The sequence below is a fragment of the Stenotrophomonas sp. PS02289 genome (assembly GCF_029960115.1).
Lineage (GTDB): Bacteria > Pseudomonadota > Gammaproteobacteria > Xanthomonadales > Xanthomonadaceae > Stenotrophomonas.
In genome coordinates, this window is sequence record NZ_JASCOZ010000008.1 from 1 (window position 1) to 56,663 (window position 56,663).

At 62.6% G+C, this 56,663-nt stretch carries 54 protein-coding genes and 1 tRNA gene; 44 read left to right on the top strand and 11 right to left on the bottom strand.

All coding sequences use genetic code 11. The annotated features are described in order from the left end of the window. Positions 1 to 105 precede the first annotated feature (105 nt). A complete protein-coding gene (locus QMX83_RS02125; RefSeq protein WP_282295012.1) occupies positions 106 to 885 on the bottom strand; it encodes an enoyl-CoA hydratase/isomerase family protein in 780 nt (259 codons plus the stop codon). A 34-nt stretch (positions 886 to 919) separates the two neighbouring features. Here QMX83_RS02125 and QMX83_RS02130 point away from each other — a divergent pair, with 34 nt between their 5' ends. After that, positions 920 to 1,345: a copper chaperone PCu(A)C gene (locus QMX83_RS02130; RefSeq protein ID WP_282295013.1), complete on the top strand. Its 426-nt coding sequence runs from the start codon at positions 920 to 922 to the stop codon at positions 1,343 to 1,345. 24 nt (positions 1,346 to 1,369) lie between these two features. Here QMX83_RS02130 and QMX83_RS02135 read toward each other — a convergent pair whose 3' ends face one another. Both QMX83_RS02135 and uvrA read right to left on the bottom strand, forming a co-directional pair. Continuing rightward, the gene (locus QMX83_RS02135) at positions 1,370 to 1,777 is read right to left on the bottom strand and encodes a thioesterase family protein (RefSeq protein WP_282295014.1); all 408 of its coding nucleotides are present in this window, start codon (positions 1,775 to 1,777) and stop codon (positions 1,370 to 1,372) included. After that, the gene (gene uvrA, locus QMX83_RS02140) at positions 1,777 to 4,773 is read right to left on the bottom strand and encodes an excinuclease ABC subunit UvrA (RefSeq protein WP_282295015.1); all 2,997 of its coding nucleotides are present in this window, start codon (positions 4,771 to 4,773) and stop codon (positions 1,777 to 1,779) included. The genes QMX83_RS02135 and uvrA overlap by 1 nt, the downstream gene beginning before the upstream one ends. 270 nt (positions 4,774 to 5,043) lie before the next feature. On the opposite strand from uvrA, the gene rplU reads away from it, so the two are divergent. The 3 genes from rplU (at position 5,044) to obgE (ending at position 6,848) form a co-directional block, all read left to right on the top strand. Continuing rightward, complete coding sequence (gene rplU / locus QMX83_RS02145) at positions 5,044 to 5,361, top strand: 50S ribosomal protein L21 (protein WP_282295016.1); 318 nt, start codon at positions 5,044 to 5,046, stop codon at positions 5,359 to 5,361. Positions 5,362 to 5,376: 15 nt separating this feature from the next. Beyond that, positions 5,377 to 5,637: a 50S ribosomal protein L27 gene (gene rpmA / locus QMX83_RS02150; RefSeq protein ID WP_125359195.1), complete on the top strand. Its 261-nt coding sequence runs from the start codon at positions 5,377 to 5,379 to the stop codon at positions 5,635 to 5,637. Positions 5,638 to 5,795: 158 nt separating this feature from the next. Next, the gene (gene obgE, locus QMX83_RS02155) at positions 5,796 to 6,848 is read left to right on the top strand and encodes a GTPase ObgE (protein ID WP_282295017.1); all 1,053 of its coding nucleotides are present in this window, start codon (positions 5,796 to 5,798) and stop codon (positions 6,846 to 6,848) included. Positions 6,849 to 7,047: 199 nt separating this feature from the next. On the opposite strand, the gene rpsT is transcribed toward obgE, so the two are convergent. Further along, positions 7,048 to 7,317: a 30S ribosomal protein S20 gene (gene rpsT, locus QMX83_RS02160; RefSeq protein ID WP_017354922.1), complete on the bottom strand. Its 270-nt coding sequence runs from the start codon at positions 7,315 to 7,317 to the stop codon at positions 7,048 to 7,050. A gap of 116 nt (positions 7,318 to 7,433) precedes the next feature. On the opposite strand from rpsT, the gene murJ reads away from it, so the two are divergent. The 7 genes from murJ (at position 7,434) to QMX83_RS02195 (ending at position 17,233) form a co-directional block, all read left to right on the top strand. After that, positions 7,434 to 9,038 (top strand): murein biosynthesis integral membrane protein MurJ, encoded by a 1,605-nt coding sequence (murJ, locus tag QMX83_RS02165; protein ID WP_282295018.1) that lies wholly within the window; start codon positions 7,434 to 7,436, stop codon positions 9,036 to 9,038. Between the two features lie 120 nt (positions 9,039 to 9,158). Further along, complete coding sequence (locus QMX83_RS02170) at positions 9,159 to 10,106, top strand: bifunctional riboflavin kinase/FAD synthetase (RefSeq protein WP_282295019.1); 948 nt, start codon at positions 9,159 to 9,161, stop codon at positions 10,104 to 10,106. Beyond that, positions 10,103 to 12,937, top strand: a complete 2,835-nt coding sequence (gene ileS, locus QMX83_RS02175) for an isoleucine--tRNA ligase (protein WP_282295020.1) — start codon at positions 10,103 to 10,105, stop codon at positions 12,935 to 12,937. Before QMX83_RS02170 ends, ileS begins: the two co-directional genes overlap by 4 nt. Continuing rightward, positions 12,937 to 13,455 carry a signal peptidase II gene (gene lspA, locus QMX83_RS02180; RefSeq protein ID WP_282295021.1) on the top strand — a complete coding sequence of 173 codons (519 nt, stop codon included), beginning with the start codon at positions 12,937 to 12,939 and terminating at the stop codon, positions 13,453 to 13,455. Before ileS ends, lspA begins: the two co-directional genes overlap by 1 nt. Before the next feature lie 33 nt (positions 13,456 to 13,488). Beyond that, positions 13,489 to 14,439, top strand: a complete 951-nt coding sequence (gene ispH / locus QMX83_RS02185) for a 4-hydroxy-3-methylbut-2-enyl diphosphate reductase (RefSeq protein ID WP_282295022.1) — start codon at positions 13,489 to 13,491, stop codon at positions 14,437 to 14,439. A 296-nt stretch (positions 14,440 to 14,735) separates the two neighbouring features. After that, positions 14,736 to 16,616 carry a peptidase M61 gene (locus QMX83_RS02190; RefSeq protein ID WP_282295023.1) on the top strand — a complete coding sequence of 627 codons (1,881 nt, stop codon included), beginning with the start codon at positions 14,736 to 14,738 and terminating at the stop codon, positions 16,614 to 16,616. After that, the gene (locus QMX83_RS02195) at positions 16,613 to 17,233 is read left to right on the top strand and encodes a lysoplasmalogenase (RefSeq protein WP_282295024.1); all 621 of its coding nucleotides are present in this window, start codon (positions 16,613 to 16,615) and stop codon (positions 17,231 to 17,233) included. The genes QMX83_RS02190 and QMX83_RS02195 overlap by 4 nt, the downstream gene beginning before the upstream one ends. An 89-nt stretch (positions 17,234 to 17,322) precedes the next feature. On the opposite strand, the gene treA is transcribed toward QMX83_RS02195, so the two are convergent. The 4 genes from treA to QMX83_RS02215 form a co-directional block, all read right to left on the bottom strand. Continuing rightward, positions 17,323 to 18,945: an alpha,alpha-trehalase TreA gene (treA, locus tag QMX83_RS02200; protein WP_282295025.1), complete on the bottom strand. Its 1,623-nt coding sequence runs from the start codon at positions 18,943 to 18,945 to the stop codon at positions 17,323 to 17,325. A gap of 73 nt (positions 18,946 to 19,018) precedes the next feature. After that, positions 19,019 to 19,477 (bottom strand): hypothetical protein, encoded by a 459-nt coding sequence (locus QMX83_RS02205; protein ID WP_282295026.1) that lies wholly within the window; start codon positions 19,475 to 19,477, stop codon positions 19,019 to 19,021. Further along, positions 19,471 to 19,785: a hypothetical protein gene (locus tag QMX83_RS02210; protein ID WP_282295027.1), complete on the bottom strand. Its 315-nt coding sequence runs from the start codon at positions 19,783 to 19,785 to the stop codon at positions 19,471 to 19,473. Before QMX83_RS02210 ends, QMX83_RS02205 begins: the two co-directional genes overlap by 7 nt. Then, positions 19,782 to 20,072: a hypothetical protein gene (locus tag QMX83_RS02215; RefSeq protein WP_282295028.1), complete on the bottom strand. Its 291-nt coding sequence runs from the start codon at positions 20,070 to 20,072 to the stop codon at positions 19,782 to 19,784. Before QMX83_RS02215 ends, QMX83_RS02210 begins: the two co-directional genes overlap by 4 nt. Before the next feature lie 157 nt (positions 20,073 to 20,229). Here QMX83_RS02215 and QMX83_RS02220 point away from each other — a divergent pair. Next, a tRNA-Thr gene (locus tag QMX83_RS02220) sits at positions 20,230 to 20,305 on the top strand. A gap of 110 nt (positions 20,306 to 20,415) precedes the next feature. Then, a complete protein-coding gene (locus tag QMX83_RS02225) occupies positions 20,416 to 21,687 on the top strand; it encodes a hypothetical protein (protein WP_282295029.1) in 1,272 nt (423 codons plus the stop codon). Between the two features lie 17 nt (positions 21,688 to 21,704). Here QMX83_RS02225 and QMX83_RS02230 read toward each other — a convergent pair whose 3' ends face one another. Beyond that, positions 21,705 to 22,022 carry a hypothetical protein gene (locus QMX83_RS02230; RefSeq protein ID WP_282295030.1) on the bottom strand — a complete coding sequence of 106 codons (318 nt, stop codon included), beginning with the start codon at positions 22,020 to 22,022 and terminating at the stop codon, positions 21,705 to 21,707. Then, positions 22,019 to 22,585, bottom strand: coding sequence for a hypothetical protein (locus QMX83_RS02235; RefSeq protein WP_282295031.1), 567 nt, complete (start codon positions 22,583 to 22,585; stop codon positions 22,019 to 22,021). The genes QMX83_RS02230 and QMX83_RS02235 overlap by 4 nt, the downstream gene beginning before the upstream one ends. Before the next feature lie 231 nt (positions 22,586 to 22,816). Between QMX83_RS02235 and QMX83_RS02240 the strand changes: the two genes are divergently transcribed. The 3 genes from QMX83_RS02240 to QMX83_RS02250 all read left to right on the top strand — a co-directional run bounded on the left by QMX83_RS02240 (position 22,817) and on the right by QMX83_RS02250 (position 25,029). Beyond that, the gene (locus tag QMX83_RS02240) at positions 22,817 to 23,161 is read left to right on the top strand and encodes an energy transducer TonB (protein WP_282295032.1); all 345 of its coding nucleotides are present in this window, start codon (positions 22,817 to 22,819) and stop codon (positions 23,159 to 23,161) included. An 84-nt stretch (positions 23,162 to 23,245) separates the two neighbouring features. Continuing rightward, entirely contained in the window at positions 23,246 to 24,508 is a 1,263-nt protein-coding gene (locus QMX83_RS02245; RefSeq protein WP_282295033.1) for a hypothetical protein, read from the top strand. Further along, positions 24,505 to 25,029 carry a hypothetical protein gene (locus QMX83_RS02250; protein WP_282295034.1) on the top strand — a complete coding sequence of 175 codons (525 nt, stop codon included), beginning with the start codon at positions 24,505 to 24,507 and terminating at the stop codon, positions 25,027 to 25,029. Before QMX83_RS02245 ends, QMX83_RS02250 begins: the two co-directional genes overlap by 4 nt. Here the strand turns inward: QMX83_RS02250 and QMX83_RS02255 are convergent. Further along, the gene (locus QMX83_RS02255) at positions 25,026 to 27,356 is read right to left on the bottom strand and encodes an arylsulfatase (protein ID WP_282295035.1); all 2,331 of its coding nucleotides are present in this window, start codon (positions 27,354 to 27,356) and stop codon (positions 25,026 to 25,028) included. The genes QMX83_RS02250 and QMX83_RS02255 overlap by 4 nt on opposite strands. Positions 27,357 to 27,745: 389 nt before the next feature. On the opposite strand from QMX83_RS02255, the gene QMX83_RS02260 reads away from it, so the two are divergent. The 28 genes from QMX83_RS02260 (at position 27,746) to QMX83_RS02395 (ending at position 56,338) form a co-directional block, all read left to right on the top strand. Then, on the top strand, positions 27,746 to 29,422 hold the full coding sequence (locus QMX83_RS02260; protein WP_282295036.1) for a ShlB/FhaC/HecB family hemolysin secretion/activation protein: 1,677 nt from the start codon (positions 27,746 to 27,748) through the stop codon (positions 29,420 to 29,422). Positions 29,423 to 29,443: 21 nt separating this feature from the next. Continuing rightward, positions 29,444 to 41,659 carry a hemagglutinin repeat-containing protein gene (locus QMX83_RS02265; RefSeq protein ID WP_282295037.1) on the top strand — a complete coding sequence of 4,072 codons (12,216 nt, stop codon included), beginning with the start codon at positions 29,444 to 29,446 and terminating at the stop codon, positions 41,657 to 41,659. Between the two features lie 197 nt (positions 41,660 to 41,856). Beyond that, positions 41,857 to 42,183, top strand: a complete 327-nt coding sequence (locus QMX83_RS02270; protein WP_282295038.1) for a hypothetical protein — start codon at positions 41,857 to 41,859, stop codon at positions 42,181 to 42,183. Between the two features lie 221 nt (positions 42,184 to 42,404). Further along, positions 42,405 to 42,770: a hypothetical protein gene (locus QMX83_RS02275; protein WP_282295039.1), complete on the top strand. Its 366-nt coding sequence runs from the start codon at positions 42,405 to 42,407 to the stop codon at positions 42,768 to 42,770. Between the two features lie 46 nt (positions 42,771 to 42,816). Further along, positions 42,817 to 43,164, top strand: coding sequence for a DUF596 domain-containing protein (locus QMX83_RS02280; protein ID WP_282295040.1), 348 nt, complete (start codon positions 42,817 to 42,819; stop codon positions 43,162 to 43,164). A 539-nt stretch (positions 43,165 to 43,703) separates the two neighbouring features. Further along, on the top strand, positions 43,704 to 43,979 hold the full coding sequence (locus QMX83_RS02285) for a colicin immunity domain-containing protein (protein WP_282295041.1): 276 nt from the start codon (positions 43,704 to 43,706) through the stop codon (positions 43,977 to 43,979). 225 nt (positions 43,980 to 44,204) lie between these two features. After that, the gene (locus QMX83_RS02290) at positions 44,205 to 44,795 is read left to right on the top strand and encodes a DUF1629 domain-containing protein (RefSeq protein WP_282295042.1); all 591 of its coding nucleotides are present in this window, start codon (positions 44,205 to 44,207) and stop codon (positions 44,793 to 44,795) included. A gap of 47 nt (positions 44,796 to 44,842) precedes the next feature. After that, on the top strand, positions 44,843 to 45,028 hold the full coding sequence (locus tag QMX83_RS02295) for a hypothetical protein (protein WP_282295043.1): 186 nt from the start codon (positions 44,843 to 44,845) through the stop codon (positions 45,026 to 45,028). 722 nt (positions 45,029 to 45,750) lie between these two features. Next, positions 45,751 to 46,326, top strand: a complete 576-nt coding sequence (locus QMX83_RS02300) for a hypothetical protein (protein WP_282295044.1) — start codon at positions 45,751 to 45,753, stop codon at positions 46,324 to 46,326. Positions 46,327 to 46,485: 159 nt separating this feature from the next. After that, complete coding sequence (locus QMX83_RS02305; RefSeq protein ID WP_282295045.1) at positions 46,486 to 46,833, top strand: immunity 8 family protein; 348 nt, start codon at positions 46,486 to 46,488, stop codon at positions 46,831 to 46,833. Between the two features lie 223 nt (positions 46,834 to 47,056). After that, positions 47,057 to 47,629 carry a hypothetical protein gene (locus QMX83_RS02310; protein ID WP_282295047.1) on the top strand — a complete coding sequence of 191 codons (573 nt, stop codon included), beginning with the start codon at positions 47,057 to 47,059 and terminating at the stop codon, positions 47,627 to 47,629. A 129-nt stretch (positions 47,630 to 47,758) separates the two neighbouring features. Beyond that, positions 47,759 to 48,262 (top strand): hypothetical protein, encoded by a 504-nt coding sequence (locus QMX83_RS02315; protein ID WP_282295048.1) that lies wholly within the window; start codon positions 47,759 to 47,761, stop codon positions 48,260 to 48,262. A gap of 2 nt (positions 48,263 to 48,264) precedes the next feature. After that, positions 48,265 to 48,696 carry a hypothetical protein gene (locus QMX83_RS02320; protein WP_282295049.1) on the top strand — a complete coding sequence of 144 codons (432 nt, stop codon included), beginning with the start codon at positions 48,265 to 48,267 and terminating at the stop codon, positions 48,694 to 48,696. Between the two features lie 59 nt (positions 48,697 to 48,755). Continuing rightward, the gene (locus tag QMX83_RS02325; RefSeq protein ID WP_282295050.1) at positions 48,756 to 49,166 is read left to right on the top strand and encodes a hypothetical protein; all 411 of its coding nucleotides are present in this window, start codon (positions 48,756 to 48,758) and stop codon (positions 49,164 to 49,166) included. Between the two features lie 632 nt (positions 49,167 to 49,798). Continuing rightward, positions 49,799 to 50,173 (top strand): ribonuclease toxin immunity protein CdiI, encoded by a 375-nt coding sequence (gene cdiI, locus QMX83_RS02330; RefSeq protein ID WP_282295051.1) that lies wholly within the window; start codon positions 49,799 to 49,801, stop codon positions 50,171 to 50,173. A 70-nt stretch (positions 50,174 to 50,243) separates the two neighbouring features. Further along, positions 50,244 to 50,423 carry a hypothetical protein gene (locus tag QMX83_RS02335; protein ID WP_282295052.1) on the top strand — a complete coding sequence of 60 codons (180 nt, stop codon included), beginning with the start codon at positions 50,244 to 50,246 and terminating at the stop codon, positions 50,421 to 50,423. A gap of 235 nt (positions 50,424 to 50,658) precedes the next feature. Then, positions 50,659 to 51,174, top strand: a complete 516-nt coding sequence (locus QMX83_RS02340; RefSeq protein ID WP_282295053.1) for a hypothetical protein — start codon at positions 50,659 to 50,661, stop codon at positions 51,172 to 51,174. Positions 51,175 to 51,239: 65 nt separating this feature from the next. Beyond that, complete coding sequence (locus QMX83_RS02345) at positions 51,240 to 51,536, top strand: DUF596 domain-containing protein (protein ID WP_282295054.1); 297 nt, start codon at positions 51,240 to 51,242, stop codon at positions 51,534 to 51,536. 336 nt (positions 51,537 to 51,872) lie between these two features. Further along, a complete protein-coding gene (locus QMX83_RS02350) occupies positions 51,873 to 52,037 on the top strand; it encodes a hypothetical protein (protein ID WP_282295055.1) in 165 nt (54 codons plus the stop codon). A gap of 145 nt (positions 52,038 to 52,182) precedes the next feature. Next, entirely contained in the window at positions 52,183 to 52,575 is a 393-nt protein-coding gene (locus QMX83_RS02355) for a hypothetical protein (RefSeq protein ID WP_282295056.1), read from the top strand. A gap of 27 nt (positions 52,576 to 52,602) precedes the next feature. Beyond that, positions 52,603 to 53,052, top strand: coding sequence for a hypothetical protein (locus tag QMX83_RS02360; RefSeq protein WP_282295057.1), 450 nt, complete (start codon positions 52,603 to 52,605; stop codon positions 53,050 to 53,052). A 151-nt stretch (positions 53,053 to 53,203) separates the two neighbouring features. Continuing rightward, positions 53,204 to 53,776: a colicin immunity domain-containing protein gene (locus QMX83_RS02365; RefSeq protein ID WP_282295058.1), complete on the top strand. Its 573-nt coding sequence runs from the start codon at positions 53,204 to 53,206 to the stop codon at positions 53,774 to 53,776. A 130-nt stretch (positions 53,777 to 53,906) separates the two neighbouring features. Next, positions 53,907 to 54,410 (top strand): hypothetical protein, encoded by a 504-nt coding sequence (locus QMX83_RS02370; protein WP_282295059.1) that lies wholly within the window; start codon positions 53,907 to 53,909, stop codon positions 54,408 to 54,410. Position 54,411: 1 nt separating this feature from the next. Further along, complete coding sequence (locus QMX83_RS02375; RefSeq protein ID WP_282295060.1) at positions 54,412 to 54,843, top strand: hypothetical protein; 432 nt, start codon at positions 54,412 to 54,414, stop codon at positions 54,841 to 54,843. 17 nt (positions 54,844 to 54,860) lie between these two features. Continuing rightward, positions 54,861 to 55,256, top strand: a complete 396-nt coding sequence (locus QMX83_RS02380) for a hypothetical protein (protein WP_282295061.1) — start codon at positions 54,861 to 54,863, stop codon at positions 55,254 to 55,256. A gap of 241 nt (positions 55,257 to 55,497) precedes the next feature. Then, positions 55,498 to 55,752: a MafI family immunity protein gene (locus QMX83_RS02385; protein ID WP_282295062.1), complete on the top strand. Its 255-nt coding sequence runs from the start codon at positions 55,498 to 55,500 to the stop codon at positions 55,750 to 55,752. Then, positions 55,749 to 55,889, top strand: a complete 141-nt coding sequence (locus QMX83_RS02390) for a hypothetical protein (protein ID WP_282295063.1) — start codon at positions 55,749 to 55,751, stop codon at positions 55,887 to 55,889. The genes QMX83_RS02385 and QMX83_RS02390 overlap by 4 nt, the downstream gene beginning before the upstream one ends. 35 nt (positions 55,890 to 55,924) lie before the next feature. Further along, positions 55,925 to 56,338, top strand: coding sequence for a hypothetical protein (locus tag QMX83_RS02395; RefSeq protein WP_282295064.1), 414 nt, complete (start codon positions 55,925 to 55,927; stop codon positions 56,336 to 56,338). The last annotated feature ends 325 nt before the right edge of the window (positions 56,339 to 56,663 follow it).

Below are 56,663 nucleotides of genomic sequence, written 5' to 3' on the forward strand. Positions count from 1 at the left end.
CGGCGCTACCGATGCGGACATGAACGCCTGGCGTGTCGGGAACGATTCAAACCAACGTTGAGCCGCCGGTAGCGCCGGCCGTTGGCCGGCCCAGGCGATGCGTCGTCACGCCTTCCCGATCCGTGCCACCAATGCCTGCAGGGCATTCTGCGCGTCCGGCGCGAACCAGGCCTCCACGAACCGGTCCAGCTGGATCAGCTCCGGGGCCAGTGCCTCGTGCAGGTCGGCGCGGGCAATGGCGCGGGTCAGCTGCATCGGCTGGCGCGGCAGCTTCAGCAGCTGCGCCAGCCAGGCCAGCGCACGGCCGACCACCTGGTCGCCGTCGGCCAGTTCATCCACCAGGCCGATCTGCAGCGCCTGTTCGGCCGGAACCAGTGCGCCGGTGGTCAGCAGCACGCTGGCCCGATGCGGACCCACCACCCGGCGCAGCAGGCGCTGGATGCCTTCGGGAGCCACCAGGCCCACCTGTACCTCGTTCAGGCCAATGCCGTACGGGCGCGCCGGATCGACGCTGCGCGCCATCACCCGGTAATCGCAGCACAGGGACAGCACGCAGCCGCCGGCCGGGGCGTGCCCGGTAATCGCCGCCACCACCGGAATGCGGCTTTCGGCAATCGTGCGCACCGCGCCGAAGAATGCATTCCAGCTGTCCAGCAGCTTGTGCTTGTCATCACCATGCGAGAGCAGGTGCGGCACATCCATGCCGCCGGTGAAGATGCGTTCGCTGCCGGACAGGATCACGCCATGCGCGTCCTCGGCCATGGCCAGCTCAACCGCGTGGATCAGCTGCCGGCAGAGTTCAGTGTCCAGCGCATTGACCGGCGGGCGCGCCAGGCGCAGCTCGCGGATGGGGCCATGGTTGATCACCTCGATAAGCGTCGTCATGCTGCGGTCTCGTTGCGGACGGGAAACTGAGGCGATGATAACCAAACCATTCGTTGGCGTATTGTTGGCGATGTGTGCAGGCGCAGCATCGGCGGCCGAACCGGCCTGTGTGGTGTTCGAGCAGGGTTGGGTGCGGCTGCCGCCGGCGCAGATGCCCATGGCCGCCGGTTACGGCGTGATCCACAACCGCTGCGCGCAGGCGGTCACCGTGGTGGCGGCCGGCAGCAAGGCGTTCGGCGAGGTGTCGCTGCACGAAACCACCGTGGTCAATGACGTCAGCCGCATGCGCGAAGTCGAGCGGCTGCCGGTGGCGGCGGGGGCACGGGTGGAACTCAAGCCCGGTGGGCTGCATCTGATGTTGATGCAGCCGGAAGTGACGCTGACCGAGGGCAGGGAGTTGCCGTTGCGGCTGAGCCTGGAGGACGGCCGCAAGGTGGATGGGGTATTGCAGGTCCGGTAGGCAACGACCGTTGGTCGTTGCGGATCAACCGCAGGCGCTGCGGATCGCCTCCGGCAACGGTGCGCTGCGCCCGGTCTGCGTATCCATCCACACCACCACCACATTGCCATCCGAATACAGCGTGGCCTCGTTCTTCTGATCAACGATGCGGTGGCCGATGGTCACGCTGCTGTTGCCCAGGCGCTCCACGAACAGCTCCACCACGATGTCGTTCGGCCACACGATCGGCGCGCGGTAATTGACATTGGTCGCCGCCACCACCGGTGCGATCCGATCGGTCATCGACACCCCTTCCACACCCAGCATCCAGCGCACGCGCGCCTCTTCCAGGTAGGAAATGTACTTGGCGTTGTTGACGTGGCCCATGCTGTCCATGTCACGCCAGCGCACGCTGATCGGAACGCGGGCGAGGATCTTGTGCTCGTTGCTCATCAGGCCTTCTTCTTCTTGGTTTTGTCGGCAGGGCTGCTCTTGCTGGCCTTGCCGGTGGTCTTGGCGGCGGCTGCCTTCTTGGCCGGCTTTTCCGGCTTCACCTTGCGCGGCGGGCGGGCGTCGGGCTTGTTGGCCACGGCCGCCGGCTGCTCGGGGCGCGCGGCAATGGAGGGCAGCATCTTGGCCAGGAACTGGCCGGTGTACGAATCCGGGTGAGCGGCCACGTCTTCCGGCGTGCCGGTGACCAGGATGGTGCCGCCACGATGGCCGCCTTCCGGCCCGAGGTCGACGATCCAGTCCGCGGTCTTGATCACGTCCAGGTTGTGCTCGATCACCACCACCGTGTTGCCTTCGTCGCGCAGCTTGTGCAGCACGCCGAGCAGCGCCTCGATGTCGTGGAAGTGCAGGCCGGTGGTCGGTTCGTCCAGGATGTACAGGGTGCGCCCGGTATCGCGGCGCGACAGTTCCTTGGACAGCTTCACGCGCTGCGCTTCACCGCCGGACAGCGTGGTCGCACTCTGGCCCAGCTTGATGTAGCTCAGACCCACGTCGACCAGCGTTTCCAGCTTGCGCGCGATGCTGGGCACCGGCTCGAAGAGCTTCAGCGCATCTTCGACGGTCATTTCCAGCACGTCGTTGATGTTGTAACCCTTGTACAGGATCTCCAGCGTTTCGCGGTTGTAGCGCTTGCCATGGCAGACGTCGCAAGGCACGTACACGTCCGGCAGGAAGTGCATCTCCACCTTGATCAGGCCATCGCCCTGGCAGGCTTCACAGCGACCGCCGCGCACGTTGAAGCTGAAACGGCCCGGCGAATAGCCGCGCGCACGCGCTTCCGGCACCTGCGCATACAGTTCGCGCAGCGGCGTGAACAGCCCGGTGTAGGTGGCCGGGTTCGAACGCGGGGTGCGGCCGATCGGCGACTGGTCGATGTCCACCACCTTGTCGAACAGGTCCAGGCCATCGACCGACTTGTACGGCGCGATCGCGTGCGAGGCCCCGTTGATCTCGTTGGCGGCCAGCGAGAACAGGGTGTCGTTGATCAGGGTCGACTTGCCCGAACCGGACACGCCGGTGATGCAGGTCAGCAGCCCCGACGGAATGTCCAGGTCCACGCCCTTGAGGTTGTTGCCGCTGGCCCCGCGCAGACGCAGGGTCATCTTCGGGTTCGGCTTGTGCCGGCGTGCCGGAATCTCGATGGCACGCTTGCCCGACAGGTACTGGCCGGTCAGCGAACGCGGCGCATCCAGGATGTCCTGCAGAGTGCCCTGGCCGACGATCTCGCCGCCGTGCACGCCCGCACCCGGACCGATATCCAGCACGTAGTCGGCCAGACGGATCGCGTCTTCGTCGTGCTCGACCACGATCACCGTGTTGCCGAGGTCGCGCAGACGGGTGAGGGTGCCGAGCAGGCGTTCGTTGTCGCGCTGGTGCAGGCCGATGGAGGGCTCGTCCAGCACATACATCACGCCGACCAGGCCGGCACCGATCTGGCTGGCCAGACGGATGCGCTGGGCTTCGCCGCCGGACAGGGTGTCAGCCTTGCGCTCCAGGGTGAGGTAATCCAGGCCCACGTCCACCAGGAAGCCCAGACGTTCGCCGATTTCCTTGACGATCTTGGCCGCGATCTCGCCGCGCCAGCCGGGCAGCGTCATCGTGCTGAAGAACTTCAGTGCTTCGTCAATCGGCAGTACCACCAGTTCCGGCAGCGCGCGGTCGGCCACGAAGACGTTGCGCGCGGCCTTGTTCAGGCGCGCACCGTGGCAGTCCGGGCAGTCGTGTTCGCTGATGTACTTGGCCAGCTCTTCCTGCACCGCCGCCGACTCGGTTTCCTTGTAGCGCCGCTCCAGGTTCGGAATGATGCCCTCGAAGCGGTGCTTGCGCTGGGTGCGGCCGCCGGCTTCGGTGAAGTAGGTAAAGGTGATGGTCTCATCGCCACTGCCGAACAGCACCGCCTGGCGCACGTCTTCCGGCAGGCTCTGCCAGGGCGCGTCCACGTCGAACTTGTAATGCTTGGCCAGCGAGGCGATCAACTGGAAGTAGTACGCATTGCGACGGTCCCAGCCGCGCACCGCGCCGGCCGAGAGCGACAGCTCCGGGTGGACCACCACCCGCGAAGGGTCAAAGAACTCGGCCAGGCCCAGACCGTCGCAGCCCGGGCAGGCCCCGATCGGCGAGTTGAACGAGAACAGGCGCGGTTCCAGCTCCGGCAGCGAGTAATCGCAGACCGGGCAGGAGTACTTGGACGAGAACAACACCGGCTCGGCGCCTTCCACATCCAGCGACTGCACCGAAACCATGCCGTCGCCCAGCTTCAGCGCGGTTTCAAAGCTCTCGGCCAGACGCTGCTTGATGTCCTCGCGCGGGCGGAAGCGGTCGATCACCGCCTCGATGGTGTGCTTCTGGCGCAGCGCCAGCGGCGGCACCGCGTCGATCTCGTACAGCACGCCATCCACGCGCACGCGCACGAAGCCCTGCGCGCGAAGCTGGTCGAACACCTGGGCGTGTTCGCCCTTGCGCTCGCGGATCACCGGGGCCAGCAGCATGTAGCGCTGTTCAGGGTCCAGGGTGAGCACGTGGTCGACCATCTGACTGACCGTCTGCGCTTCCAGCGGGTAGCCGTGGTCCGGGCAGCGCGGGCTGCCGACGCGGGCGTACAGCAGGCGCAGGTAGTCGTAGATCTCGGTGATGGTGCCGACGGTGGAGCGCGGGTTGTGCGAGGTCGACTTCTGCTCGATCGAGATCGCCGGCGACAGGCCCTCGATGTGGTCCAGGTCCGGCTTTTCCATCACGCTCAGGAACTGCCGGGCGTACGCCGACAGCGACTCCACGTAGCGGCGCTGACCCTCGGCGTAGATCGTGTCGAAGGCCAGCGAGGACTTGCCCGAGCCGGACAGGCCGGTGATGACGATCAGCTTGTCACGGGGCAGGTCGAGATCGATGTTCTTGAGATTGTGCGTCCGCGCGCCGCGGATGCGGATGAAATCCATCGCCATGGGGGATCCGTAGTGGGGCAGAGGGCAGGCTGGAGACGCCAATCGGTCAGCCTACCGAGCTTGGGATTTGGGGGCAATCGGCGACATTGCCAGCCCCCTGTCTCACCCCGTGCGACCGGTCTGGACGGGTTCCTGAACGGGGTTCAGGCCCGGTGGCGTCAGAGCGGGGGGTGGGTTGACCCGGGCCGGGGTGAATGCGTAAAATCCCGCTTCTGTCCGCCCTCGATGGCGGCAGTCCAAGACCACAATAACTACAGAGGAAGTCTGGTCATGTACGCAGTACTGGTCACCGGCGGTAAGCAATACCGCGTCGCGCAGGGTGAAACCCTCCGCGTTGAAAAGCTCGAAGTCGAAGTCGGCAGCGAGATCAAGTTCGACAACATCCTGCTGCTGGGCGACAGCGACGGCATCAAGCTGGGCGACGCGCTGAAGGGCGCTTCGGTCACCGCCAAGGTCGTGTCCCAGGGTCGTGCTGACAAGGTCCGGATCATCAAGTTCCGTCGCCGTAAGCACCACATGAAGCGCCAGGGTCACCGTCAGTACTACACCGAAATCGAGATCACCGGCGTCGCCGGTGGCAGCAAGTAATAAGGAGAAGCAGTCATGGCACATAAAAAGGGCGTAGGCTCCTCGCGCAACGGTCGCGACTCCAACCCGAAGTACCTCGGCGTGAAGATCTTCGGTGGCCAGGCCATCGACGCCGGCAACATCATCGTGCGTCAGCGCGGCACCCAGTTCCACCCGGGTACCGGCGTTGGCCTGGGCCGTGACCACACCCTGTTCGCTCTGATCGACGGCAAGGTGGAGTTCTCGGTGAAGGGCCCGAAGAAGCGTCGCACCGTCAGCGTCGTCGCCGAAGCCTGATCTTCGCGCGTCGCAGGCACCCGCGCCTGGCGCGTGGGGTAGCCGACAAAAGCCCCGCTTCCAGCGGGGCTTTTGTTTTCCCGGCATTCGAGCCGGGCATCTTTTAGACTTGCGGTGGGCATTCCTGCGCCCGCCGCCTCCAGTTGGCATCCAGAACCATGAAACTTGTAGACGAAGCAGAAATCCAGGTCATTGCCGGTAATGGCGGTAACGGCTGCGTCGGTTTCCGTCGCGAGAAGTTCATCCCGCTGGGCGGCCCGGACGGCGGCGACGGCGGCAACGGCGGCAGCGTGTACATCCGCGCCGACGAAAACCTGAACACCCTGGTCGACTTCCGTCACGAGCGCATCTTCAAGGCGCAGCGCGGCGAGAACGGCATGGGCCGCCAGGCCTATGGCAAGGGCGGTGAAGACCTCACCATCACCGTGCCGGTCGGCACCGTGGTGATCAACGTGGCCACCGACGAAGTCATTGGCGACCTGACCCAGCACAACGATCGCCTGCTGGTCGCCAAGGGCGGCCGCGGCGGCTTGGGCAACATGCATTTCAAAAGCTCCACCAACCGCTCGCCGCGCCAGGCGCTGCCGGGTGAGGAGGGCGAGGAGCGCCTGCTCAAGCTCGAGCTGAAGCTGCTGGCCGACGTTGGCCTGCTGGGCTTCCCGAACGCCGGCAAGAGCACCCTGATCCGCGCGGTATCCGCTGCGACCCCCAAGGTCGCCGATTACCCGTTCACCACCCTGTATCCCAACCTGGGCGTGGTCCGGGTCGAGAACTACCGCAGCTTCGTGATCGCCGACATTCCCGGCCTGATCGAAGGCGCGGCCGACGGTGCCGGCCTGGGTGCACAGTTCCTGCGTCACCTGCAGCGCACCCGCCTGCTGCTGCACCTCGTGGACATCTCGCCGATGGAAGGCGGCGTGGAAGGCATTTCGCCGGTTGAACAGGTCCGTGCCATCGAGCGCGAACTGGCCAAGCACGACCCGGAGCTGCTGGACAAGCCGCGCTGGCTGGTGCTGAACAAGGCCGACCTGATGTTCGAGGACGAGTCGCGTGCCGCGGCCGAGCAGATCGTGGCCGAGCTGGGCTGGACCCAGCCCTGGTTCCTGGTCTCCGCGCTGGGCCGTGAAGGCACCTGGCCGATCATGAATCAGGTGATGGCGTTCTTTGACCGCCAGAAAGAAGAAGAGGCAGATGCACGCGATGCGCTCTGAGCGCATCCATGCACACGTGAAAAACCCGGCCAAGGCCGGGTTTTTCTGTGGGGCAACGCTGTCTGTAGAGTCACGCCTTGCGTGGCTGGACACCGTCACCGCGCGCACAACAAAAAACCCGGTCAATGCCGGGCTTCTTGATCGGGCTTGGTCGAAGCCACGCAGGGCGTGGCTCTACGACCGGCACCGCGACGCCGTATCAGGCGGCCTTGAGGGCCTTGATGCGGGCGGTCAGACGGCTCTTATGACGAGCAGCCTTGTTCTTGTGGATCAGACCGCGCGAGCTGAAACGGTCGAGGATCGGCTGGGCGACGGCAAAGGCTGCCTCGGCGCCGGCGGCGTCATTGGCATCCAGAGCCTTGATCACCTTCTTGACAGCGGTGCGCAGCATCGAACGCTGAGCCGTGTTGCGCGCGTTGCGCACGACGGTCTGCTTGGCGCGCTTCTTGGCGGACTTGATATTGGCCACAGTGGTGGTTTCCTGAAAAATCGGTGTAATGGGAACAGCAAGCTGGAAAGTATGATGGCTCGAAAAATGTACGTCAAGTCAATTGTCAAGAGGGAACACGGGTGAGTTCACCAAGGATGTTGCGCGGGCTGCTGTCGTTCAGCAGCATGACCATGATTTCCCGCGTCCTGGGCCTGGTCCGCGACCAGGTCATCACCACCACGTTCGGCACCAACGCGGTGACCGACGCGTTCTGGGTGGCCTTCCGGGTGCCCAACTTCCTGCGCCGGCTGTTCGCGGAGGGCTCGTTCGCCACCGCCTTCGTGCCGGTGTTCACGGAAGTGAAAGAGACCCGCCCGCATGCCGAACTGCGCGAGCTCATGTCGCGCGTGGCCGGCACCCTGGGTGGGGTGCTGATGGTGGTCACCGCGCTGGCGCTGATCTTCGCCCCGCAGCTGGCCTCGCTGTTCTCCAGCGGGGTCGACACCGACCCGGTCAAGCACGGGCTGCTGGTCGACCTGTTCCGGCTGACCTTCCCGTTCCTGCTGTTCGTGTCGCTGACCGCGCTGGCGGGCGGGGCGCTGAACAGCTTCCAGAAGTTCGCGATGCCGGCGCTGACCCCGGTCATCCTCAACCTGTGCATGATCGCCGGTGCGCTGTGGCTGGCACCGCAGCTGGGCGGCACCCCGGAAAAGCAGATCCTGGCCCTGGGCTGGGCGGTGCTGGCCGCCGGTCTGCTGCAGCTGCTGTTCCAGCTGCCGTCGCTGAAGGGCATCAACCTGCTGACCCTGCCGCGCTGGGGCTGGCGGCATCCGGGCGTGCGCAAGGTGCTGACCCTGATGGTGCCGACCCTGTTCGGCTCGTCGGTGGCGCAGATCAACCTGCTGCTGGACACGGTGATCGCTGCCCAGCTGACCGACGGTTCGCAGTCGTGGCTGTCGCTGGCTGACCGCTTCCTGGAGCTGCCGCTGGGCGTGTTCGGGGTGGCCTTGGGCACCGTGATCCTGCCGGCGCTGGCCCGCCATCACGTGAGCACCGACAAGACTGGCTTCTCCAATGCGCTGGACTGGGGCCTGCGGACCACGCTGCTGATCGCGGTGCCGGCCATGCTCGGCCTGGTGCTGCTGGCCGAGCCGCTGATCGCCACGCTGTTCCAGTACCGTCAGTTCACCGCCTTCGACACCCGCATGACCGCGCTGTCGGTATACGGGCTGGCGGCCGGTCTGCCGGCCTTCGCCTTGCTGAAGGTGGTGCTGCCGGCGTTCTATGCCCGCCAGGACACCCGCACCCCGGTGCGCGCGGGTATCGCGGCGCTGGTCGCCAACATGGTGTTCAACTTCGCCCTGCTGGCGGTGCTGTACCACGTGATGGTGCCGGACGCGCTCAAGGCCCAGGGGGTGATGGTCGCGCTGGGCAAGCAGCCCGGCCTGCACCTGGCGCTGGGCATTGCCAGCGCGCTGTCCAGTTACCTGAACCTGGGCCTGCTCTGGTACTGGCTGGGCAAGACCGATGTCTACCAGCGCAAGCCCGGCTGGGCGGGCTACGTCACCCGGCTGCTGCTGGCCTGCGCGGCCATGGTGGGCGTGCTGCTGGCCCTGCTGTACGGCATGCCCGGCTTCACCGGCATGGACAAGTGGCACCGCATTGGCAATCTGGCCTTGCTGGTCGGCGCGGGCGGCCTCACCTATGTGGTGGCGCTGGTCGCGATGGGCTTCCGCCCCCGTCACCTGCGTGAACACTAAACGGTGATATCGGTTCTACCCCGTAGAGCCACGCCCTGCGTGGCTGCTCTTGACGCCCCGGCTATACTTGCCGGTCATACCAAGCAACACAGTGGCCTGGGTGGGCCGGATAACCAGTAGATGAGCAGGCTGTTCAGAAGCATCGAAGGCGGGCGTCTGTTCCCGCACGGAAGCGTGGTCTGCATCGGCGCGTTTGACGGCCTGCACCTGGGCCATCGTGCGCTGGTGCGCCATGCGGTCGCGCGTGCCCGTGCCTTGGGCGTCCCGGCCGTGGTGGTGGCCTTCGAGCCGCTGCCGCGCGAGTACTTCGCCCAAGGCGAGCCGCCGTCGCGGCTGACCCTGGCGCGCGACAAGGTGGCCGGCCTGAACGAACTGGGCGTGGACGCCATCGGCCTGCTGCGCTTCGACGCACGCATGGCGGCGATGTCGGCTGAAGCCTTCGTCGAACAGTTGCTGGTGCAGCGGCTGGGCGCGCGCGAGGTCTGGATCGGCCCGCAGTTCTGCTTCGGCAACCGCCGTCGCGGCGATCTGGCGCTGCTGCAGGCCATGGGCGAGCAGCATGGTTTCAGCGCCGGTGCGATCGACCCGGTCGACCTGCACGGCGAGCGCATTTCCGCCACCCGCATCCGCCAGCTGCTGCGCGAGGGCAACTTCGCCCACGCCGGCGACCTGCTCGGCCGTCCGTATGCCATCGGTGGGCGGGTGGTGCGCGGTCGCCAGCTGGGGCGCACGCTCGGCTTCCCTACCGCCAACCTGCGTTTTCCCAAGACGCCTGCACTGGCCGGCATCTATGCCACCTGGGTGCACGGCGTGTTCGACCAGCCGTGGCCGTCGGTGTCCAGCTTTGGCACCCGTCCCACCGTCGAGGGTGTGGAGCCGCTGCTGGAAGCCCACCTGTTCGACTTCCAGGGCGACCTGTACGGTCGGCACATTGAAGTTGAATTCGTCGCCAAACTGCGCGATGAAGAGAAGTTCCATGATCTGGCCGCGTTGACCGACCAGATGCACCGTGACGCCGACCAGGCCCGTCACATCCTTTCCGAACACAGATTGCGAGCCACTGCGTGAGCCAGGACTACAAAGCCACCCTTCATCTGCCAGCCACTGAATTCCCCATGCGCGGCGACCTGCCCAAGCGCGAGCCGGGCATTCTGTCGCGCTGGGAAGACGAGGGCCTGTACGCCCGCCTGCGCGAGAACGCGCAGGGTCGCCCGCTGTTCGTGCTGCACGACGGCCCGCCGTATGCCAACGGCCAAATCCACCTCGGCCACGCGGTCAACAAGATCCTCAAGGACATCATCGTCAAGTCGCGCTACCTGGCCGGCTTCGACGCGCCGTATGTGCCGGGCTGGGACTGCCATGGCCTGCCGATCGAAATCGCGGTGGAAAAGAAGTGGGGCAAGGTCGGTACCAAGCTCGACGCCGTCGCCTTCCGCCAGAAGTGCCGCGAGTACGCGGAAGAACAGATCGACCTGCAGCGCAAGGACTTCAAGCGTCTGGGCGTCACCGGCGACTGGGACAACCCCTACAAGACACTGAGCTTCGACTTCGAGGCCAACGAGATCCGTGCGCTGGCCAAGGTGGTCGCCAACGGTCACCTGCTGCGCGGCGCCAAGCCGGTGTACTGGTGCTTCGACTGCGGCTCGGCCCTGGCCGAAGCGGAAATCGAATACCAGGACAAGACCTCGCCGGCCATCGACGTGGCCTACGCCGCGCGTGACTCGCAGCAGCTGGCCGCCGCCTTCGGCGTGCAGCTGCCGGCCGGCGTGGAAGTGGCGGTGCCGATCTGGACCACCACCCCGTGGACCCTGCCGGCTTCGCTGGCGGTGTCGCTGGGCGCGGAAATCGAATACGCCCTGGTCGAAGGCCCGGCCCACAACGGTCAGCCGCGCTGGCTGGTGCTGGCCTCGGCGCTGGCTGAGCGCGCGCTGGCCCGCTACGGCGTGGACAACGTGGTGGTGCACGGTCATGCCACCGGTGCGGCGCTGGAAAACCTGCTGCTGGCGCATCCGTTCTACGCCGAGCGCGATATCCCGCTGCTCAACGGCGACCACGTTTCCGACGCCGACGGTACCGGTGCGGTGCATACCGCCCCCGGTCACGGCCAGGAAGACTATGCGGTGTGCCTGAAGTACGGCCTGGTGGAAAAGTACAACGCTGGCCAGATCAATCCGGTCGATGGGGGCGGCGTGTACCTGCCGTCGACCCCGCCGGCCGGTGACCTGGTGCTGGCCGGGCAGCACATCTGGAAGGCGCAGCAGCCGATCATCGACGTGCTGCGTGCCAGCGGCGCGCTGCTGGCGTTCGTTGAGATCGTGCACAGCTATCCGCATTGCTGGCGCCACAAGAAGACCCCGCTGGTGTTCCGTGCCACCCCGCAGTGGTTCATCTCGATGGAGCAGGCCAACCTGCGCCGTGATGCACTGGCCGCGATCGACACCGTCGGCTGGTTCCCGAGCTGGGGCAAGGCGCGCATCGCCAGCATGGTCGAAGGCCGTCCGGACTGGACCATCTCGCGCCAGCGCACCTGGGGCGTGCCGATCGCGCTGTTCATCCACCGCGAAACCGGCGAGCCGCATCCCAACACCGTCGCCCTGATGAACCAGGTTGCCGACCGCGTCGAAGTGGAAGGCATCGACGTGTGGTACTCGCTGGACGCCGCCGAACTGCTCGGCGACGAGGCCGCGCAGTACGAAAAGGTCACTGACATCCTCGACGTGTGGTTCGACTCCGGTGTCACCCACGAAGGCGTGCTGCTGGCGCGTGGCTACGGCAAGCCGGCCGATCTGTACCTGGAAGGCTCGGACCAGCACCGCGGCTGGTTCCAGTCGTCGCTGCTGACCGGCGTGGCCATCGACAAGCGTGCGCCGTACAAGCAGTGCCTCACCCACGGTTTCACCGTGGACGAGCACGGCCGCAAGATGTCCAAGTCGGAAAAGAACGGCATCGAGCCGCAGGAAATCATGAAGACCCTGGGTGCGGACATCCTGCGCCTGTGGATCGCTTCGGCCGACTACAGCAACGAAATGTCGCTGTCGCAGGAAATCCTCAAGCGCAACGCCGACGCCTACCGTCGCCTGCGTAATACCGCGCGCTTCCTGCTCGGCAACCTGGACGGTTTCGATCCTGCCCAGCACCTGGTCGCCCCGGCCGACATGGTCGCGCTCGACCGCTGGATCGTGCACCGCGCCTGGGAAGTGCAGGAGAAGATCAAGGCCTCGTACACCGCCTACAACATGGCCGAGATCGTGCAGCTGCTGCTGAACTTCTGCAGCGTGGACCTGGGCTCGCTGTATCTGGACGTGACCAAGGACCGCCTGTACACCATGCCGGTGGATTCGCGTGGCCGCCGTTCGGCGCAAAGCGCGATGTATCACATCGCCGAAGCCTTCACCCGCTGGGTGGCCCCGATCCTGACCTTCACCGCCGACGAGCTGTGGGGGTACCTGCCGGGCAAGCGCGCCGACAACGTGCTGTTCTCCACCTGGTATGAAGGCCTGGTCCCGCTGCCGGCCGACGCACCGCTCAACGCCGCTGATTTCGACCAACTGCTGGCCGTGCGCGAGCAGGTCGCCAAGGTGCTGGAGCCGATGCGCGCCAACGGTGCCATCGGTGCCGCGCTGGAAGCGGAAATCACCGTGGCGGCCAATGAGGAGACCGCCGCGCGCTGGGCTCCGCTGGCCGAGGAGCTGCGCTTCCTGTTCATCAGCGGTGACGTCAGCGTGCGTCCGGCGACCACCGACGAGGTGTTCGTCAGCGCCCAGCCGACCGAGAAGCAGAAGTGCGTGCGCTGCTGGCACTACCGCGCCGACATCGGCGTGGTCGCCGCCCACCCGGAACTGTGCGGTCGTTGCGCGAGCAACGTCGACGGTGCCGGCGAAGACCGCAGGTGGTTCTGATGAGCGCTTCCCGCGTGCGTCCCAATGCACTGGTGTGGCTGGTGCTGTCGGCAGTCATCATCGGCCTGGACCAGCTGACCAAGACCTGGGTGCTGTCCAGTCTGCCCGAGTTCGAGCCGGTCGCGGTCATTGACGGCTTCTGGAACTGGTACCGCACCTACAACACCGGTGCGGCGTTCAGTTTCCTGAGCGATGCCGGTGGCTGGCAGCTGTGGTTCTTCACCGCGCTGGCCGTTGGCATCAGTGGCCTGATGGCGTTCTGGCTGTCGCGCACCCCGCGCGGCCACTGGCGCAGCGCAGCCCCGTACGCACTGGTGATCGGCGGGGCCATCGGCAACGTCATTGACCGCCAGGTGCACGGTCATGTGGTGGACTTCATCCAGTGGTACATCGGCGACCATTACTGGCCGGCGTTCAATATTGCCGACGCCGCCATCGTGGTCGGAGCCATTGGCATTGCAGTGTTCGGCCTGTTTGACGGCAAGTCCGCCAAAAAGGCGGATAATGCCAACCCGTAACATCAAGCCGGCGCTGGCCGGGAGACCTGTCTGATGGATGTGCTGCTTGCCAACCCGCGTGGATTCTGTGCCGGTGTCGATCGTGCGATCGAGATCGTCAAGCGCGCGATCGAAACGCTGGGCGCGCCCATCTACGTGCGCCATGAAGTGGTGCACAACCGCTTCGTGGTGGACGATCTCAAGCAGCGCGGCGCGATCTTCGTCGAGGAACTCGACGAAGTGCCAGACAACAACACCGTCATCTTCAGCGCCCACGGCGTTTCCCAGGCCGTGCGCCAGGAAGCCGAGCGCCGTGGCCTGAAGGTGTTCGACGCCACCTGTCCGCTGGTCACCAAGGTCCACTTCGAAGTCGCCCGTCACTGCCGTGCCGGCCGCGACGTGGTGCTGATCGGCCACGCCGGTCACCCGGAAGTGGAGGGCACCATGGGCCAGTGGAACCGCGAAGCCGGTACCGGCCAGATCTATCTGGTGGAAGATGTCGAGCAGGTGGCCACCCTGCACATCAACCAGCCGGAAAACTTCGCCTACACCACCCAGACCACGCTCTCGGTGGATGACACGCGCGGCATCATCGACGCCCTGCGCGAGCGCTTCCCGGCCATGCAGGGTCCGAAGAACGACGACATCTGCTACGCCACCCAGAACCGCCAGGACGCCGTGCGCGACCTCGCCAAGCGCTGTGACCTGGTGCTGGTGGTCGGTTCGCCGAACAGCTCCAATTCCAACCGCCTCAGCGAGCTGGCCATCCGTGAGGGTGTGGAAAGCTACCTGATCGATGGCGCGCACGAAATCGATCCGGCCTGGGTCGTCGGCAAGCGGCACATCGGCCTCACCGCCGGTGCCTCCGCCCCGCAGGTGCTGGTGGACGGTGTCCTCGCCCGCCTGCGCGAGCTCGGTGCCAACAGTGTGGGTGAGTTGGATGGTGAGCCCGAATCGATGGTGTTTGCGTTGCCCAAGGAATTGCGGCTGCGTTTGATTTCCTGAGGTTTGCAGGCGTTTGCCCGGTCGGCTCCATGCGTTAATGGGCCGATCATCGTTCTCGGCAGGCGTCTTGCGACCGCCTCTACCAAGGCTCCGGACCATGGCGTGCCACGTCACGGTCGACGTCCATGCGCGATCCCGACACTCGTCGACCCCGCGCGAACCCGCTTTGGTAGAGTCGCACGACAGTCGACTGCCGATAACAACACCCCACGCGACGAAGGCATGACCTTCGGCCATGTAACGCTCCCGCACACAGGTCTAGCATCAAGGATTCAGTCCCACCGGATCCAACCTTGATGCTTCTGCGCGCCGCCGTCCTCTCCGCCCTGCTGTTCACCACCGCAGGCGCATCCGCCCAGACCCCGCCGCCGCAGGACGTCCCGTTCCCCGGCACCCTGCGCATCGACGTAGACGCACGCGACATCGGCCGCCGCATCTTCAAGGTCAAAGCGACCATCCCGGCACAACCTGGCCCGCTCACCCTGCTGTACCCGCAGTGGCTGCCCGGCGCGCATTCCCCCAGCGGCCCGATCGACAAGCTCGCCGGCCTGCAGGTGACCGCCAACGGCAAATCGCTCACCTGGACGCGTGACCCGTACAACGTCTACGCCTTCACCGTGAACGTGCCGCAGGGTGCCACCGACGTGGTCGCCAACTTCAACTTCATGTCTTCCCAGGGCGGTACCCAGGGCAGGGTGGTGATGACCCCGGACATGCTCAACCTGCAGTGGAACGCCAACTCGCTGTACCCCGCTGGCGTGAACACCCGCAACATCCAGGCCCAGGCAACCGTCACTTTGCCGCCCGGCTGGAAGTACGCCACCGCGCTGGAGACCGAGCGCCGCGACGGCGACACCGTGGTGTTCAAGCCGATCAGCTACGACCACCTGGTCGACTCGCCGCTGTTCGCTGGCCAGCACTACCAGCAGTTCGATCTCGACCCGGGCGCGAAGGTGCCCGTGCGTCTGAATGTGTTCGCCGACAACGCCAAGTCGCTCGAGGCCAAGCCCGAGCAGATCCAGGCGCATCGCGCGCTGGTGCAGCAGATCTACAAGCTCTACGGCGCACGCCACTTCGACCGCTACGAGTTCCTGCTGGCCCTCACCAGCCAGCTTGGCGGCATCGGCCTGGAGCACCAGCGCTCCAGTGAAAACAGCGGCGACACCGGCTACTTCACCGAGTGGGACAGCACCTGGCTGGGCCGCGATCTGCTGCCGCATGAGTTCAACCATTCGTGGAACGGCAAGTACCGTCGCGGTGCCGACCTGACCACCGCCAACTTCAATGTGCCCATGGGCGACAGCCTGCTGTGGCTGTATGAAGGCCAGACCCAGTTCTGGGGCCAGGTGCTGGCCGCGCGCTCCGGCCTGTGGAGCGTCGACCAGACCCGCGACATGCTCGCCAATGTCGCCGCCACCTACGACCGTGGTCGCCCCGGTTTGGCCTGGCGCAACCTGCAGGACACCACCAACGATCCCACCATCGCCCAGCGCCGCGCGCTCGCCTTCCGCAACTACCAGATGAGCGAGGACTACTACTCCGGCGGGCAGATGGTGTGGCTGGACGTGGAAGGCAAGCTGCGCGCCTTGACCGGCAACAAGCGCAGCCTGGATGATTTCGCCAAGGCCTTCTTCGGCATGCGCGACGGCGACTGGAACGTGAACACCTACACCTTCGAGGACGTGGTGAGCACCTTGAACGGCATCGCCCCGTACGACTGGGCGACCTTCCTGCGCGAGCGTCTGGACGGACATGGTCCGCTCATCGGTGGGCTGGAAGCCGCCGGCTGGAAGCTGGTCTACACCGACACGCCGAATGAGGCCTTCAAGGCCCAGCAGACGCGCGGCAAGAACACCAACCTCCTGTATTCCATCGGACTGGCGGTCAGCGACAGTGGTGCCATCACCGACGTGCTGTGGGACAGCCCCGCCTTCAACGCCGGCTTGGCCCCGGGCATGACCGTGCAGGCGATCAACGGCCGGGTGTACAAGGGCGAAGTGCTCAAGGATGCCGTCGCTGACGCCAAGGCCAACAAGGCCCCCATCACCCTGCTGGTACGCAGCTTCGACCGCATCGACACGGTGCGCATCGACTATCACGGCGGCCTGCAGTACCCGAAGCTGGAGCGCATTGCCGGCAAGCCGGACCGCCTTGCCGAGTTGTGGAAGGCGCGATGAACCTGCGCCGCGACGTGCCGATTGCGGTGGCGGCGATAGCCGCCATCGTCGGCGCGTCGCTGGACGGCGACGGCCGCTGGCTGCACTACATCGCCAAGCCGCTCACCACACTGCTCATCGCCGCCATCGCGTGGCGGGCGGGTGGTGACCCCGGTTACCGCCGCGCCATCCTCGCCGGCATGGCGTTCTCCTGCATCGGCGACATCGCGCTGATGCTGCCGTTCGATGCCTTCGTTCCCGGCTTGGTCGCGTTCCTGCTCGCGCACCTCTGTTACATTGTCGCCTTCCGCGCAGGCTTCAAAGCGGGCAGGGCACTGCTGATGTCCGGCGCACTGGTCGCCCTGTTTGCAGGCAGCAACCTCATCGGCCTCTGGCCGCTGCTCCCCGCTGAACTGAAAGTCCCCGTAGTCGCCTACGTCCTGGTGCTCGCCCTGATGGCCACACTGGCCCTCGCACGCGGCCCCCGCTTCGCCGCAGTAGGTGCCGCCTTCTTCGTCATCAGCGACTGCGCGCTCGCCTGGGACCGCTTCGGCGGCGGCCTTCCGGCCGCCAGCCTCATCGTTCTAGGAACTTACTACTCCGCTCAGTACTGCATCGCCCGGTCTGTATCCCGGTAGAGTCGGTCGCAAGACGACTGCCCTGAAATTCTCAACACCCGGTAACGCATGACCCTAAGCCGAAACCGGCTCTCCCCAAGAACCCAACATCACTCCACATCCCCCGCACCCTCACACTTCCGTCCCGGATCACACAACCGATCCAACAACGCCAACGCAACCCCATTACTCCACCCAAACCCATCCTGCAACGGATACTCCCCCCCACCACCACCGCCCACTTCCCCTTCCACCACATACTTCTCCACCAACTTCCCCTCACGCTCATACACCCGCTGCACCGTCCTTAAAAACCGCACGCCCACCTGTCGTGCCAACCGATCCTGCCCATACCGCTGCAATCCATCCACCGCCACCCACTGCAACGGGGCCCACCCATTCGGCGCATCCCACTGCTGCCCGGTGTTCTCCGTCGTAGTCAACAACCCACCTTCGCGCAGCAACTGCACCTCCACACCCTGTGCAGTACGCTTCGCCTGAGCAGGCTCCGCCACTTCCAGCCACAACGGGAACAACGCCGCCGCCGTCAGCGCCGGACGTGGCGTCCCACGTTCCAAATCCCGGTCCGCATACCAGCCCTGGCGCTCATCCCACAGCAACGCATTGATCGCCTGCTTCCGCTGCTTCGCCATCCGCTCAAAATCGCGCGCCACCGCACGTTCACCCGAAGCCCGCGCCGCCCGCGCCACCGTCTTCTCCAGATGGAACAGCAGACTGTTCAAATCCACCGGCACAATCTGCGTCGTATGAATGCTGCTCAGCTCCGCCGGATGCACCAGCCAGCGCGAACTGAAATCCCAGCCCGACTCCGCGCCCGCACGCAGATCGCGGTACACCTGTGAAGGCGCGCGCTCCGGAGCCTTCGCGGCGGTAGCCAGATCATCCGTCCACGACTCCGTACGCGGCACTGCACGCGCATCCCAGTAGCGATTGAGCAGGCTGCCATCGTTCATCCGCACCACGCGCTCACTCGCTGCGCCGGGAGCCAGCCCCTCTGAACCTCGCATCCAGAACGCATGCTCCGCCCGCAACTGTGGCAGATAGCGTTCGTAAGCTGCATCGCCTTCATGCGTCGCCAGCAGGTCCACCATCAAACTAAAGAACGGCGGCTGCGACCGACTCAGGTAATAGCTGCGGTTGCCATTGGGAATATGCCCGTACTGATCCAACTGCCAGGCGAAGTTGTCCACCATGTCGCGCATCTGGTCCCAGCGCCCACTAGAAGCCAGCCCCAGCAGGGTGAAGTAGCTGTCCCAGTAGTAGACCTCACGGAAGCGACCGCCCGGCACCACGTAGGGTTTGGGCAGGGGCAGGAGGGAGCCGTTTGGATCCACGGTGGGTGTGGAGCGGGTCAGATGCGGCCACAGGGTTTCGATGTGCGCCCGCAGCGTCTGGCCGGCAGGCGGGACGTAGGCCGCAGCCTCGCCGGGTAGGGTGAAGTTCTCACCTACAAAGGTGCCAAGGTCGAACCCAGGCTGGGCGCGGGCGCGTTCCCATTCCGCGACGACCGCCGCCGGATCACCCCCCTTGGGCACCGCATCGGCGAAGGTCTTCTGGTCGGGGAACAGGTGCGCGCGCTGGACCTGCTGAAACAGAGGCTGCCAGTGCTGGTCAGGCGGCGAGGGGAGCGGGGCGGTCGGCTGAAGCGCCAGCGCCGGTGTGCTGAGCAGGCCGAACAGCAATGCAGAAGCCAGGGCGGCACGTGTGGACATGCGGTCGCATCCTCTGATGACGGTCGCAGTGTATCTGCGCGCCTGTCAAAGCGAGGTAAGGCAGGAAAGCGGGTTACTGGAAGATGAAATCGCTACGCCGAATGATGGTGCCGACACCGGTTGGATTGAAGTAGCAGCTTCCCTCGAACGAGATGTTCCTTCCCCCATGGCTGTAGAGGATGGATGCCTCATTGCCGATCTCGATCAGTACGTTCTCCTGGCCCTTAGCGCATGGCGTGGGAGTCGCGGCTTTCAGATGGGCGATCACATCACGCATGAGATGCTCACAGTTTGCGCCACACGGACGGACGATTCGAATCGATGAGCTGTCCTTCAGCTTCTGGCCCTGAAGGCTGTATTCTCCGGTAAGGCTCACGAAGTAAATATCCAGCCGGTCAGCACGTTTCAACGCAGTCGATAGAGCGGCCGCGGCTTCGGTGCTCGTTCGCATGGGCTGTGCAGCTCCGGGGGCAGCGATGCTCGGCGCGGCGAGCGCGAGCGAGGCAATGCAGGCTACCGCTTTGCTCAACATCGTTCGTACTCCCTTCTCTTGAATACGAGCAACCCGTCTTCTCCTACGGGAATTTTGCCAGGTTCGTCCAAGCGGATGATGTCGTGGGAGATATCCGTTTCCGGCGGGAAATCCGCCATCGTCAAACCTTCAATGATGGAGGCGGATTCAATGAAATTCGCGACGCAATCGCCATGTAGATAGAATTCGATGCGAAATGCCGCTGGGCCCGTGGGCCGGACCACGACCGCTCGAACGTCTACGCTGACCTCGCCCCACAGGGCGCGCATGACACTCAGGCGCACGGCAACTCGGAAATCCGGGTTCATGGCTGCAGCCACAGCGGATCGATCAGCGCTTCATCGCCGGCGCAGCGCAGGTCATTGATCAGTCCGGCTTGGATGTCGGTCAGTCTCTCCAGCGTGCCTTCCAGTTCGTCGATCCCATCATCGACCTCGCCTGAGGCGACCAGCCGGTGGGCCTCTCTCAGGTCCATGATCAGCGAGTGCAGTGTGTCTGCCTGCATGGCCACCCCGGGATACCTGCGCCCGGGCACGTGTACCGTTGCGTTGTTGGCCGGCTCACCGTAGAAGGTGACGGAAATGACGCTTTTCATGACCTGGGCGTGTCCTTGCGGCAGGGCGGCGGTGTCAGCTGGCCCCATACTGCCTGAATCCGCGGCCCCCATGGAGCACCACCCGGTAGCGCCGGCCCTTGACCGGCCCCCGCCCGGATTGACCCCTTCGTTGCCCCGGTTTACAATCCCCTGCTAAGCCGGAATAGCTCAGTTGGTAGAGCGGCGCATTCGTAATGCGTAGGTCGCAGGTTCGACTCCTGTTTCCGGCACCAGTTGTATGAAAAGCCTCGGCCTCGGTCGGGGCTTTTTGTTTGGGTGGTGCCTCCTGCTACGCTTGGCCCCAAGGCAGCCACCCCCGGTGGCTGAAGGGGGTTCAAGGAAGATGGCAGCAAACGCATGGCTTCACCGCCTGGCGCTGGGCATTGCCCTGCCGCTGGCCGTACTCACCGCACCCGCACTATGGGCTGCGGAGCCCAAGACCGACGCCGCACCGGCCCAGGCCGAAACCGACGCCGCCAAGGCCGTGCGCTACACCCGCGCGCTCGAAACCGCGCCACTGGCCGACAATGCCTTGGAAATGCGCAGGTGGCTGCTGCGATGGATTCTGGAAACCCCGGACCACACCGTGCTGGTCTGCGACACCCTCGGCACGCTGGATGACGAAAATGCGCCGCTGTATGGCGAGCTGCTGGTGCAGATGATGGGCGGCAACGTGGCCTGGCAGATCGAGCACCCGCAGGATACCGACGAGGTATCCCACCAGCTGGCAGGCGCACGCAGCGTCTTGAAGATGTATGCGGTGTACCTCGCCAATGACCCCAAGTGGAAGGTCCCCAAGCTGGATGCTGCCATCGAGCGAGAACGCAACGGTACGCTCCGTGAGCACGTGGCGCAGAGGCTGGCGGATGAGTGCAGCGAAGAGAGCGGCAGGGAGAAGGTGGCACTGGGCGAGCAGAGTCCACCGCCGCCGTTCCTCGGCGGCTTCCTGCGCGAATCCCATGTGATCTATCCGCTCAAGGTGCCCACCGGTTGGGTGATGCAGAACGAACATCGCTACGACGAACTCGAGTCCGGTGCCTCGGTCCGTTTCCAGCGGGAAGGCGATGCCAGCGGCTGGATGGATGTGTACTTCTACCCAATTGGCGCGATCAACAAGCAGGATCTGGATCGGTTGGCCAAGGCCGAGCGCGAGCAGTTGGTCACCGTCTGGAAGGACGCCGCCACCGGTGCGCCGCTGAGCGCGCTGGACACCTTCAGTGTGCCGGTGAAAGGAGGAGTGTCCACTCCCGCCGGACGTCAGTCGCGTCCCGAAGCCATCACCGCGTATGCCGCAGATTTCACCTATAAACATCGGAACAACGGCAGGCGCTACCACTCGGTGCTGGTGTTCATGGTCGACCGGCTGTACGCCATCAAGCTGCGCTACAGCGCCGACACCGAAAAGCTCAGCCGCAAGCAGGCACGCAAGGAAGCCGAGAGCTTCGCCCGCAGCCTGCTGCCGGAAGTGGACATTCTCAGCACCGGAAAGTGCGGTTCCCCCAGCATGGCAATTGACGACCAGATGGCTGACGGCTGCGTGGGCGAAGACCCCATTCAACCGGTGGTGCTGGAAGGTCGCCGGGAACTGCGCTTCGAGTACCCCGTCCCTCGCTGATCAAACCAGTTGGTCCGCTACGCCCGGAACAGACCCTTAAGCCTTTCCGGGAATCGGTTGGCTGCGGCGGAGGCGGCGGCATACAGGCCGCTCATGTTCGCGAAATCGGCTTCATTGCCTTCAACCAGGAATCGCGTGCGACCTGAGGGGGCGGATACAGTGAAGCCGATCACGTCCATGCCGTTATGCTCATGCCGTTGATGCCAGATGCCGAAGCTGAACTCGTCTTTTTCGCAGGTATAGCCGTTGATAAGCGACGTCTCCCATCGTGCCTTTCCGCTTTCCGTCGCATGCTTCAGATCCTGCATGAACTCTCGGAACTGTTCGGGAATCATGGATGCCTCTGTGAGTGTTTCTCGATGGATGTTGCCGTCGAGGCGGCAAGGTGACTTGTAATGGAGAGCACCGGGCCTCGAAGCATCTGGGTGGCAATGCGCCGCTGAGCTGGCGTTCCAGCATCGCAGTAGCGCTCCAGATGAAGTCTGTTCCTTCGGTGTTCGGAGTGATGGTCGTTGATTTCGACGGGAAAGCAATAGCTGTACTGTTTGATTAGGTCATTAACGACAAAAAATGGGCTTTCCACGCCAGATTCAATGAAGTGTGCGAGCCGGTCAGCCGTGCTCTGGCACTCCTGATATTCCTTCACGTCGATCAGTGTCCGAATCTGTCTGGTGACGCTATTGACCGACATGTTGACGCGCTCGGCAACGGACCGGAGTCGAAGTAGTTCGATCAGGGCGAACACCGCGGCGTATACCACGATAGCGCCGGTGACGGTCGACCAGACCCTGTCCGGGGATGACCTGAGCTCACTGTAGGTGGTGACCAGACAGAGTGTCATTACGACGATCACTGCTGCGGTCCAAGCATGAGTCGTTCTTGAGGGTGGTGCGGTCATTGCTATCAGCTCATCGCGTTCGCCATTGCGCTGGGAACCAGTCTATCGGTGTGTGGCGTCCGCCCGATCGGTCCAACTGTAGGGATAGCCCGGCTTGAGCCCTGGGAAGTTCCCGCTATGATGCCGAGGTGACGGATTTTGATGCGTGGCGTTACTCGATCTTCTTCCCTTCGCAGTTGAATCTATCCCTTCTAAGCGGTTGTGCTGGAACGTTTATCGGAGGCGGGCATCATGCTTTTCACAGGAGCGGCTGCAGCATTGATTGCACTAGCCAGCGCTGCAAGCGGGTGCTTGCAGGGGGAGTGGGCCTCCATCGTCGAGCAGACAGAGGTGTTGATCCTGCGCCGGGAAGCCCTGCGTGTGCCGCACGGCCCGGCAGGAGAGAAACAGGAGAACGTCTGTGTGAGAGTCCGGTTCCAGATCGATCAGAACGGTGTCCCGCAGGATGTCCGGATTGATCAGAGTTCCCGGAACCGCTCGGTTGATGTGGCAGCACGAGAAACCGTTCGAAAATTCAGATTCAAGGTGCCTCGCAATGATCAGGCCCCGTCGGCACTCGTGTTCGAGTATCCATAACTGGAACATCCGTCCCCAACCCGTCACGCATCACTTGCTATCCTCCAAGCCGGACCGAAGCCGAATATCAGGAAATCAAGGACGATGGCACCCATCACCGCTCTCCGCCGCACCGCCCTGGGCCTCGCCCTGCCGCTCTGCCTCGCGCTAACTTCATCGCTTCTGGCGAACGAGCCCGCAGCCCCTGCCGCCGAAGAAGAGTCCACGCACGCCAAAGCCCTGCGCTACACCCGCGCGCTGGAGGAAACGCCGGATGCGGCTGACGCGGCGGAAGTGCGAAGGGCGCTGCTCGATTGGGGGATGAACAACGGCGAGTTCGAGGTCAACCTGTGTAATGTGATGGACCTGCCCGAACTGGGGCACAAGGACCGTAGTCCGATTACCACCGAGCTGACCCAGCAGATGCTGTTCGGGAATATCGCCTTCCAGATCGAGCATGGCACCGACACCCCCGAGCTGGCCCGACAAGTCGCCGCCGCGGAAAGCGCGATCAAGGTCTACACCGTGATGCTGGCAAAGCACCCCGAGCTGCGCATCGCGCAGATGGACGCCCTGATCGCCGAGCAGAAAGCCGGCCGCCTGGACCGGCACCTGACGCCGGTGGTGACGGACTGTCTGGCCGCGCGGCGGACCCGTGTGAACCAGTCGCCGGACGAGGTGCCCTTGCTGGGTGGCTTCCTGCGCGAGACCTCGGTGATCTATCCCGAGCGGATCGGCACCTGGGTGATGGTGGGTGAGCATCGTATCGACACAGTGCCGTATGGTGCTTCGCTCCGATACCAGCGTCCCGATGACAGCTCCGGCTTCATCGATCTCTACATCTATCCGGTGGGTATGAACACCCCCGAGGCCGTCGCAGAACAGGCGAAGATCGAGCGCGAGGCGTTGCAGCAGAACTGGGCACCGCAGCTGGTCGATCCGCCGATGTCGGCGCTGTCGACGTTCAAGCTGCCGGTGGAGCCTGCTAAACCCTCCCCCTATCACCAGCCTCGTCCCAAGACGGTAACTGCCTATCAGGTGGACTTCGGCTTCAAGCGTGAAGATGGGGCCTACAGCGGGGCGTTCATCTACATGGTGGACCGGCTGCATGGGATCGAAATCCGCTACAACGCAAAGGCGTCGTCGCTCGATCGGACGCGGCTGCGCAAAGAGGCCGAGAAGTTCACACGCGAAGTGTTTCCGCAGCTGAGCATCGTCAGCAACGGCAGCTGCGGTCTGCCCCAGATGGGCATCGACGGCAAGCTCGCCGACGGCTGTGACGGCATCGAGCCGGTGACGCCTGCGGTGGGCGAGGGCAAGCGCGAGCTGCGCTTCGAGTACACGCCCAGCCCGGATACGGCCCAATGAGCCTGCGCACGTGCATGTTGTGGCTGGCGATCGCAGCTCCGGCCTGCGCGCACGGGGCGGCGCAGGGCGAGCCGCCTGATCTCGCCCCCCTGGCCGAAGCAGTACAGCAGCTGAGGGCCGCCACGGTGCATGCCGCCCACGAAGCGTCTGCCTGCCGCATGGCGTTTCCAGATATGGGGGATGAACTACGTCATGCGTCTTTCGACTGGTTCATGCGCAACCGGAGCTGGATCCCTGAGGTGGACAAGGCCTATCAGCGGCTGGTGCAGTTACAGGCCAAAGGTGATCTGGCCCGCATCAGCCAGAGACTGTCCGACGACGAAGCGGAAGAGCGACGCCAGTCGGCTGGCATGGAGGCCGGGTTGCAGGCACTCCCTGCGCCCCAACAACGCAAGCGGTGCGAGGGATTTGCCGCCGGCCTTTCCCGTTACGACGAAAGCGGCGACCAGGTCGCCGCACCGCTCGCAGTACTGCGGCGCGACCTGCACCTCATCCCTGACTTCATTCGGACCTGGCGTTAGGTGGCAGCCGTCACCGGACTGGCGTTGGACTGAGGAAATATCTCCACATCCACGTGGTCAATCGTCCCGGTGAAGCGGAACGGCAGGGTGTAGCTCCAATCCACCGCCGAGCCGGTGTCCATGCCGATATCCAGCCCTTCGCCGATGGAGAACTGAATGGGAATTGTGCGCTCAAGCCGTCCGCTGGCCACGGTGTGGCCGTCCACCGCGAGGGTGAGCGTGCCACCTTTGCCCATGCCGCCGCCGTCATAGTCGAAGCGCGCCTCGATATGCGCCTTGCCGGGTGGCAGTGCCTTTTCCGCACTGAACACCGGGCGCTCCTGGCCCAGGAAGTTGTAGACGAACGCCGGCTTGCCCTCGCGCATGTACAGCCCGTAGCCACCCTCCGAACCGCCCTGGGTGATGATCATCCCTTCGGCGTCGGCGGGCACCTCCACCTGCGCGGTGATCTTCCACGACTTGTTGAGCATGGGCAGGCAGGCCGCATCGGGCAGTGCCACCATGCCAGGGTAGTAGGTCGCCTGGGTACGCTTGCCGACCAGGCTGGGGCGTCCCATCGCCTCGGCGTTCATGCGGATCACCGCGCGCCAATCCAGCGGCAGCACGCTGTACTTGGCTGCTTCCACCCACCACAGGTCCTGCAGCTCGCGCAGTTTGTCCGGGTGTTGTGCGGCCAGGTCGTGGGCCTGCGAGAAGTCCTCATCCAGCTTGTAGAGTTCCCAGACCTGCTGGTCCGGCGACCAGTCCTCGGAGCGGTTGGGAATCCAGGGGGCGAAGCTCGGGGCCGACGCCATCCAGCCTTCGTGGTACAGGCCGCGGTTGACGCCCAGTTCGAAGTACTGGGTGCGGCGCTTGCTGGGGGCGTCGCCCTGTTCGAAGCTGAAGGCAAAGCTGATGCCTTCGATATCCTTCTGTTGCACGCCATTGAGTTCGCGCGGGGCGGTCACGCCACACACTTCATACAGCGTGGGAACGATGTCGATGACATGCAGGAACTGTTCGCGCAGCGCGCCCTTGTCCTTGATGCGTTCGGGCCAGCTGATGATCAGGGGGTTCCGCGTGCCGCCAAAGTGGCTGGCCACCTGCTTGGTCCACTGGAAGGGCGTGTTCATCGCATGTGCCCACGACGACGGGAAATGGTTGAAGTGCTTCGGTCCGCCCAGTTCGTGCATCACCACGAAGTTGTCCTGCCACTTCTCGGAAAATCCGTTGAAGAACAGGTTCTCGTTGAGTGACCCTTCCAGCCCGCCCTCCGCGCTGGAGCCGTTGTCGCCGGCAATGTAGAGAATGATGGTGTTGTCGGCGTCGGGCAGCGCCTTCACCGCGTCGATCACCCGGCCCATCGCCGCATCCACCTGCGCGCCGTAGGCCGCAAAGACTTCCATCATCCGCGCGTACACGGCTTTCTGGTCCGGCTCCAGGCCTTCCCACGCGGGCAGTCCGGGCGAGCGCTCGGTCAGATCCGTGTCCGCCGGCACCACGCCCAGTTTCTTCTGCCGTTCCAGGGTCTGCTCGCGATAGGCGTCCCAGCCCATGTCGAACTGGCCTTTGAATTTGTCGATCCAAGCCTGAGGTGCTTGATGCGGCGCATGCGTGGCACCCGGAGCCACGTACAGGAAATACGGGCGGTCCGGGGCGATGCTCTTGGCGCGGCGCACCCAGGCGATGGCCTTGTCGGCCAGGTCTTCGGTGAGGTGGTAGTCCGGGTCGTCAGAAGCCGGCACGAGATCGCGGTTCTCAAACAGCAATGGATTCCAGTGATTCATGTCGCCGGCGTTGAAGCCGTAGAAGTAATCAAAGCCCAGTCCGTTGGCCCAGCGGTCGAACGGTCCCGCCGCGCTCAGCTCCCACGTCGGTGTGTTGTGGTTCTTGCCGATCCACGCCGTCATGTAGCCGTTCTGGCGCAGCACCTCGCCAATGGTTCCGCAGTTGCGTGGCAGCACGCAGCAGTAGCCGTCGTAGCCGGTGGCCAGCTCGGTGATGCCGGCGAACGAGGCCGAATGGTGGTTGCGGCCGGTGATCAGGGCCGCGCGGGTGGGGCTGCACAGTGCCGTCGTGTGGAAACGGTTGTAACGCAGTCCCTCGGCCGCCAGTCGGTCCATGGTGGGCGAGGGCACGCCACCGCCAAAGGTGCTGAACTGGCCGAAGCCCACGTCGTCCAGCAGGATCAGCACCACGTTGGGGGCCCCTTTGGGGGCCTGCACCGGTTGCGGGAACTGGGCCGGGTCCGAGTCCTGGTAGGTGCGCCCGACCTGGCCGTGGAAGTGGAAATCGGGGCGGGGGAGGATGTCCGGGGTGCCGGAGCCAGTAGCGTTGCGGGTATTCATCGGCGGGGCCAGCGGGGAGCGTGGCACTGAGCGTGGCACCGCTCCGCAAGTGGGGCATCGGCGAAAGCACGGTCGGGCTGCCAGTACTTCTACTGAGCCCTAAAGAAGTCCGCCGGGCGGCCGATAAGGCAGCGGGCGTCACTGCGCAGGTGGTGGCGCGGGGCGTTGCACGCAGAGCGGAAGAATTCCGCTGTGTTTATAGGAGAACCCTGATACCGCTTCGCTCGGGTTTCGGGAACAATCGCCGGCTGCCCTCAGGGGCAGGCAATGCAGGTCAAGAAGAACCCGTGCTCGCTGGGCGGGCGCGGGCGTCATTACAGAACGTGGGTGCACGGATGATGTGTAACAGGCAGGGAGGCCGGGTCGTCGGGCTTCTGTTGATGGTGGGCATGGCAACGCAGGCATCGGCGCAGCAGGCCGAGGAGCGTGCCGCCCAGGAAGTGCTGCGCCAGCAGGAGCGCGAACGCGCGCTGCGCGAAGCGCAGGAAGCCCGCCCGGATGTGCGCCTTGAGCGCGCCCCGGTTGAGGCCTTCGAGCGTCTGCCCGAAGGCGAGTCGCCGTGCTTCCGCATCGACCGCATCGAACTGGACGGGCCCGACGCGCAGCGTTTCCGCTGGGCGCTGTATGCCGGCGACCCGCGCCGGGACCGCGCCGTCGGCCGCTGCCTCGGCACCGAGGGCATCAACCTGGTGATGAAGCGCATGCAGAACGCGATCATCGCCAAGGGCTATGTCACCACCCGGGTGCTGTCCGCACCGCAGGACCTCACCGGCGGCACGCTGAAACTCACCGTGCTGCCCGGCCGCTTCCGCAATGCCGTGTTCAACGAGCCGGACACCGCGCATACGCGGCTGGGCAATGCCCTGCCGTTACGCAGCGGCCAGATCCTGAACCTGCGCGACATCGAGCAGGGCCTGGAAAACCTGCAGCGCGTGCCCACCGTCACCGCCGACATCCAGATCGCCCCGGCCGAAGGCGAAGGGGCAGCACCCGGCCAGAGCGACCTGGCCATTGCCTGGCAGCAGCGCTCGCGCATCCGCGCCAGCCTCAGCCTGGACGATGCCGGCAGCGAAGCCACCGGCAAGCTGCAGGCCAACGGTACGTTCTCGCTGGACAACCCGCTGGGCCTCAACGAGCTGTTCTACGTCAGCCTCGGCCGTGGCGTGTTCAACGGCAGCGGCAAAGACACCGACAGCTGGACCGTGCATTACGACGTGCCCTACGGCTACTGGCTGTTCGGAGCTACCGCCAGCCGCTACGACTACAGCCAGCAGATCGCCGGCGCGTTTGAAAGCTACGACTACAGCGGACAAAGCCGCAATGCCGAAGCGCGCGTGGACCGCCTGCTGTTCCGCAACGCGAAGATCAAGCTCGGCTCCTACGGCCGTGCCTGGGTGCGCGAGTCGAAGAACTTCATCAACGACACCGAAATCGAAGTACAGCGCCGCCGTACCGCCGGCTGGGAACTCGGCTTCACTCACCGCCAGTTCATCGGCAACGCCAGCTTCGACGCCAGTCTGGCGTACCGGCGCGGCACCGGCGCGTTCGGGGCATTGCGCGCGCCGGAAGAGCTGGCCTACGCATTCGACCCCAGTATCCCGCTGGAAGGCACGTCGCGCATGCGCGTGATCACCGCCGACGCACAGCTGGCCATTCCGTTCCAGATCGCCAGTCAGCGCCTGCGCTACACCGGCAGCTGGCGCGTGCAGTGGAACCGTACCCCGCTGGCCCCGCAGGACCGCTTCTCGATTGGCGGGCGCTACAGCGTGCGCGGCTTCGATGGCGAAAGCTCGCTCAGCGGCGAGCGCGGCTGGACCCTGCGCAACGACCTCTCGCTCGCCCTTCCTGCGCGCCAGGAACTCTACCTGGGCGTGGATGCGGGCCGCACCGGCGGTGCTTCCGTGCAATGGCAGGCCGGCCACCAGCTGATGGGCGCGGCACTGGGCCTGCGCGGCGGCTGGAAGACCCTTTCCTGGGACGGCTTTGTCGGCACCCCCCTCCAGCACCCGCGCAACTTCCCCACTGACTCCACCACTGCCGGTTTCAACCTGGCCTGGCGCTACTGACCGCACACAAGGACGCGTGACATGAACTTCGTATACCGGCTGGTGTTCAACCGTACCCTGCGCGTGTGGCAGGTGGCTTCCGAACTGGTGACCCGCGCCGCGGGTGGCAACGGTCGCGCGCCGCGCACTACCGCCGCCGCGCTGACCCCACTCGGCTTTGCACTGATGTGCAGCCTGGGCTGGGTGAGTGTGCTGGCACCGGCGGGCGCGCAGGACGCGCGCATCGTCGCCGACCCCAATGCCCCCGGCCGTGAGCGCCCACAGGTGCTCACCGCGCCGAATGGCGCGCCGCTGGTCAACATCACCACGCCGTCGGCCGGTGGCGTCTCGCGCAATCGCTATTCGCAGTTCGATGTCGGCCCGGAAGGGGCGATCCTCAACAACGCGCGCGGCCAGACCCAGACCCAGCTCGGCGGCTGGGTGCAGGGCAACCCGTGGCTGGCCACCGGTGCCGCCAAGGTGATCCTCAACGAGGTCAACGGTCCCGCCAGCCGTCTGAACGGCTACATCGAAGTCGCCGGTCAACGTGCCGAAGTGGTCATCGCCAATCCCGCCGGCATCCAGGTCAATGGCGGTGGTTTCCTCAACGCCAGCCGGGTCACCCTGACCACCGGCACGCCGGTGTTCACCGGCGGCGTGCTCGATGGATACCGCGTCGGCGGTGGGGCCATCCAGATTGAAGGCGAGGGTCTGGATACAAGCCGCGCCGACTACACCGACCTCATCACCCGCTCGCTGCAGGTCAACGCCGGCGTGTGGGCCAACCAGCTCACCGCACAGCTGGGCACCGGCACGCTCAGTGCAGCCGGAGCCAGCGCGCTCACCGCCGAAGCCGGCACCAAGCCCACCTTCGCCCTCGACGTCGGCGCACTGGGCGGCATGTATGCCAACAAGATCTGGCTGGTGGGCAATGAACACGGCGTTGGCGTGCGCAACGCCGGCACGCTGGGTGCACAGGCCGGCGAGCTGGTGGTCACCGTGGACGGCCGTCTGGAAAACACCGGTGCGCTGCAGTCGCTGCAGAACGTGCGCCTGAACGTCGCCGACGACGTGCGTAACGCAGGCACCATCGCGGCCAGCCGCGAAGTCGCACTGAACGCGGCCGGCACGCTGGACAACAGCGGCGGCACCGTCAACGCGCAGCGCCTGCAGGTGGACGCCGGCGGCCTGCGCAACCATGGCGGCAAGCTGGAGCAGACCGGCGTGCAGGCGCTGTCACTCCAGACCGGCGCGCTGAGCAACCGCAGTGACGGCCTGGTCGGCAGCGTGATCACGCCCCCCACGCCGATGCCGGGCGGCGAAGATGCCGGCGGCAACAGCGGTGGCACCCCGTCCGATCCGGACACCGATACCGGTAGCACCACGCCGGGTACGGGCACCGGCAACGAAGGCAGCACGCCGGGCACCGGCACGGGTACCACGCCCACCACGCCGGTGCAGCCGCTGGCCGAAGGCGCGATCAACATCGCCGGCCTGCTCGACAACGACGGCGGCAAGATCGTCAACGGCGGCGACACCCGCCTGCGGGTCCTGGACGGCCTGGACAACAGTGGCGGCCGCATGGGCGTGAACCGCCTGCGCAGCGACGGCAACCTGCTCAACGACGGCGGCACCCTGCATGTATACGGCGACGCGCTGCTGCAGCTGGGCCAGCTCTCCAATCAGGCGGGCAAGTTCAACGTCTCCGGCACCTTCAGCCTGGAAGCGACCTCGTTCAACAACGCCGGCGGCGAGCTGCTGCACGGCGGCACCACCGCCGCCAGCTGGAATGTGCGCGGCCTGCTCGACAACAGCGACGGTCTGATCAGCTCCAACGCCACCTCGCTGCTGCTCAGCGCGCAGGACGTGAACAACAGCGCCGGCCGCATCGAGCACGCCGGCCTGACCCGCATGCTGCTCAGCAGCCAGCAGTGGTCGGGTGCCGGCGGCAGTATAAGCACCGCGGGCGCGCTGGACTGGTCCGCCGATCGTATCGACATGCAGGGCGGCAAGGTCACCGCCAACCGCTTCCAGATCACCAGCAACGCGCTGGACAACCGCGGCGGCAGCCTGCTGTCGCTGGGCGCGCCCGGCAGCAGCGTGCGTACGGCGGCGCTGGACAACCGCGAAGGCGGCACCATCGCCGCCAACGGCGAACTCACCGTGGCCACCCGCACGCTGGACAACCGCGAGGGCCTCATCCAGCAGGCCGGCAACGGCGCACTGCGCATCGGTGCTGACACCCTGAGCGGGGCCGGTGGCAAGGTGCTCAGCAACGGCGCGTTGTCGATCACCGGTGGCGACATTGACCTGAGCAAGGCACTCACCAGTGGCCAGCAGGTCAGCATCGACGCCAACACGCTGCGCAACAACGACGGCGAGCTGTACGCCTTGGGCGGCAGCGGCCTGCAGCTCAGCGCACGCGACCTGCTCGACAACAGCGGTGGCACCCTGTCGGCCAACGGCAATGTAAAGGTGCAGGCCGGGCAGCTGCTCAACGTGGGCGGCAACGTGCTGGCGGCCGAAGGCGGCCGACTCGACATCACCACCCTGGGCCTGCTCGACAATTCCAGCAACGGTCGCCTCGCCGCCAGCGGCAACATCACCCTGGACGCCGGCACGCTGCTCAACCGCAGTGGTGCCATCGAACACGCCGGCACCGGCACTCTCAGCATCACCGCCGGCACGCTGGACGGGCAGGGCGGCCGCATCCTCGGCATGGGCAGCCTCGACCTGCGCGGCGGTACACTCACCCTCGGCGAAGACAGCACCACCCAGGCCGAGCGCATCCGCGTCACCGCCACCGACCTCAGCACGGCCGGCGGCACGCTCAGTGCCACCGGCAGCGAAGCGCTGCAACTGCATCTCACCGGTACGCTGGACAACCGCGAAGGCACCGTGGCCACCAATGGCGCGCTCGATCTGCAGGCCGCCAACGTCCACAACCAGAAGGGCACGCTCAGTGCCGCCAGCACCGAGGACAGCCGCTGGACCATCACCGACACGCTGGACAACAGCGAAGGCACCCTCGCCAGCAATGCCGGCACGCTGGACATCACCGCTGGCCAGCTGATCAACACCGACGGCACCCTCAGCCACGCGGGCGACACCGCGCTGAACCTGCACGCCGACCGTATCGACGGTAACGGCGGCACGCTGGTCAGCAAGGCCGTGCTCAGCGTGCAGGCCGACGTGTTCAATCACAGCAAGGGCACGCTCGGTGCGGACAGCGTCGACCTGCACGTCGGCACGCTCGACAACAGCCAGGGCCAGATCGTCGCCAGCGGCACCGCAGCGAGCCAGGTGCGGGCCGACACCCTCATCAATGCCGGCGGCACCCTCGCCAGCAACGGCGACCTGCGGCTGCAGGCCGAACTGCTCAACAACACCGACGGGCGCATCCAGCACGCCGGCGACGGCACCCTGCAGATCGACGCCACCACTTTGCAGGGCGCACGCGGCAGCATCGTCGGCAACGGCATGCTGGCGCTCACCGGGCAGGCGCTCGATCTCAGCGGTGCCACCACCTCCGCGCGCGCTGTCAGCATTGACGCGGCCAGCCTCAACAATGCCGGCGGCACCCTGGCCGCCACCGGCGACCAGGCCCTGCACCTCACCGTGCAGGGCACGCTGGACAACCGCGCCGGCAGCATCGGCAGCAACGGGCTGATCAACCTCAGTGCCCAGCAGCTGCTCAACCAGCAGGGCAACGTGCAGGCCGCCGGCACCAGTGCGTCCACCGTGGCCGTGCAGCAGGCGCTGGACAACCAGCAGGGCAAGATCCTGCTGGCAGGCACCGGCACCGTCAGTGCCGCACAGCTCGACAACCGCGGCGGCACCGTGCACGCCGGCGGCAGCAGCCTCACCCTCAGTGTGGATGGCAAGCTCGACAACAGCGCGTCCGGTCTGCTGTCCAGCGCCGGCGCGATGGATCTGGACGCCAACCTGCTCGACAACCAAGGCGGCGGTACCGTTGTCGCCGGCAGCACCCTGGATATCACCACCGCACAGGCACTCAACAACGCCGGCGGCGCACTGCAGTCCACCGGTGCCCTCACCATCGACGCCGCCGGGTTGAACAACCAGTCTGGCAGCCTCATCGGCGGCAGCGTCAACATCGAAACGCACGGCAACGTGCTGAACAACCGCAACGGCACGCTCGGCAGCCAGACCGGCGCGCTGGACATCCGCAGCGGTGATCTCGACAACACCGGTGGCCGCCTGCAATCGCAGGGGGGCATGACTGTCAATGTGGGCGGTGGCACCCTCACCAACACGGCTTCGCCCAGCAACGGCGGCATTCTGTCCGGCGGCACGCTGCGCGTGGACGGTGCCGTGCTCAACAACCAGGGCGGCACCGTGGTCGCACAGGGTGACACCACCTTGGTGCTGGGCAGCGGCATCAACAACAGTGCCACCGGCACGTTGATGAGCAACGCCAACCTGACGCTGCAGTCTGGCGCGCTCAACAACGCCGGCGGGCGCGTGCAGGCCGCGCAGAACCTGGGGCTCACTCTCACCGGTGCGCTCAACAACCAGGCCGGTGCAGTCGCGGCGGGACAGGCGCTCACCATCAACGCGTCCAGCGTCGACAACAGCAACACCCGCAGTGGCGCACTCGGTCTGCAGGCGGGTTCGCTGCAGCTGACCACGCAGACGCTCAACAACGCCAACGGCCAGCTGATCACCGACGGCGACGCCCACGTGCAGCTCACCGGTGCACTGGACAATACCGCCGGTCAGATCACCACCGGCGGCTCGCTCAACCTCGGTGTGGGCAGCACGCTCAACAACCAGAGCGGCCTGCTGCGCGCCGACCTCGACCAGATCCTGGTCGCCACCGCACTCAACGGCAACGGCCAGATTCACGCGCAGCGCGATCTCAGCCTGACCCTGCAGCACGGCCTCACCAACACCGGCGAGTGGGTCGCCAACCGCACCCTGGCCCTGTATCTGGGCGGCGATCTGGACAACCAGGGCATCCTGCGTGCCGGCAACCTGGACCTCAACGCCCACAACATCAACAACAGCGCCAGCGGTGAAATCACCAGCCAGGGTGTCACCCACCTCAATGCCAGCGGCACGCTCACCAATCGCGGCTTGATCGACGGCACCGTCACCCATCTGGAAGCCGGCACGCTCGACAACCTCGGCACCGGTCGCATCTACGGCGACCACGTGGCCATCAATGCCGGCACGCTGACCAACCATGCGGAAACGCTGAACGGCGTGACCAAGGTGGGCACCATTGCCGCGCGTGAGCGGCTGGATATCGGTGCGGGGCAGCTGACCAACACCGACAAGGGGTTGATCTACAGCGGGGGCAGTGCGGCTATTGGCGGCTCGCTGGGCGCGGATCGATTGGCTACGGGTACCGCGCAGCAGATCAACAACCTCGGTGCCACCATCGACGTGGCCGGCGATCTGTCGATCAACACGCTCACCCTCAACAACGTTCGCGAGAACGTGGCGGTCGCGGCGCAGCAGGTCAAAAGCATCGACGAAACGGTCAATCTGACCGTGGCCAGCTGGCAGAAGAACGGCAGCAATACCGGAACGCTCAACCAGACCAGCAACTACAAGGCGTACGAGTATTTCTACATTGCCCCCGGCGATGTGGTCGAGGACACTCCGTACATCACGCCTTCCGGTGAGCAGATCAACCGCGCCGTGCTGCGCATCACCGAAGCCACCACCCGTTACTACTACGCGTACGGTGGCCTGGGCAACAAGATGCGTGGCGAGCGGTGGCGCATGGACCCGGACAACGGGACCATCACCATCTACTATCTCCGCAAGGACGTGGGTGCGCCCAATCCGGACCAGGTGGCCGGTGTGGCTGACCCGGTGGATGGCATCACCACAGAGTCGTCGTTCCGGTACGACAACGACCGGCTGACCTACGACGGCGCATACGGCACATGCAGCAGCGACTGCATCCGCTTCATTGCGCCTCTGGATTACGATCCCAACACCACCATCCTGATGCGCCGCCAGCATCCGGAGGAGTACAGCCTCAACGAGCAGAACCGCATCTCGCATCACGTTGCCTATGACGACGTGCTGCAAGCGGGTGCCGGTGCCGATTCGGTGATCCGCTCCGGCGGCAACATGCATCTGGCGGTCAACGACTTCAACAACCTTTATGCTCAGATTGCCGCTGGCGGCAACCTGGCCATCATCGGTCACGGCATCGAAAGCCGGGTCAACAACGTCGGCCTGGCGCTGTACCGTACCCACACCTTCAACAACACCTCCATCACCTACAACCGCAGCCAGAGCCAGTGGACTGCCACGCCCATCTCCGAAAAGATCGGCCAACTCGGCGGCACCATGATCGCCGGCGGCACGCTCACCATCGACGTGGGCGACCTCAGCAACCTCAATCAGGGCCGTGACGCACCCAACGTGAAGGAGGGGGCCGCACTCGGCAACCTGAGCGTGCGCGGTCCGCAGGCCGCAGCGGGCGGCAATGCCAGCAACGCGCAGGGCCCGGGTCAGACCGCGAGCAGCAGTGCCTCGGCGGCACAGGCCGCCAATGCCACCGCCGCCGGCACCCAGCAGGGCGGGCAGGTGGGTGGCAACGGCACCGTGGGCGGCAGCCGCGTGGTGCAGGCAGCTGGCAACTCGCCGGACCGCATTGCCATGGGCACGCCGGACGTCACCGCGCCCAGCGGCAGCATCTTCAATGTAAACCCCAACAGCGGCAGCTACCTGGTCGAGACCGACCCGCGCTTCACCGACCGCCAGACCTGGCTGAGCTCGGACTACCTGCTCAAGCAGATGGGCTTCAGCGCCGACGCGTTGCAGAAGCGGCTCGGCGACGGCTACTACGAGCAGAAGCTGATCCGCGAGCAGATCGGCGAGCTCACCGGTCGCCGCTTCCTCGAGGGCTACGCCAGTGACGAAGCCCAGTATCAGAGCCTGCTCGACGCCGGTGCCACCGTGGCCAAGGAATGGAACCTGCGCCCCGGCGTGGCCCTGACCGAAGCGCAGATGGCCCAGCTCACCAGCGACATCGTGTGGCTGGTCGAGCAGACCATCACCCTGGCCGACGGCAGCAGCACCAAGGCGCTGGTGCCGCAGGTGTACCTGCGTCTGCGCGACGGCGACATCGACCCCAATGGGGCCGTGCTCGCCGGTGCCAACGTGGACATCACCCTCAACAACGGGCTGGTCAACAGCGGCAACATCGCTGGCCGCAAGCTGGTCACCATCGACGCCGGAAAGATCGAGCACCTGGGCGGCACCATCAGCGGCGCGCAGGTGGGCCTGAGTTCGGCCACCGACATCAAGATCGAAGGGGCCACGGTCACCGCTACCGACGCCCTCTCGGTACAGGCGCAGGGCAACATCACCGTGGCCTCCACTGTGGAAACCCTCAGCGGTGGCGGTGCAACCCAGTACAACATCACCCAGACCGACCGCGTGGCCGGCCTGTACGTCACCAGCCCCACCGGGCTGGGCGTGCTGTCCGTGGCGGCCGGTGGTGACATCAGCCTGCAAGGCGCGCAGATCCGCAATGCCGGCACGGAAGGCATCACGCAGCTGGCCGCAGGCGGCAATCTGGAACTGGGCGCGCAGACGCTGGGCCACAGCACCGACACCACCCACGACGACCGCAACTTCCAGCGCAGCAGCACCACCACGCATGCGGTGAGCAGCGTGCAGGGGGCAGGCGACGTCGTGCTGAGTGCCGGCAAGGACCTCACCCTGGTCGGCTCCAAGGTGGACGCCGGGCAGGCACTCGTCATGCAGGCCGGCGGTGACATCACCAGCAAGGCCGTGGTGGACAGCACCAGCAGCGACTTCAGCGCCGCCGGCAAGCGCAACAGCCTCACCATCAGCCGCAGCGACGAAACCGTTCGCGGCAGCCAGCTCTCCGCCGGCAGCGACGTGATGATGGTCGCCGGTCGCGACGTCAACCTCACTGCCGCCCAGGTGGCCAGCGACGACGGCACCGTGCTGGTGTCCGCCGGCCGTGACGTGAACCTGCTTTCCACGCAGGAGAACCACGACTACAGCTTCGACAGTTACCAGAAGAAGAAGGGCACCTTCTCCAGCACCACCACCACCCGCACCGAAAACAGCCACGACAGCTATGCCGTCGGAACCGTGATCGAAGGCGAAGCCATCGATATCAGCGCCGGCCGTGACCTCACCGCCGTGGGCGCGGTGCTGGATGCCACCGGCAACGTCAGCCTGGGTGCCGGCAACAACGTGCTGATCACCGCCGCCGAGGACACCCACAACAGCAGCTCCAGCCAGACCAGCAAGAAGAGCGGCTTCAGCGGCGGCTTCGCCAATGGCGTTGCCTCGGTGGGCTACAACAAAGCCAGCAGCAACAGCAGCGAGTCCGTGCAGAGCACCACCCAGGTGGGCTCGGCCATCGCCTCGCGCGAAGGCAACGTGCTCATCTCCGCCGGCAACCAGCTCACCCTGGCCGCCTCGGACGTGGCCGCAGGCGAAGACCTCACCCTGGTCGGCAAGGACATCGCGCTGCTGGCGCGGCAGGACACCGTGGACACGCAGGGCACCCAGTCCAGCAAGTCCAGCGGCTTCTCGATGGGCATCACCTACGATCCCACCAAGGCCTACCGCAGCGCCCGTGATTCCACCACCGATGGCATGGGCGACAGCGGCACCATCATGGGGGACATCACCCGCAACGCCGAAGGCACCGCCTCCGGCGTACGCGCAGCGACCACCTCCACGGTGATCACCGGTGGCAGCCAACGCAGCAACGGCAGCCAGACTCATTCCACCAGCGACGCCCGCGTTTCCCAGCTGGCCGCCGGTGGCGACCTGACGCTGATTGCCAATGGTGGCAGCATCACCAGCCAGGGCGCACAGATGTCCGCCGAGGGCAATGCGGTGCTGCTGGCCACGAAGAACATCAACTTCGAGGTCGCCCACAACACCGAAACCAGCACCAGCGAGAGCAGCGCCAAGGGCTGGGGCTTTGCCAACAACACCAGCGGGCTGCCGTTCGGCACCAACAACTCGCGCAGCGAAGGCAGCGGCAGCAGCGACACCATCACCGGCACGCAGCTTTCGGTGGGCGGTGGCGTGCGCATGGCCACCACCGAGGGCGACATCACCCTCACCGCCGCCAACATCGCTGCCGAAAAGGACGTGAACATCCGCGCCGCCGGCAACCTGCTGGTGCAAAGCGGGCAGGACACCGTGGCCAATGCCAACACCGCCGACAGCAAGGCGATTGGCACTGTGCAGATCTCGGACACGGAGAAGTTCTCCGGCTGGCACCGCCAGCAGCACGACGACGACAGCGGCATGGTCTCGCAGGTGGCCAGCACCATCGGCAGCCTGGGCGGCAATGTGAACCTGGGGGCGGGTGGCAAGTACACCCAGATCGCCAGCAACGTGGTGGCTGCGCAGGATGTGAACATTACGGCGGCAGAGATTGAGCTGCTTACCGCGGATGAAACCGGGCACAACTCGCAGAGCGACAAGGACCTGAAGATTGGTGTGTTCGCGCGGATCAAGTCGCCGTTCATTGATTTGATCAATAACGTGGATGCGGCGCGGCAGTCGGATGGGCGGTTGCAGGCCATGCAGGGTATGGCGGCAGGTGCCAATGCGTATCAGGCTGGTAGTGCGATTGCGTCAGCTGTCAGCAAAGGTGCGGCAGGCAGTGGCTCGCTGTTCAGTGCTGAGGCTGGCATCGGCTTCAAGCAGTCCAGCAGCAGTGCCGAAGGCAGCAGCACGGTCTCGCGTGGCTCCACCATTCAGGGCGGCGGCAACGTCAACCTGACCAGCACCAGTGGCGACATCCACATCGTGCAGGGCAACCTGAGTGCCGGCACCACGCTCAGCCTGGACTCGGCCCGCGACATCCTGCTGGAGGCCGGTAAGGCCCACATGCAGGACAAGAGCAAGAGCAGCAACAGCGGTGCCGAAGTGGGCGTGGGTGTCTCCGTGGGTGCACAGACCGGCGTGTACGTGTACGCCGAAGCCAGCGTGGGCAGCAGTAAGTCCAATTCGGACAGCAGCACCTGGCAGAACACCGAGCTGACCGGCAAGAACATCTCGCTGAAGGCCGAGGGCGACACCACCCTGCGCGGTGCGACGGCTACCGCCGACCGCATTGACGTGAAGACCGGCGGCACGCTGACCATCGAATCCCTGCAGGACATTGCGGAGAGCATGTCCAAGGACAGCCAGGTGGGTGGGCGCGTGCAGGTGTCGTTCGGTACTGCCTGGGACGTGAGCGGCTACGCCAGCGCCAGCAAGGCCAATGGCAGCTACAAGGGTGTGGGCCAGCAGAGCGGCCTGTTTGCCGGCGAAGGTGGCTACCATGTAGATGCCACTCACGTGAACCTGATTGGCGGTGCCATTGCCAGCACCAATGCCGCCAACAGCGAGCTGACGGCGGACACGCTGACCTTCACCGACCTGCAGAACGAGATGAAGTACCGGGCGAGCTCGGCCAGTATCAGTGGCGGGTTTGGTTTCACTGGGACCGGTCAGCAAGGTCCGGATGCGCCCAGCGCGGGGTCACAGTTGAAGGACATTGGAAACACCATTTCGACCGGCAACTATGGGAAGGCCAATAGTGCGTCGTTCAGTCCAGGCGTGCCGATTACGGAGAGCGGGAGCGACAGTTCCACCACATACGCGACGTTGACCGAGGGCAACATCACGATTGGTGGAAAGAAGACCACGGCAGCTGAGTTGGGCTTGAACACGGATGCAGCCGCGGCGCATCAGGCCATTGAAACGCTTCCGGATCTCCAGAAGCTCATCATGGAGCAGCAGGCATTGGCGGCTGCCACCGGAACTGTCGTCGATACAGGGCTGCGCATCCGCGCGGACATCAATCAATCTATTGATGAGGCAACCACGGCTCGGGATGCTGCCCGCGAGCGGCTGAATGATCCTGATGCGGACCTAAGTGCACAAGAGAGGGCTACTCTCGAAGCACAAGGAATGCTCGCACAAAAGGAAATCAATCGACTGCAAAAGGTTGGGCTTCTCGTCGGCGCGATTACGGGTGGGATCTCCGCATCATCGGGCACTACTGGCGGCATTGTTGCGGGGACACTTGCACCAGCTATCTCATTTGAGATTGGGCAATACTTCAAAGAGAACTCTGCTCGAAACGCCACTGAGGGGGCGGGCCGAGCGGGCGAAGGTAGTGCGACCCATCTGCTAGCACACGCGTTGCTTGGAGCCGCTGTCGCGTCGGCAGGAGGCGATAGTGCGCTGGTGGGGGCTCTGGCAGCAGGCAGTGCCGAGGCTGCTGCCCCCTCCATTGCGAAGTTCCTGTTTGGCAAGGACAGCGCTGACCTTACGGCAGCTGAGAAAGATACAGTGAGCGCCATTGCAGGTATGGGCGGTGCGCTGACGGGCTCGTTCAGGGATGGACTGGTTAGCGCCGCAGTGGGCGCAGGCGCAGCAAAGAACGCGATTGATAACAACTGGGGAGAAGTGGGTCACTACTCGACCATGGCCACCATCCTCTATCTGACGGGATTCAGAGAGGATATTGCCAAGGGCGTCGCACTTGCTGCATGGGGTCCCGACACCGATTCAAGAAACGCAATTACGGTAGAGAACATCCTGCGCGGGAATGAGGCTGATATGCCGCAGAAGCTCAATCATCTTCTTACTGGTCTGAAGGATGCGGAAAAGGTCAAAGTAATACAGAAGTACTTTACTGATCAGGCATCTCTAATACTGGCTGACATCAAGGCAAATGAAGATAATCCAGTCGCAGTGAGGGCGATTCTCAATAACAAGGAGAATCAGCGGATACTGCACGCACTTGGGGACTCATTCGCACACGTAAAGACTGACGGTACGCACTTCGATCCCGTTATTGGGCACGCCTTTGCCTCCAAGTATCAGGGCGGGGTGCTGGATCCTGATAATCCATACTCGAACAGAGGGGGTTTCGCCGCTTATGGTCTTGCGATTTACAACATAGCAACTGCGACCTCAAAGAAGGATCCCCTGCGCAACTCGGACTACATCGCTGATCTCGTCATGCGCGTGTCCTCAGTTAAAGATGAAGGTCAACAAAAGGGAATTCTTGATGCGGCTGCCTCATTCTTCATGCCAACTAGGACCTCGGGGTTAGTCAACTCACCTGTTGGTGAATGCGGCATATGGTGTGCTGCGGTTCCTGATGGGTATCGGGTGAAGCGTCAGCTCGAGATCATCTTCCCTAATAAAGTTCAAGTGCCTTTGCCTCCAGTGATCGATTGGAGTAAGTTCTATCAAATGAGGTGGTGATCTCAGGTATGTCGTACACTCTCCCTTTCAGGCGAGACTTCCGCAATTGTCTGCCTATCACTGGTTTTGGTCGTCGGCAACGTCGACTTGCCGTGGTTCCTAATTGTGACCGCGAGCTCCGTGCGTATTGGAGAGGGGGTCATGCAGTTCGTTCAGGTAGATTGGCTGCGTGCTTTGCAGTGTGGAAGGGGTTTTAGATGAGAGTTCGAAAACTGGTGTTGAAGTCTCTGGACTTCCTCCACTTGGTCCTATGGGCAGTATCGATCTTCGGCCTCTTGCAGATATTGCCTGAGCCGTCGCCGCTCTCGCTACTCTGTGCGATTGGCCCAGTGGAGTTAGGATGCGCGTGGGTGAGGTCTGTGGAAGAGTGGATATTCTGGGGCAGCTTCGTCGCCGTTATTCTTCTCACTTCCGTTGTTTTGATTCGTGTCGGTGTCAGGAGAAAGCCGGAGTTCGCTGAGATCGTGGTGGCGTTGATAGGGTGGGCGGCTTTGCTGTACTTCGTGACTCAATTCCGGTCCTGAAGATGGGAGTACTATTGTCTGAAGCGTCATATTGGTCCGGCCAGGATTCGTAGATACCTCCGATCCCAAATTAATGGCACCTAGAGCGGTCTGTGTCGCTGACTGGGGGGGGTGCTGCCATGGCACAGGGATTCAGCTGAGATAATGCGTTGAGGCCGGAGGTCATTCTGCTACCTGACGAGCGCGAAGCGAGAAAAGGCTCTCGCCAAAGAAGTTGAATCGTGAAAAATGAGAATCAAGGTTACCTTCAAATACGTGATGGATTTCTAGCGTACTACTATGAGTACTGCAGGAATGTCGCGAGAAGCGGGCGCGAATGGAGGCCGGGGGAGACTGCTGCTGGCTTTGCACTGGATCAGTTCGATGGTGTCTTCTATTCGGACATCGAGAATCTTATGCTTGAGGTCATATTTCTGGTTTCGAGCGCTGGTCGACAGTTGGCGGAGGCGCGCGAGAGGGAGCTTGGAATCGCAGCAGAATTGCTTGGGGAAGTGGGCGTGGCCAATATTCCTATGCATATGAGCGAGGAAGAGGCCGCCGAGCTGCTGTTTGACTTGAAGACTCTCGGCTTGATCCCGCGCCGCTGAGTTGATGCGATCGACTAAAGGTGCAGTTCATATGACGGTTGGTCCTATGACGGATGATCAGCTCTCTCTGCTTCTTGGAGAGGTTGGTATGTGCGGCGTCGACGGTATTTGGTACAAGACTTATGATTTCCACCCCGATCTTGAGTTTCAGAAGAGGATTGAGGTGTTCTTGCAGGTGCTTTCGGCAATTCTGGAGAGAGGCTTGGCTAAGTTGCAATCAGCCGATCAAATGCTGAGTGCGCCGATTGAGGAGCAGGTGAGTCAGTTCAGAGTGGCTTGGCCATCAGAGGACGACTGGGATGAAGATTTCTTCTGGGCTTCCAAGAGTGGCATTGGCTGGACCCCAAGTGGGTTGGTGTGGATTGCCGCAGGTGGTTCAGAATTCTGGACCTAGGAGCGCGCTTGACGAGCTGTGCGTTGATGTCTCAGCGCAGGGTGTAGGTACAATAAGCTTCTTGCGTCTGCTCATTTTGCGAATGGCCGGATTCTCCGCAGATGACAATGGAAAGAATCGCGTTCTATCAGGAAATTCAGGTCAGTATCGAGTGTAGGAGTCCGGAATTTCGAGGTTTGAAGGGGGCCGTCCTTGGTATTAGCGAGGAGGATGGGGTCGTTTACGGATACGCCGTTCTTCTTCACGGGGAAAGCACTACGACCTACTTCGAGAAAGACGAACTTACAGCGACGGGTAAGCAGTTCTCCCGTGAGGACTACTGCTGATCTGGCTGCGTGGCCTTCGTGGCGGTGCGGCATACTGGACCCGCCGGCATCTGACAGGCGACGCCATCACCTGCGGTGGATGGTTCACCAGGATTGTTGTCAACTGGTTCGTAACAGGCGGGGCCGTTGGCTGTCGCCTCGGCTCGTGCTTCATAGCGTTAGATTCCAGTGAGCGAGTTCAGACGACAATTGATTCAAGTAGGGATGCCTGCGATGAGCGTGACCATGTTGAGATTTGCCAAGTCGTTCACCGAGGATAGGATTACCGCGGAGGTCTTCTCCTCCGCCTACTTAGAGCTGAGAAGGATCGAGGGTGCAGCTGGTTTGCTGGCCTCGGATCCGCCCAATGTTGACGAGTGCATTTCCGAGATCTTCTACCTAGTGGACATTCACGTTCTTGGCGATGGTCCTGTGGATCCCGGTGAGCTTGATGATGACGCGCTGCGAGTCGAGGTAAGGCGTGTGTTGGGGGAGTTTGGGTTCCAGTGATTGCGCTGGCGGGGCGGAACCTTTGGCGGCCGGACCACGCCTCAAGAAGGCCCGCACACGGCCGATACCGTGGCAGCGGAATCTCCCATCCCAGAAGCTGCACATTGTTGAGATTTCATGAGGCTGTCTGACTACCCTATAGACCTGCCAGATTTGGACCGGCCAGGGCGCAGCGTTTCATCTGGGGAGCTTTGCGATGCACTCAGCTGAACCCATGGAGATTGAATGAAGTACTTCCGCATACATCCAGATCTGGCCATGCGACAAAGATGGATTCTTGGTGATATCCGATACGCGGACAACTGGAGCTTCCTGGATCCGCCTGTCGAACGCATGGAGCCATGCTGTTACGCGCTGGACCTTCACTTCGATGGGGTGGCGGTTGACTTCACCGTTGCGGGTTCTGCCAGCGTTCCTATCGTTAGCGCTAGGTTCTGCGATGCTCTCGCCGGGCTTCCTGAGATCGAAGAGCCGTACACGAACACCGTAATGGAGCCTGTCAGCATCGAGGGCGCAAGTGGTGTTGCGGAGTACTTCGTGATGATTGTGGAGTCAAAGTTCGACTGCATTCATGGTGTCAGTTCGAACTTCATCAGGTTCGCCTTCAATGATGCATGGCGACCTTCACTGTCCGATGAGAACTCCGCAGCATTCAACCTCGTCTTGGATGCGAGTAAGATTGGGGATAAGCACATATTTCGACTGATGGGTTACCCGCACGCGCTGATCGTGAGTGAGGAGGTGAAGACGCGTCTTGAGCGGGATGGTGTGACTGGTGTCGCGTTCGAGCGAATGCTGATAAAGGGAGATCGATAATGAATGGAACAGTTCTACCGGCGTGGGTGCACTCAGTGGCGTTCTCCATGATGTCGCTCTACATGTTCATGATTTGGCTTGGGCTGGTGCGGGGAGAGCTTAGCGAGGGGCAGAAACGTTTCGTTGATCGGATTGAGGTTCTTCGATCAAATGGCGTGACTCTTACTATTGCCTGCCTATTCATGGCCCTGGCTGCTGGCAACGCCGCATGGGCATTCGGCTATCGATGGTGAGAGTTGGGCGCGCGACGGAGTGCAGGCGCGGGCTGTCGACGCGGCGGTGCTTGCGGGGCAAGGACAAAATTGCCATCGCTATCGCCGTTAACGTATGCGGTGCATTGCGGCCATGGAGCAGGCGGTAGCCCGATGAGGAAGATTGCATTAGAGATTTCGCTATGAAGACGGCAGGCTGGTTTCATGCCTTCTACGTAGCCATGTGGTGCGCAAGCTGCTTGAGTACCTCACTGCTACTGACCAGGTACCTGCTTCTGAAGATGCGGATCTGCCAAGGTTCTGTGATTATCATCTCCGGTCCGTGCGAGATTATCGGTGATCAATTCGCTCGATTGCTCATCTTCTCAGCGCTCTCGCTTATTTCATTAAGCTTGGTCTTCTTTGTGAGGGTGCTGTTCTTCCGTCCCGTTCGTGCCTTTGAGGTGGGTCTCTCCTGCGGCACGTGGGTGCTTGCGCTGTGGTTCTACTCCATGATCTCTACGTCTTGAATGGGATCCAGCAGGGAGTCTACATGGAACAACCCAGCTGTGAGGCTTCAATGGCTGCGTGGACCAGCCAGCATTTGATGGACGACTCGATTCCCAGGCGTGGGTGGTTCACGAGGATTGTTGCGGGCCGGATCGTACGGACGGGTTCCTTGGTTGCCGTGTGGCCCCATGCTTGATGGCACCCCACGAGCGGAGCCTGAGCGTCTGTTTCATCGGACCAAGAAGAGGTAGGAGATGACTTCCATATACCGGAAATACAAGCGGGATCTCGAGGCTGCCCTGTCCAAGCTGGGTGTTCATGGATCCAGAATTGTCATGCTGCTTTGCTGCGAGAGGATGGTTGGACTCTATCCGAGTGTCTGGTCGATATCGCTTACCGATCCGGAAAGGATGCGCCAGAGTCTCGAAGATCTCTGGTCGAATGCGACTTCTGATGATGTGCTTGAGTCTGTTCCGGATGAGTTCGAGCTCGATAGTGTGTCCGACGAGCTCGCACTCACCATCCACGATGCGCTGCAGATGGCCCGGGAGACAGTGATATCTTCCGCCCGACGGGAGAAGGATGTGCTTCTCTTGGCCTTGGACGTTGCGGATGCAATCGACAATGCCCAAGAGGAAGGTCTAGTTCTTGGGATTGACGCCGTGGATGATTTCCTTCAGAGGGAAGGATCCTGCTCAAATACTGAGATGAATCGACAGTTCTTAGATATCGGGGTTGTTGGCGCAACTGACATCAATCTGCTCGATGTGGGTGCGCTGAAGGCGCAAGCTGCTGCGCAAGAGATCGCCCTCGGATTGCGTGTGGATTGACCTACCTCCCCCCGAAATTGGTTGGCAAGAGGGGTGATGTCAGGTGGCGCGCTTAGACCGTTTAGCGTAGACGTTGGGCGAAGATGTCTACGGAAGTCCGAATGGTCCATTGTGACCAAATCCTGACGTACGCAAGAGTCAGGCGAAAAGGAGAGATGCGTGAAGGCTGTTCTGAAGGGTATGACCAACGACTACTTCGATCTGGAAGAATGGGAGCCGGAAGATCCACTGGACTTCAGTCTTGATCTGCTTCTGAGGATTGGTGGCTCAAACAGCAGCGGCGCGGACAACTTCGATCTGGTCGTCTGTACTCCAAAGTGGCTCGCCAGGTACTCGGACGCCGGAATGTGGGGTCGAGGGATGCTGGTGATAAATCACTACGATGCTGACCTCATCAGGTCCAAGGTGGTCGAGTACATTGATGCGTGCTCTGGCGAAGACTGGATGTCAACGGCGTCTCGACTTTCGCGCGTCTTCCTCTGGGAGTTCGAGGGCTACAAACAATGAACCGCCAGCTTCTGCTCGAATCGGTCTTGTTGGAATCCGATATCTTGGAGCTTCAAGTGAAGGTCCTTGCTCTGTGTATGAGCGAGCAGGGCGTCTTGGCTGGTCAAGGGCGATAGGGATAAGGGTTGCTGAAGTGACAACTGATAGAATGACGGACAGTGATGGCACAGTGTCCTCCGAACTGCTCAGTTAGGGACAATCGATCAAGAAAGTAAGATTGGAGGTGAGCGAGTTGTACGACCGGTACCGTCAAAGGATCTTGGAGACGATAGGCGGCCTGCCAAGGGCGAGTGGCGTTGCTGTGATGCTTGCCGCGTGCGAGCGAATGTATGCAGTACTTGCCCAGATTGACATGCAAGGGGCATGTGAAACTCTGCGGCTCAGGAAAATTCTCGACTCAATGTGGGATGGTCGGGTGCTGGACACTGAATTCATCACTGTCCCGGAAGATATCGTGGTGGATTCGCTCTCTGTTGAGCTGGGGATGATGGCTGCGGACTCCATTCAAATGGCGAGAGCTGTGGTCGTCCAAGGGGTAGGCACGATCGACGAGGTCTTGTTAATCGCAGTTGACATGGCAAATGCCATCGACGCCGCCCAGGAAGATCCGCTGGAGGTCGGCTTGGGCCTGATTGACTCGTTCTTGGTCATTCCAGACTCTTGTGTATCTGTGGAGGTTGCGCGCCAGTTCTCAGATATCTCCGATCAGTATGAAGGGGAGGGGGACGTCATGGCTCGGCAGCGCTTGCGCGATAGGTCAAGCGCTCAAGACTTGACCTGTGGGATGCCGTTCTGAATGAATCTGCCTCGGTGCCGCCTGGACAGACTCCTTGGCTGTCGGACCACGCCTCAAGATCGCCCGTGCACGGCCGATACCGTGGTACCGGAATGCCCCATCCCAGAAGCTACACTCTGTTGAGATTTCATGAGACTGTCTGACTACCCGGTAGACCTGTCAGAGTTGCCTTGGCATCTCTATCTACTCACGTTGGACGACTATTCTCCCAGCGCGCTGGCAGGCGGAGTGGCGGAGATCGTTGATGTGGATCGATGGCAGTACGCCGTTGAGGTCATTTTCCGGTGCCTCACTTCAGGGCTTTGGGACTTGGGGGATGAGTCCGTTCTGGACGATCTAGCGGTTAGCGGTTACCCAGGCCTCTGTCGGGGGCTGGCGCGGCTCAGTCCCGCCATGCTGAGCGAGGAGGCTGAGCGGTTCTGGCTCAACCCGCAACTGGCATCCACCGAGAAAGCACAAGAGCTGATCAACGAGTTCGCTGTCGAAGGTCAGTCAGGTGAGTTCAAGGAGAGAGTTATGGGCAGGATCAAGGCGTTGTTCGCAGACGCTGGGGTGTCATTGGAGCTGGGTGTCCTGTTTCCGGTAGATGTCTCGCGAGCCAATGAGTTGGCAGAGATACGCCGTGGAGGCTGAGAATGGAAATGGATGAGGAGTTCCTGGAAATACACGATCTGGATTGGTTTGCGATCGATCAGATCGGCAGGCTCTGCCACTTTGCCACCGCTGGCCGAGGATACGTTCCGCCGGAAGTCACCCGCTCCATGGAGGACTGGGAGAGCGCAAACTCGCTGGTTGAAGCCCTGCCGGACGTCTACGATGAAATTATCGTGCAGGAGGGACTGCCGAGGTTTGACTCCAAGCGACATCGGAATGGATACATTGCCATGCACGTAGAAATGGCACGAAAGGGTCTACACAGTCATGATGTCTGCGACACAGGTTATGTGCTGGTCGCCAAGCCACGTGCAGCTGACGGAGTCGCCGCATCGCTGTCAGGTGTGAAGGAGGTCATTCCGCGTTTGACTGTTCACTACGCTACCTATGGATTCAGGGTCATGCTTCCGTGAGCGCCAGCAGGTTGGCCGTATAGAATTTAGCTTGCCCCTAACAGTGCTTATAGCCAGACATGAACATTCTTGAGCTCGCAATCGCAGGTACGCACGAGCGTCATGAGGTCATCGCTGCCTTGGCGCGCGTCCTTGGTGTATACGAATGGAACTTCATCGACGAGCACGCGTACTGGAAGGCGTCACATGATGCGCGCACGCAGTTGGTTGGCTATGACTTGGTTAGGGGTCGAGGAACCCATCCGTTGCTGCTGGTCGCGTACTGCGTGCAGGATGTTTATGGTGAGGCGTTGGGGGTGATCGGAGGAAAGATGGCGAGACTGTTGAACGTCGAGGTTGCTGTTGGAGACTTCATGGGGGAGCAGGACGTCGCCACGTGCCGCCTCATTGTGTACGCGCCAGATGGAAGCTACCGGATCGGTTTCGACTGCAGTGTGGGCGGAGAGCTTTCGATTGAGTTCCCCGAGTAGTACTCCGGCACGGAGTGTATGGTTCTTGACGGAGTGGCTGAGTATGGGAAGGCTTCTGAAGCGGCTGTCGAATCTGTTCGGACCACCCACGCCCCATGAAGTTCAGAGGATCGAATGGGCAAGTGTTCTTGCGAATGATCGGTTCATCTGCCTAAGAACCTGCTCAGGGTATCGGGCTAGCATCGTTGACCCACAAGGCGCAGTAATCTATCTGGATCCATCAGCGAGTGATGAACGTCTTGGTGATGCTGTCTTGGCTTGCCTGGCGCAAAGTCGCTTCGTCGTACCCTATGCAGACAAGCGCGCGAATCCTGAGGCTGGCGTGGATGCTGAGCTGTACGATCCGGTTCGGATTGACGAGCGTTATCAGTCGTGGGTGAACGAGGTGACGGCCACGTTTGGTTACAAGGGCAGACGTGAGCTCTTTCGTGGGATGAAGAGCTGTTGGATAACCTCGAGTGACTGTAAGATTGTCATTGGTCTCACGCGTCGTGACGGGAAGGAGGGCTGGTCTGGACTCTTGGGTGATGACGGCAAATTGACGATAGACGCGATCACGGCACCTGTTGACGTCGGGGCCGCTCTGCGTAGGGCTTTGGAGAACTGCAGGTGAACACCGGTGGCGGCCGACAATGAGTCCACTTTTTGGCACGGTTTGGATACCGTCGGGACCTGAGTGGATCATCCAGAGGTTCTTCGATGACATCTACGACGATGGGTGCTTCATCGAGGTTGTGTCTTACCTTTCGAGGCGATGGGGATTCGTCAACGATCATCTGGCTTGCCACTTCCCCGACATGAACAGTTATTTCGAGGAGGATCATTTCGAAGGAGTGCAATTCATCCTGGCTTTGCCAACGCCAGAGCCATACGAAGTGATTGTCAGTGATGAGGAATTTGTGGTCTGGTTGAGAATGGCGTGCACCAGGTACTTGGCGCTCAACCCGTCCGACGCCGGTGAGATATCCAAATCCCTTGCTCAGCTTGACGAGTGGTCATCTCGCTGATGATGTGAAAGTCGGTGATGGATATCAAATCTGGAATCGCGGCGGAGCGGGAGTGAGGCTAAAAGTTCGAATGAAGAAGAAGGTCGTAGTCGTTTGGTGCGCGGTGCTCGCCATGGTTGTTGTGGTGATTGCGCCATTTGCACTGGTGTGGGCCGCCGATCAGTACCGGTTCACGCGATTGCAGAAGCTCATTGAAGTGGAGCCTCCCGCCAGTCGCCTCCCAGCGCCGATTGACGAGAATGGAAGATGAGTCAACTGGAGAGGGAGACACCACTGGAAGTGCGACGACAAGCCTTCGTTGCTGAGCTCAACGAAGTGCTCGAGGCGCACTCGGTTGTCCATAAGGAGGATTGACGGTGAGTAGGTGGATGGCCGCTAGTAGGCTTGGTGCGTTCGGCGAGCCGACGCGAGATGCTGTCTATTCTTGGCTGTTGGATACGCTCCGGATCGTCGCACTTGAGGACGCCCAAGTGTGCATTTTCCTTATGAGCCTAAAGGACAAGTGCCTTGAGTGGCAGCTCGGTGCCGAGATGGTTGCCGCCTGCGTGGGCGCAGGCTTGGTCAAGCTGTTTCCAAGTGCGGATGAGGGTGGATGCCCGAATGACGAAACGGTCCTGCGGCGCCTGTTCGTCTCCGATCCTGAGCAGATTCTTTCCGCGGACGCCAGGGAAGCCAACATCTGGGGGTGTACCTACGTAATTGGAACCAAGGAATGCCAGCGCCTTCTAGCCCGGCATGGCTTCCTCGAGTGCAAGACGGCCCTGATCCTCGCTCGGGTGATTGATGAGCGCCTGGCGTCAGGGGAGGTGCGCTCATCCGATGGTGCTCCAATCATCGATATTTCGCCGGAACGTGCGGCCAGACTACGAGCGCTGGCCGAGCAGTCCAGCCAGGTGGAAAGGGAGGCGCCACTGGAAGTGCGGCGACAAGCCTTCGTTGCTGAGCTCAACGCAGTGCTCGAGGCGCACTCAGTTGTCCAGAATTGTGTGGTCCAATCATGACCATTCACGGGTTGGACACCAGGGCGATCTCTGACTCTGTGCTGAGACACTCCCGCGGCTATTCAATGGGCAGTCTCTGGCAGTCACTCAATGTCGATGTCTCGACGCTGGATGTGAGCTTTGAGGTGTGCACAGAGCTCTTCATCCTATTCCTTCGCGAGCAGATGAGTGCGGGTGCGATGCGACTTGCATTGAACGGCGCTTTCTTGACCGGCAGCATTGACGAGCAACTAGCGCTGCTCCAACGCGTCTGGCCATCAGCCGACTCTGGTGGCGAGGACGAAATGTACTTCTGGTTTCTGGCGGACGCGCCCGCCGGCGTCGTCTGGATCGATCCTGATGGCGTCGAAACCTGGACATAGAGCATCAGTAGGTTTAAGTGGATATGGTGCGGCTGACGGATTCAACGTTGCGCCTTCCTCGGAGAACTCCACTTGACCATCCCGCGTATCACTTGCTATTTCATGGGCGCAGACATCGATCTAGCGCCGTCCCCGGAAAGGTACAAGCACTACTTCCTTGAATACTCACCCGAGAAGTGGCGTGATTGCCCTGGTGATGCATCGTTCGCCTATGAGACGTCGGATCACCTTTTGTCGGAGCTGTACATCCTTAGCGACGCTAACGGAGGCCTGTCACTGCGGTTCAGTTACAGATCAGATCGTCAGAGCTTCTACTCTGTCGGATCTCGAGAGCACATGAGCTTGATCATCGACGCGGGAGACGATCAGTATGCCCCCGAGGGGTCATTCGTCGATCCTTCCGTAGCATGGTTGGCTGTTGAGGACTTCTTCAGGGCACCTCTGGAGCCGTCCAAGCGGCTGGCGTGGCTCGATGCATCCGAAATTGACTGGCCCGATTAACGTTTGGAAGCCCCGCCCAGCGACTAGATCACGCGAGTAGTCCTGGCGCTGATCTTATGTCCGGAGCACGAACTGACGGTCCCGCCAGTCGCTACCTTCGTCTGCGACTAGAGGATTTCCGGGTTTGAAGGAGCAGTGAATACAGATGAGGATTTCCTGGGTTGATGGGTGGGGAGAGGGTGCGGCAGGGGGCTTGGTATCCGATCCAGACTGGAGCTTTGTTCTGGATAAGCTTCAGAGGGCTTGCCTCCACTCAGGAACTGTAACGCTTGATATCGTGGGAACTGAAGCGGTTCGGTCGGCACAACTTCAGGTCGTTGCGGAGTATGGCGCGTTCTGGTTGACGCTCGGACAAGACGACGGAGAAGATTGGGTGGTGCGCGAGTACGTGGGTGGCGATGGTGACCCATCCTGCATGCGTACTGTGCAGGGCTACTCTGTAAGCGCGGCCAGTGTATGCAAGTCTTTGGTGGATGTGATTAATATCTTCAAGAGCTTCTTTAGTGCTGGCGATGTATCAACGCATTTGATGAAATAGTGCCAAGTCGGCACAGGATCCTTGGTAATGAACATTCCCACGATCAGCTTGTGCTTCTACATCGCGCAAGATGTGGAAGAGCATGACGCCGCGACCCTGCAACTCGCATTGATGGGCATTGCAGATGCCATGGATTGGAGCCTTGGTCCTCCAAAGCTGCTGGTGAGTTCGGATGCCGAGGGCGGCTCTCTTCTGGGCGGGCAGCTGGACCTCTACTTAGCCCGTCCGCCCACCATCCTGCCGCTTGAAATGGATCGGCGGAACCTGGCCGAGGTAGAGCTGCTGATCGACGCGTTGCGTGATCTGTCGCAGCGACGGGGGCTTCTCCTGGAGTTCGAGCTGGATGGCGAGTACGTGGGAAGCATTGAGGATGGCGAGTTGGACCTCAGCCTGCGAGCGGGCTTGCTGGAACCGTGGAGGGAGCATCTGGCCAGCACGGGCGACCCTCAAGTTCTCGGTAGTTCTGCCGATAAGTAGCGCCAAGGGACGTTCGTCTAGCACAAGGAGGAACCAAATGGCCAAATGGAACTGGCTGGCAAGGATTGCCGCTCCGCCACTATGCAAGGCAACTTCCGGCGCGTTGGTGTTGGTCATCCCGTCAATTTTTTTGGGATGAAAGGCCGAAAGCATGAGTGAACAAACCCTCTTGGACTTCGCCCAGCGCTTCGTGCGTGGTCGAATGGGCGCCGATGTCTTCTCCATCGCCTACATTGAGCTGTACAAGCAGGAGATGGAGTCGGGCAGGGCAATGGCCTACCCTGATGGTGCAAGTGAGTGCATCTCCTCCATGTTCTGTATTGCAGACGCCTACGTGCCCGGGGGCGGTGGTCGCCTGCCTGGCGAACTGGACGACAAGGGTCTCGAGCGTGAAATCGCGACGCTGCTTCGCCTGCTCGAGCTGGGGCGACTTCCCTCGCCAGGTGATGGCACCGGGCTGGAGCTTCCTGTTGCGGATGAGGGCACCCTGGAACTCGACCTCAATGAGCTCGTGACCACACAACTTGGCTATCAAGCCATGGTCATCTTCCTTGAGCGGTACTACGACAGGGCGGATGCGGACGTCGAACTGGGCGAGGTCATGGGGGCCATCTCCAACTACATGTGGACAGACGGCATGCCCAACGATCCAGCGATGTGGGGCGACTGGCTGGTGGCAGTGGAGCTTGCCAAGTTGCAGCCGGAGTTGCCATCTCGGGGTTGATACAAGGCGGGAGATTTCTGCACTGGCAGGCTGTCCTGCACTCAAGGTTTGAGAAGAAATCACCTCTATCTACGATTCATACCAGACCGATACTGGTCGGCGATTTCAGGCGCTTGACCATGCTCATGCATTGCCCGTTGTGCTGGCCGCATGCGAAAGAGCGTACTCCGTTTCTGCTGACATCCAGAACAGCGCGATTCTGCCGCCCAGCGAGCTGCGGGAAGTTCTAGACTCCTTGTGGAACGGCAGCGCAGTTCCCGAGGTTTCGTTCCCGGAGGAGTTTGATCCACGGTCGCTTAAGGACCACTTGGATATGCTCGTCTACTGCGCACTCGATCTCGCGAGGAACTATTTTGAGGTCGGAACTCAATCGCCGCAGTCGATTGTCTCGTTGGTTCTTGACATCGCGGACGCGATTGATGGCGATCAATGTGGTGAGCACATAACTGGGCCAAACGCGGTTGATGTATTTCTCATGGATCCCTTCAGCTGTTCATCAATAGAGCTTGGCCGTCAGATGCAGGATCTGGCGGATGCAGGAGCTTCAGTCGATGCGATTGCGTTGTCCAAGCATCTGCGCCTGCGCTCAAGTGGGCAGCGTTTGATGCAAGACTGGTCTGAACTTAATGATTGAGATGACGAAGATCAAGTGCTACTTCATTGCCAACGAGCTCGACTCGGACGCACAGTTGGACACCTACAGGCCGTACTTCGAAGAGTACTCGGCCGAAGTCTGGGGCGTAGTCCCGGGAGAGGCGGCCTTCCTGTACGAAACCCATCTTGGATTGGAGTCTGCATTGTTCATTTTGGACAATGGGACGGGTTCCTTCTCGGTCAGGTTGGATGTCTCTGTACTCAGGAAGAGCTTCTACTCTGTTGGGTCAATGGACACGATGGGCGATTTCATTGATGCGGGCGATGATCAGTTCGCACCCGTAGGGTCCTTCGTTGCTCCCGCAGTGGCGTGGATGGCCGTCGAGGACTTCTTCACCTCGCCTCTGGAGTGTTCGCCACGGCTTACCTGGATGGACACGGAAGACATGGAGTGGCCTGCTTCGCTTGGATGAACCGCTGGGAAGCGCGGATGTACCTGGAAGATGATTGGTGTGGCGACGAGCTGTGTTGGTGTGTTGGCATCAAGAACACTGTGCATAGCGTGATGGTATTGGTTGATGGGCCGGGCGAGTGCGCGGTCCATACTGAGAAGCCGGTTTGGGAGCGAATCAGTGCGGGGATCGACCGGGTGTTCGCTCGCGGAGGAAAAGTTAGGCTGGAGATTCGAGAGCCTGCGGAGTCGTACATCAGATTTCTTGAAATGGAAGCGCTTCCCGGGCAGTACCACCTCCTCGTTCTCAACAACACGTCTGTACATCGTGAGGGCTTGTATGAATGGTGGGAGCCTGGAGATGCGCCATACGGGGGCGTCGTGTACTACGGCGATGACGCCTTCGACGCCAGAAAGGTGTGTAACGACCCGTGAGTCGCACAACTGGCATTCGCCGAGCTTTTCTGGACTGGAGACCTCGCGGTCAGCGTTCCCACTATGCGCTCGTGGTGGGATCCCAAGCCGCGGGAGGAGTAGCACATCAGTGTCTACCGAGTCTGCAGGGCTATCTCGTGGGTTGATGGGCGCAAGAGATGAGGACGATGAAGTTGGTAGCTTGCCGAATTGCGGTAGGCGACACTTCTACTATCCCGGAAGTCATTGAGGCGGATGCTTGATGTACTCGCAGAGAATCATCGATCTGGGGAAGCGATTTCAGGGCCGTCTGGACCCGAACATCCTGAATGGGGCGTTGGATTACGTCAGTTTCAATGAGGAGGGCTTGGCGTTCGAGCTGCTATGTGACCACATCCATGAGTACGACGTGACACTGGATGCCGTTGAGTACAGTGAGATCGCAGAAATCAGCGCCCTCCTCGGGTTCTCATTGCAGGACTCCCCGTACAAGCACCTGCAAGAGTTGGTCTCATGAGTAATTTCGACCGATCTGCTGCAAAGGCTTCGCTCAGCGCCCACTTCAATGGGCTATCGAAGCGATACACCAGCGAAGAGGGGCAGTTCGTTCGTGCGCTGGCTGAAGCCCTCAGCCTGAATGATGGACAGGGTTGACGCCGATGCTACGCCTGGAATCCGTGGCTCCTCACTTGTTGGATGCCTTGGTCAGTGCTGATAGTGGCAGGAGGCGCGCCGCCGTCGCTGCCGTCTGTTCGCACGCGATCACGATCAACGCGGTCGTCGATCCCGTAGTGGTTCGTGCATTGGGTGACTATGGCCTGGGTCTGAGCGTGGCCGATGGAGTGCTTGGCGAACTCAAGGCGTTGCAGGAGCAGGCCGATGACCAATACTTCGAGCGTGCTGATCGTGATGGTGCAGATCTAGGGCGGCAGACGCTTGCTGCTTTTGCGCGCGCCAGGGCGCTGTCTTCGGTGTTGTTTGCGGTTGGCGATGACTCCGTAGCGGCTGCATGCGAGTCGATCTACGAATCGATATCCAGTGTTGATGATCGGGCGGAAGCGATTGCTATCGCAGTTCGAGAGTTGAGAAGTGATCAGTCGTGACGCTGCATCGGCGTTGGCGGAGTCCTAACTGACGATGAGGGGCATGCGCCTGCCGTCGCAGAATGAGCCACGAACGACACGCTGGAGATGCGCCACTGAGAACTGGCGGCACGGATGCCGCGCCAGAATTTCGCCACTCATTGGCCAATCTGGCACGGAATCTGCGCCAAAAGCCTGTTTTTCGCGCCGGAAACGTCAACGATGAGGGCGGCCCGTCGGAGCGGCGAGAAATGCGTGGAATCAGCCGCTTCACATCCGATTCGCGTTCCGGCAATGTGGACCCCGGAGTCTAGAAAGCTCTTTTGGTGCGAACATTGGATTTCCC

Excerpts from the sequence above, each read along its gene's own strand:
- QMX83_RS02125 (WP_282295012.1), bottom strand. The coding sequence starts at position 885 with ATGACGACGCTTATCGAGGTGATCAACCATGGCCCCATCCGCGAGCTG.
- QMX83_RS02130 (WP_282295013.1), top strand. The coding sequence starts at position 920 with ATGATAACCAAACCATTCGTTGGCGTATTGTTGGCGATGTGTGCAGGC.
- QMX83_RS02135 (WP_282295014.1), bottom strand. The coding sequence starts at position 1,777 with ATGAGCAACGAGCACAAGATCCTCGCCCGCGTTCCGATCAGCGTGCGC.
- uvrA (WP_282295015.1), bottom strand. The coding sequence starts at position 4,773 with ATGGCGATGGATTTCATCCGCATCCGCGGCGCGCGGACGCACAATCTC.
- rplU (WP_282295016.1), top strand. The coding sequence starts at position 5,044 with ATGTACGCAGTACTGGTCACCGGCGGTAAGCAATACCGCGTCGCGCAG.
- rpmA (WP_125359195.1), top strand. The coding sequence starts at position 5,377 with ATGGCACATAAAAAGGGCGTAGGCTCCTCGCGCAACGGTCGCGACTCC.
- obgE (WP_282295017.1), top strand. The coding sequence starts at position 5,796 with ATGAAACTTGTAGACGAAGCAGAAATCCAGGTCATTGCCGGTAATGGC.
- murJ (WP_282295018.1), top strand. The coding sequence starts at position 7,434 with ATGTTGCGCGGGCTGCTGTCGTTCAGCAGCATGACCATGATTTCCCGC.
- QMX83_RS02170 (WP_282295019.1), top strand. The coding sequence starts at position 9,159 with ATGAGCAGGCTGTTCAGAAGCATCGAAGGCGGGCGTCTGTTCCCGCAC.
- lspA (WP_282295021.1), top strand. The coding sequence starts at position 12,937 with ATGAGCGCTTCCCGCGTGCGTCCCAATGCACTGGTGTGGCTGGTGCTG.
- ispH (WP_282295022.1), top strand. The coding sequence starts at position 13,489 with ATGGATGTGCTGCTTGCCAACCCGCGTGGATTCTGTGCCGGTGTCGAT.
- QMX83_RS02190 (WP_282295023.1), top strand. The coding sequence starts at position 14,736 with ATGCTTCTGCGCGCCGCCGTCCTCTCCGCCCTGCTGTTCACCACCGCA.
- QMX83_RS02195 (WP_282295024.1), top strand. The coding sequence starts at position 16,613 with ATGAACCTGCGCCGCGACGTGCCGATTGCGGTGGCGGCGATAGCCGCC.
- treA (WP_282295025.1), bottom strand. The coding sequence starts at position 18,945 with ATGTCCACACGTGCCGCCCTGGCTTCTGCATTGCTGTTCGGCCTGCTC.
- QMX83_RS02205 (WP_282295026.1), bottom strand. The coding sequence starts at position 19,477 with ATGTTGAGCAAAGCGGTAGCCTGCATTGCCTCGCTCGCGCTCGCCGCG.
- QMX83_RS02210 (WP_282295027.1), bottom strand. The coding sequence starts at position 19,785 with ATGAACCCGGATTTCCGAGTTGCCGTGCGCCTGAGTGTCATGCGCGCC.
- QMX83_RS02215 (WP_282295028.1), bottom strand. The coding sequence starts at position 20,072 with ATGAAAAGCGTCATTTCCGTCACCTTCTACGGTGAGCCGGCCAACAAC.
- QMX83_RS02225 (WP_282295029.1), top strand. The coding sequence starts at position 20,416 with ATGGCAGCAAACGCATGGCTTCACCGCCTGGCGCTGGGCATTGCCCTG.
- QMX83_RS02230 (WP_282295030.1), bottom strand. The coding sequence starts at position 22,022 with ATGATTCCCGAACAGTTCCGAGAGTTCATGCAGGATCTGAAGCATGCG.
- QMX83_RS02235 (WP_282295031.1), bottom strand. The coding sequence starts at position 22,585 with ATGACCGCACCACCCTCAAGAACGACTCATGCTTGGACCGCAGCAGTG.
- QMX83_RS02240 (WP_282295032.1), top strand. The coding sequence starts at position 22,817 with ATGCTTTTCACAGGAGCGGCTGCAGCATTGATTGCACTAGCCAGCGCT.
- QMX83_RS02245 (WP_282295033.1), top strand. The coding sequence starts at position 23,246 with ATGGCACCCATCACCGCTCTCCGCCGCACCGCCCTGGGCCTCGCCCTG.
- QMX83_RS02250 (WP_282295034.1), top strand. The coding sequence starts at position 24,505 with ATGAGCCTGCGCACGTGCATGTTGTGGCTGGCGATCGCAGCTCCGGCC.
- QMX83_RS02255 (WP_282295035.1), bottom strand. The coding sequence starts at position 27,356 with ATGAATACCCGCAACGCTACTGGCTCCGGCACCCCGGACATCCTCCCC.
- QMX83_RS02260 (WP_282295036.1), top strand. The coding sequence starts at position 27,746 with ATGGCAACGCAGGCATCGGCGCAGCAGGCCGAGGAGCGTGCCGCCCAG.
- QMX83_RS02265 (WP_282295037.1), top strand. The coding sequence starts at position 29,444 with ATGAACTTCGTATACCGGCTGGTGTTCAACCGTACCCTGCGCGTGTGG.
- QMX83_RS02270 (WP_282295038.1), top strand. The coding sequence starts at position 41,857 with ATGAGAGTTCGAAAACTGGTGTTGAAGTCTCTGGACTTCCTCCACTTG.
- QMX83_RS02280 (WP_282295040.1), top strand. The coding sequence starts at position 42,817 with ATGACGGATGATCAGCTCTCTCTGCTTCTTGGAGAGGTTGGTATGTGC.
- QMX83_RS02285 (WP_282295041.1), top strand. The coding sequence starts at position 43,704 with ATGAGCGTGACCATGTTGAGATTTGCCAAGTCGTTCACCGAGGATAGG.
- QMX83_RS02290 (WP_282295042.1), top strand. The coding sequence starts at position 44,205 with ATGAAGTACTTCCGCATACATCCAGATCTGGCCATGCGACAAAGATGG.
- QMX83_RS02295 (WP_282295043.1), top strand. The coding sequence starts at position 44,843 with ATGATGTCGCTCTACATGTTCATGATTTGGCTTGGGCTGGTGCGGGGA.
- QMX83_RS02300 (WP_282295044.1), top strand. The coding sequence starts at position 45,751 with ATGACTTCCATATACCGGAAATACAAGCGGGATCTCGAGGCTGCCCTG.
- QMX83_RS02315 (WP_282295048.1), top strand. The coding sequence starts at position 47,759 with ATGAGACTGTCTGACTACCCGGTAGACCTGTCAGAGTTGCCTTGGCAT.
- QMX83_RS02320 (WP_282295049.1), top strand. The coding sequence starts at position 48,265 with ATGGAAATGGATGAGGAGTTCCTGGAAATACACGATCTGGATTGGTTT.
- QMX83_RS02325 (WP_282295050.1), top strand. The coding sequence starts at position 48,756 with ATGAACATTCTTGAGCTCGCAATCGCAGGTACGCACGAGCGTCATGAG.
- cdiI (WP_282295051.1), top strand. The coding sequence starts at position 49,799 with ATGAGTCCACTTTTTGGCACGGTTTGGATACCGTCGGGACCTGAGTGG.
- QMX83_RS02335 (WP_282295052.1), top strand. The coding sequence starts at position 50,244 with ATGAAGAAGAAGGTCGTAGTCGTTTGGTGCGCGGTGCTCGCCATGGTT.
- QMX83_RS02340 (WP_282295053.1), top strand. The coding sequence starts at position 50,659 with ATGAGCCTAAAGGACAAGTGCCTTGAGTGGCAGCTCGGTGCCGAGATG.
- QMX83_RS02345 (WP_282295054.1), top strand. The coding sequence starts at position 51,240 with ATGGGCAGTCTCTGGCAGTCACTCAATGTCGATGTCTCGACGCTGGAT.
- QMX83_RS02350 (WP_282295055.1), top strand. The coding sequence starts at position 51,873 with ATGAGCTTGATCATCGACGCGGGAGACGATCAGTATGCCCCCGAGGGG.
- QMX83_RS02355 (WP_282295056.1), top strand. The coding sequence starts at position 52,183 with ATGAGGATTTCCTGGGTTGATGGGTGGGGAGAGGGTGCGGCAGGGGGC.
- QMX83_RS02360 (WP_282295057.1), top strand. The coding sequence starts at position 52,603 with ATGAACATTCCCACGATCAGCTTGTGCTTCTACATCGCGCAAGATGTG.
- QMX83_RS02365 (WP_282295058.1), top strand. The coding sequence starts at position 53,204 with ATGAGTGAACAAACCCTCTTGGACTTCGCCCAGCGCTTCGTGCGTGGT.
- QMX83_RS02375 (WP_282295060.1), top strand. The coding sequence starts at position 54,412 with ATGACGAAGATCAAGTGCTACTTCATTGCCAACGAGCTCGACTCGGAC.
- QMX83_RS02380 (WP_282295061.1), top strand. The coding sequence starts at position 54,861 with ATGTACCTGGAAGATGATTGGTGTGGCGACGAGCTGTGTTGGTGTGTT.
- QMX83_RS02385 (WP_282295062.1), top strand. The coding sequence starts at position 55,498 with ATGTACTCGCAGAGAATCATCGATCTGGGGAAGCGATTTCAGGGCCGT.
- QMX83_RS02390 (WP_282295063.1), top strand. The coding sequence starts at position 55,749 with ATGAGTAATTTCGACCGATCTGCTGCAAAGGCTTCGCTCAGCGCCCAC.